General features: G+C 44.7%; 69 protein-coding genes, 1 pseudogene and 1 other annotated feature (1 of these 71 only partly in view). Of the genes and pseudogenes, 54 read left to right on the top strand and 16 right to left on the bottom strand.

Annotated elements, in window-relative coordinates; translation table 11 throughout:
- Window positions 1-89 precede the first annotated feature (89 nt).
- The 5 genes from AB5123_RS01530 (at window position 90) to AB5123_RS01550 (ending at window position 6,208) form a co-directional block, all read left to right on the top strand.
- Window positions 90-716: a V-type ATP synthase subunit D gene (locus AB5123_RS01530; protein WP_046441532.1), complete on the top strand. Its 627-nt coding sequence runs from the start codon at window positions 90-92 to the stop codon at window positions 714-716.
- Between the two features lie 211 nt (window positions 717-927).
- Window positions 928-1,530 carry an HdeD family acid-resistance protein gene (locus tag AB5123_RS01535; protein WP_051706771.1) on the top strand — a complete coding sequence of 201 codons (603 nt, stop codon included), beginning with the start codon at window positions 928-930 and terminating at the stop codon, window positions 1,528-1,530.
- Between the two features lie 298 nt (window positions 1,531-1,828).
- Window positions 1,829-3,910 (top strand): glutamine synthetase III, encoded by a 2,082-nt coding sequence (locus tag AB5123_RS01540; RefSeq protein ID WP_256321977.1) that lies wholly within the window; start codon window positions 1,829-1,831, stop codon window positions 3,908-3,910.
- A 175-nt stretch (window positions 3,911-4,085) separates the two neighbouring features.
- Entirely contained in the window at window positions 4,086-5,858 is a 1,773-nt protein-coding gene (locus AB5123_RS01545; protein ID WP_051706769.1) for an ammonium transporter, read from the top strand.
- A 137-nt stretch (window positions 5,859-5,995) separates the two neighbouring features.
- The gene (locus AB5123_RS01550; RefSeq protein WP_148303599.1) at window positions 5,996-6,208 is read left to right on the top strand and encodes a hypothetical protein; all 213 of its coding nucleotides are present in this window, start codon (window positions 5,996-5,998) and stop codon (window positions 6,206-6,208) included.
- Window positions 6,209-6,272: 64 nt separating this feature from the next.
- Here AB5123_RS01550 and aspS read toward each other — a convergent pair whose 3' ends face one another.
- The 7 genes from aspS to AB5123_RS01585 all read right to left on the bottom strand — a co-directional run bounded on the left by aspS (window position 6,273) and on the right by AB5123_RS01585 (window position 12,622).
- Window positions 6,273-8,051, bottom strand: coding sequence for an aspartate--tRNA ligase (aspS, locus tag AB5123_RS01555; protein ID WP_337812192.1), 1,779 nt, complete (start codon window positions 8,049-8,051; stop codon window positions 6,273-6,275).
- A gap of 43 nt (window positions 8,052-8,094) precedes the next feature.
- Window positions 8,095-8,613, bottom strand: a complete 519-nt coding sequence (locus AB5123_RS01560; RefSeq protein WP_337812193.1) for a hypothetical protein — start codon at window positions 8,611-8,613, stop codon at window positions 8,095-8,097.
- Window positions 8,613-8,927, bottom strand: a complete 315-nt coding sequence (locus AB5123_RS01565) for a hypothetical protein (RefSeq protein ID WP_022287018.1) — start codon at window positions 8,925-8,927, stop codon at window positions 8,613-8,615. The genes AB5123_RS01560 and AB5123_RS01565 overlap by 1 nt, the downstream gene beginning before the upstream one ends.
- A gap of 3 nt (window positions 8,928-8,930) precedes the next feature.
- Window positions 8,931-10,259, bottom strand: a complete 1,329-nt coding sequence (hisS, locus tag AB5123_RS01570) for a histidine--tRNA ligase (RefSeq protein WP_368364478.1) — start codon at window positions 10,257-10,259, stop codon at window positions 8,931-8,933.
- Window positions 10,260-10,405: 146 nt separating this feature from the next.
- Window positions 10,406-10,999, bottom strand: a complete 594-nt coding sequence (locus AB5123_RS01575) for a YdcF family protein (protein ID WP_289147927.1) — start codon at window positions 10,997-10,999, stop codon at window positions 10,406-10,408.
- A gap of 147 nt (window positions 11,000-11,146) precedes the next feature.
- Window positions 11,147-11,354 (bottom strand) — a binding site (T-box leader).
- Between the two features lie 14 nt (window positions 11,355-11,368).
- Window positions 11,369-11,776: a methylglyoxal synthase gene (gene mgsA / locus AB5123_RS01580; protein WP_022287015.1), complete on the bottom strand. Its 408-nt coding sequence runs from the start codon at window positions 11,774-11,776 to the stop codon at window positions 11,369-11,371.
- A 108-nt stretch (window positions 11,777-11,884) separates the two neighbouring features.
- Complete coding sequence (locus AB5123_RS01585) at window positions 11,885-12,622, bottom strand: P-loop NTPase (protein ID WP_022287014.1); 738 nt, start codon at window positions 12,620-12,622, stop codon at window positions 11,885-11,887.
- 459 nt (window positions 12,623-13,081) lie between these two features.
- Between AB5123_RS01585 and AB5123_RS01590 the strand changes: the two genes are divergently transcribed.
- The 48 genes from AB5123_RS01590 to rplQ all read left to right on the top strand — a co-directional run bounded on the left by AB5123_RS01590 (window position 13,082) and on the right by rplQ (window position 47,773).
- On the top strand, window positions 13,082-13,537 hold the full coding sequence (locus tag AB5123_RS01590) for a DUF4830 domain-containing protein (RefSeq protein ID WP_117857149.1): 456 nt from the start codon (window positions 13,082-13,084) through the stop codon (window positions 13,535-13,537).
- Window positions 13,538-13,741: 204 nt separating this feature from the next.
- The gene (locus AB5123_RS01595) at window positions 13,742-14,467 is read left to right on the top strand and encodes a pseudouridine synthase (protein WP_038673478.1); all 726 of its coding nucleotides are present in this window, start codon (window positions 13,742-13,744) and stop codon (window positions 14,465-14,467) included.
- A gap of 153 nt (window positions 14,468-14,620) precedes the next feature.
- Window positions 14,621-15,763: an ABC transporter ATP-binding protein gene (locus AB5123_RS01600; protein WP_022287011.1), complete on the top strand. Its 1,143-nt coding sequence runs from the start codon at window positions 14,621-14,623 to the stop codon at window positions 15,761-15,763.
- Between the two features lie 112 nt (window positions 15,764-15,875).
- Window positions 15,876-17,123, top strand: a complete 1,248-nt coding sequence (locus AB5123_RS01605) for an SGNH/GDSL hydrolase family protein (RefSeq protein ID WP_195220618.1) — start codon at window positions 15,876-15,878, stop codon at window positions 17,121-17,123.
- A gap of 323 nt (window positions 17,124-17,446) precedes the next feature.
- On the top strand, window positions 17,447-18,643 hold the full coding sequence (locus AB5123_RS01610) for a glycoside hydrolase family 5 protein (RefSeq protein WP_051706761.1): 1,197 nt from the start codon (window positions 17,447-17,449) through the stop codon (window positions 18,641-18,643).
- A gap of 590 nt (window positions 18,644-19,233) precedes the next feature.
- Window positions 19,234-20,802: a cardiolipin synthase gene (gene cls, locus AB5123_RS01615; protein ID WP_368364479.1), complete on the top strand. Its 1,569-nt coding sequence runs from the start codon at window positions 19,234-19,236 to the stop codon at window positions 20,800-20,802.
- 70 nt (window positions 20,803-20,872) lie between these two features.
- Window positions 20,873-21,757 (top strand): YitT family protein, encoded by an 885-nt coding sequence (locus AB5123_RS01620; RefSeq protein WP_337777876.1) that lies wholly within the window; start codon window positions 20,873-20,875, stop codon window positions 21,755-21,757.
- Between the two features lie 12 nt (window positions 21,758-21,769).
- Window positions 21,770-22,417 carry an HAD family phosphatase gene (locus tag AB5123_RS01625; RefSeq protein WP_287214328.1) on the top strand — a complete coding sequence of 216 codons (648 nt, stop codon included), beginning with the start codon at window positions 21,770-21,772 and terminating at the stop codon, window positions 22,415-22,417.
- A gap of 624 nt (window positions 22,418-23,041) precedes the next feature.
- Window positions 23,042-23,191 (top strand): 50S ribosomal protein L33, encoded by a 150-nt coding sequence (gene rpmG / locus AB5123_RS01630; RefSeq protein WP_002848320.1) that lies wholly within the window; start codon window positions 23,042-23,044, stop codon window positions 23,189-23,191.
- A gap of 21 nt (window positions 23,192-23,212) precedes the next feature.
- Window positions 23,213-23,467: a preprotein translocase subunit SecE gene (gene secE, locus AB5123_RS01635; protein WP_022287006.1), complete on the top strand. Its 255-nt coding sequence runs from the start codon at window positions 23,213-23,215 to the stop codon at window positions 23,465-23,467.
- A 44-nt stretch (window positions 23,468-23,511) separates the two neighbouring features.
- Entirely contained in the window at window positions 23,512-24,042 is a 531-nt protein-coding gene (gene nusG / locus AB5123_RS01640) for a transcription termination/antitermination protein NusG (protein WP_038672647.1), read from the top strand.
- Between the two features lie 139 nt (window positions 24,043-24,181).
- Window positions 24,182-24,607 carry a 50S ribosomal protein L11 gene (rplK, locus tag AB5123_RS01645; RefSeq protein WP_117877709.1) on the top strand — a complete coding sequence of 142 codons (426 nt, stop codon included), beginning with the start codon at window positions 24,182-24,184 and terminating at the stop codon, window positions 24,605-24,607.
- 104 nt (window positions 24,608-24,711) lie between these two features.
- Complete coding sequence (gene rplA, locus AB5123_RS01650) at window positions 24,712-25,407, top strand: 50S ribosomal protein L1 (protein ID WP_022287003.1); 696 nt, start codon at window positions 24,712-24,714, stop codon at window positions 25,405-25,407.
- A gap of 229 nt (window positions 25,408-25,636) precedes the next feature.
- The gene (locus AB5123_RS01655; RefSeq protein ID WP_368364491.1) at window positions 25,637-27,847 is read left to right on the top strand and encodes an alpha-galactosidase; all 2,211 of its coding nucleotides are present in this window, start codon (window positions 25,637-25,639) and stop codon (window positions 27,845-27,847) included.
- Between the two features lie 177 nt (window positions 27,848-28,024).
- Entirely contained in the window at window positions 28,025-30,313 is a 2,289-nt protein-coding gene (locus tag AB5123_RS01660; RefSeq protein WP_368364480.1) for a cellulose-binding protein, read from the top strand.
- A 248-nt stretch (window positions 30,314-30,561) separates the two neighbouring features.
- Window positions 30,562-31,209 (top strand): hypothetical protein, encoded by a 648-nt coding sequence (locus AB5123_RS01665; protein ID WP_368364481.1) that lies wholly within the window; start codon window positions 30,562-30,564, stop codon window positions 31,207-31,209.
- A gap of 754 nt (window positions 31,210-31,963) precedes the next feature.
- Window positions 31,964-32,278: a 30S ribosomal protein S10 gene (gene rpsJ, locus AB5123_RS01670; RefSeq protein WP_022286999.1), complete on the top strand. Its 315-nt coding sequence runs from the start codon at window positions 31,964-31,966 to the stop codon at window positions 32,276-32,278.
- A 94-nt stretch (window positions 32,279-32,372) separates the two neighbouring features.
- Entirely contained in the window at window positions 32,373-33,008 is a 636-nt protein-coding gene (gene rplC / locus AB5123_RS01675; RefSeq protein ID WP_022286998.1) for a 50S ribosomal protein L3, read from the top strand.
- A gap of 17 nt (window positions 33,009-33,025) precedes the next feature.
- Complete coding sequence (gene rplD, locus AB5123_RS01680; protein WP_038672642.1) at window positions 33,026-33,649, top strand: 50S ribosomal protein L4; 624 nt, start codon at window positions 33,026-33,028, stop codon at window positions 33,647-33,649.
- Window positions 33,649-33,939 carry a 50S ribosomal protein L23 gene (gene rplW, locus AB5123_RS01685; RefSeq protein WP_038672640.1) on the top strand — a complete coding sequence of 97 codons (291 nt, stop codon included), beginning with the start codon at window positions 33,649-33,651 and terminating at the stop codon, window positions 33,937-33,939. Before rplD ends, rplW begins: the two co-directional genes overlap by 1 nt.
- Before the next feature lie 193 nt (window positions 33,940-34,132).
- A complete protein-coding gene (gene rplB, locus AB5123_RS01690) occupies window positions 34,133-34,966 on the top strand; it encodes a 50S ribosomal protein L2 (protein WP_022286995.1) in 834 nt (277 codons plus the stop codon).
- A gap of 23 nt (window positions 34,967-34,989) precedes the next feature.
- Window positions 34,990-35,271, top strand: a complete 282-nt coding sequence (gene rpsS / locus AB5123_RS01695; RefSeq protein ID WP_022286994.1) for a 30S ribosomal protein S19 — start codon at window positions 34,990-34,992, stop codon at window positions 35,269-35,271.
- A 19-nt stretch (window positions 35,272-35,290) separates the two neighbouring features.
- On the top strand, window positions 35,291-35,626 hold the full coding sequence (rplV, locus tag AB5123_RS01700; protein ID WP_022286993.1) for a 50S ribosomal protein L22: 336 nt from the start codon (window positions 35,291-35,293) through the stop codon (window positions 35,624-35,626).
- A 20-nt stretch (window positions 35,627-35,646) separates the two neighbouring features.
- Window positions 35,647-36,429 carry a 30S ribosomal protein S3 gene (gene rpsC, locus AB5123_RS01705; protein ID WP_022286992.1) on the top strand — a complete coding sequence of 261 codons (783 nt, stop codon included), beginning with the start codon at window positions 35,647-35,649 and terminating at the stop codon, window positions 36,427-36,429.
- Window positions 36,429-36,860, top strand: coding sequence for a 50S ribosomal protein L16 (gene rplP / locus AB5123_RS01710; RefSeq protein WP_022286991.1), 432 nt, complete (start codon window positions 36,429-36,431; stop codon window positions 36,858-36,860). Before rpsC ends, rplP begins: the two co-directional genes overlap by 1 nt.
- Window positions 36,860-37,057: a 50S ribosomal protein L29 gene (rpmC, locus tag AB5123_RS01715; protein ID WP_022286990.1), complete on the top strand. Its 198-nt coding sequence runs from the start codon at window positions 36,860-36,862 to the stop codon at window positions 37,055-37,057. The genes rplP and rpmC overlap by 1 nt, the downstream gene beginning before the upstream one ends.
- Before the next feature lie 21 nt (window positions 37,058-37,078).
- Window positions 37,079-37,339: a 30S ribosomal protein S17 gene (gene rpsQ / locus AB5123_RS01720; RefSeq protein WP_022286989.1), complete on the top strand. Its 261-nt coding sequence runs from the start codon at window positions 37,079-37,081 to the stop codon at window positions 37,337-37,339.
- A 73-nt stretch (window positions 37,340-37,412) separates the two neighbouring features.
- Window positions 37,413-37,781, top strand: coding sequence for a 50S ribosomal protein L14 (gene rplN / locus AB5123_RS01725; RefSeq protein ID WP_022286988.1), 369 nt, complete (start codon window positions 37,413-37,415; stop codon window positions 37,779-37,781).
- Window positions 37,782-37,798: 17 nt separating this feature from the next.
- The gene (gene rplX / locus AB5123_RS01730; RefSeq protein ID WP_022286987.1) at window positions 37,799-38,122 is read left to right on the top strand and encodes a 50S ribosomal protein L24; all 324 of its coding nucleotides are present in this window, start codon (window positions 37,799-37,801) and stop codon (window positions 38,120-38,122) included.
- 16 nt (window positions 38,123-38,138) lie between these two features.
- Window positions 38,139-38,681, top strand: coding sequence for a 50S ribosomal protein L5 (rplE, locus tag AB5123_RS01735; RefSeq protein WP_022286986.1), 543 nt, complete (start codon window positions 38,139-38,141; stop codon window positions 38,679-38,681).
- Between the two features lie 14 nt (window positions 38,682-38,695).
- Window positions 38,696-38,881: a type Z 30S ribosomal protein S14 gene (locus AB5123_RS01740; protein ID WP_022286985.1), complete on the top strand. Its 186-nt coding sequence runs from the start codon at window positions 38,696-38,698 to the stop codon at window positions 38,879-38,881.
- A 16-nt stretch (window positions 38,882-38,897) separates the two neighbouring features.
- Window positions 38,898-39,296: a 30S ribosomal protein S8 gene (gene rpsH / locus AB5123_RS01745; RefSeq protein ID WP_022286984.1), complete on the top strand. Its 399-nt coding sequence runs from the start codon at window positions 38,898-38,900 to the stop codon at window positions 39,294-39,296.
- A gap of 13 nt (window positions 39,297-39,309) precedes the next feature.
- Window positions 39,310-39,861, top strand: coding sequence for a 50S ribosomal protein L6 (rplF, locus tag AB5123_RS01750; RefSeq protein ID WP_022286983.1), 552 nt, complete (start codon window positions 39,310-39,312; stop codon window positions 39,859-39,861).
- An 18-nt stretch (window positions 39,862-39,879) separates the two neighbouring features.
- Window positions 39,880-40,239, top strand: a complete 360-nt coding sequence (gene rplR / locus AB5123_RS01755) for a 50S ribosomal protein L18 (RefSeq protein ID WP_022286982.1) — start codon at window positions 39,880-39,882, stop codon at window positions 40,237-40,239.
- 15 nt (window positions 40,240-40,254) lie between these two features.
- Window positions 40,255-40,755 carry a 30S ribosomal protein S5 gene (gene rpsE, locus AB5123_RS01760; RefSeq protein WP_329963884.1) on the top strand — a complete coding sequence of 167 codons (501 nt, stop codon included), beginning with the start codon at window positions 40,255-40,257 and terminating at the stop codon, window positions 40,753-40,755.
- Window positions 40,756-40,769: 14 nt separating this feature from the next.
- Window positions 40,770-40,946, top strand: a complete 177-nt coding sequence (gene rpmD, locus AB5123_RS01765; RefSeq protein ID WP_022286980.1) for a 50S ribosomal protein L30 — start codon at window positions 40,770-40,772, stop codon at window positions 40,944-40,946.
- A gap of 15 nt (window positions 40,947-40,961) precedes the next feature.
- Window positions 40,962-41,402, top strand: coding sequence for a 50S ribosomal protein L15 (gene rplO / locus AB5123_RS01770; protein WP_022286979.1), 441 nt, complete (start codon window positions 40,962-40,964; stop codon window positions 41,400-41,402).
- Window positions 41,403-41,404: 2 nt separating this feature from the next.
- Entirely contained in the window at window positions 41,405-42,700 is a 1,296-nt protein-coding gene (gene secY, locus AB5123_RS01775) for a preprotein translocase subunit SecY (RefSeq protein ID WP_022286978.1), read from the top strand.
- Between the two features lie 38 nt (window positions 42,701-42,738).
- On the top strand, window positions 42,739-43,371 hold the full coding sequence (locus AB5123_RS01780) for an adenylate kinase (protein ID WP_022286977.1): 633 nt from the start codon (window positions 42,739-42,741) through the stop codon (window positions 43,369-43,371).
- Window positions 43,372-43,387: 16 nt separating this feature from the next.
- Window positions 43,388-44,134 (top strand): type I methionyl aminopeptidase, encoded by a 747-nt coding sequence (gene map, locus AB5123_RS01785; RefSeq protein WP_022286976.1) that lies wholly within the window; start codon window positions 43,388-43,390, stop codon window positions 44,132-44,134.
- Window positions 44,131-44,430: a KOW domain-containing RNA-binding protein gene (locus AB5123_RS01790; protein ID WP_022286975.1), complete on the top strand. Its 300-nt coding sequence runs from the start codon at window positions 44,131-44,133 to the stop codon at window positions 44,428-44,430. The genes map and AB5123_RS01790 overlap by 4 nt, the downstream gene beginning before the upstream one ends.
- Window positions 44,430-44,648, top strand: coding sequence for a translation initiation factor IF-1 (gene infA, locus AB5123_RS01795; protein WP_022286974.1), 219 nt, complete (start codon window positions 44,430-44,432; stop codon window positions 44,646-44,648). The genes AB5123_RS01790 and infA overlap by 1 nt, the downstream gene beginning before the upstream one ends.
- Window positions 44,649-44,708: 60 nt before the next feature.
- A complete protein-coding gene (gene rpmJ, locus AB5123_RS01800; protein ID WP_022286973.1) occupies window positions 44,709-44,822 on the top strand; it encodes a 50S ribosomal protein L36 in 114 nt (37 codons plus the stop codon).
- Between the two features lie 29 nt (window positions 44,823-44,851).
- A complete protein-coding gene (gene rpsM, locus AB5123_RS01805; RefSeq protein WP_022286972.1) occupies window positions 44,852-45,220 on the top strand; it encodes a 30S ribosomal protein S13 in 369 nt (122 codons plus the stop codon).
- 14 nt (window positions 45,221-45,234) lie between these two features.
- Window positions 45,235-45,633, top strand: a complete 399-nt coding sequence (rpsK, locus tag AB5123_RS01810; protein WP_022286971.1) for a 30S ribosomal protein S11 — start codon at window positions 45,235-45,237, stop codon at window positions 45,631-45,633.
- Between the two features lie 92 nt (window positions 45,634-45,725).
- On the top strand, window positions 45,726-46,322 hold the full coding sequence (gene rpsD / locus AB5123_RS01815) for a 30S ribosomal protein S4 (protein WP_022286970.1): 597 nt from the start codon (window positions 45,726-45,728) through the stop codon (window positions 46,320-46,322).
- A gap of 131 nt (window positions 46,323-46,453) precedes the next feature.
- Window positions 46,454-47,413 carry a DNA-directed RNA polymerase subunit alpha gene (locus AB5123_RS01820; protein ID WP_022286969.1) on the top strand — a complete coding sequence of 320 codons (960 nt, stop codon included), beginning with the start codon at window positions 46,454-46,456 and terminating at the stop codon, window positions 47,411-47,413.
- Between the two features lie 18 nt (window positions 47,414-47,431).
- Entirely contained in the window at window positions 47,432-47,773 is a 342-nt protein-coding gene (gene rplQ / locus AB5123_RS01825; RefSeq protein ID WP_022286968.1) for a 50S ribosomal protein L17, read from the top strand.
- 134 nt (window positions 47,774-47,907) lie between these two features.
- Here the strand turns inward: rplQ and AB5123_RS01830 are convergent, their stop codons facing one another.
- The 7 genes from AB5123_RS01830 to AB5123_RS01860 form a co-directional block, all read right to left on the bottom strand.
- Entirely contained in the window at window positions 47,908-48,777 is an 870-nt protein-coding gene (locus tag AB5123_RS01830) for a glycoside hydrolase family 25 protein (RefSeq protein ID WP_270762970.1), read from the bottom strand.
- Window positions 48,764-48,961: a hypothetical protein gene (locus tag AB5123_RS01835; RefSeq protein WP_038672628.1), complete on the bottom strand. Its 198-nt coding sequence runs from the start codon at window positions 48,959-48,961 to the stop codon at window positions 48,764-48,766. Before AB5123_RS01835 ends, AB5123_RS01830 begins: the two co-directional genes overlap by 14 nt.
- Window positions 48,958-49,191, bottom strand: coding sequence for a hypothetical protein (locus AB5123_RS01840; RefSeq protein WP_038672626.1), 234 nt, complete (start codon window positions 49,189-49,191; stop codon window positions 48,958-48,960). The genes AB5123_RS01835 and AB5123_RS01840 overlap by 4 nt, the downstream gene beginning before the upstream one ends.
- Window positions 49,192-49,420: 229 nt before the next feature.
- A complete protein-coding gene (locus AB5123_RS01845) occupies window positions 49,421-49,603 on the bottom strand; it encodes a PspC domain-containing protein (RefSeq protein ID WP_022286964.1) in 183 nt (60 codons plus the stop codon).
- 12 nt (window positions 49,604-49,615) lie between these two features.
- Window positions 49,616-50,440, bottom strand: coding sequence for a DUF4097 family beta strand repeat-containing protein (locus tag AB5123_RS01850; protein WP_368364482.1), 825 nt, complete (start codon window positions 50,438-50,440; stop codon window positions 49,616-49,618).
- Window positions 50,440-51,069 (bottom strand): DUF1700 domain-containing protein, encoded by a 630-nt coding sequence (locus AB5123_RS01855; protein WP_038672620.1) that lies wholly within the window; start codon window positions 51,067-51,069, stop codon window positions 50,440-50,442. Before AB5123_RS01855 ends, AB5123_RS01850 begins: the two co-directional genes overlap by 1 nt.
- Window positions 51,066-51,389 carry a PadR family transcriptional regulator gene (locus tag AB5123_RS01860; protein ID WP_002851767.1) on the bottom strand — a complete coding sequence of 108 codons (324 nt, stop codon included), beginning with the start codon at window positions 51,387-51,389 and terminating at the stop codon, window positions 51,066-51,068. The genes AB5123_RS01855 and AB5123_RS01860 overlap by 4 nt, the downstream gene beginning before the upstream one ends.
- A gap of 162 nt (window positions 51,390-51,551) precedes the next feature.
- Here AB5123_RS01860 and AB5123_RS01865 point away from each other — a divergent pair.
- Window positions 51,552-51,671: pseudogene (locus tag AB5123_RS01865) on the top strand (SUF system NifU family Fe-S cluster assembly protein); the annotation flags it as partial.
- 41 nt (window positions 51,672-51,712) lie between these two features.
- Here AB5123_RS01865 and AB5123_RS01870 read toward each other — a convergent pair.
- A complete protein-coding gene (locus AB5123_RS01870) occupies window positions 51,713-53,425 on the bottom strand; it encodes a glycosyl hydrolase (protein WP_302413913.1) in 1,713 nt (570 codons plus the stop codon).
- Window positions 53,426-53,455: 30 nt separating this feature from the next.
- A protein-coding gene (locus AB5123_RS01875) for a glycoside hydrolase N-terminal domain-containing protein (protein WP_368364483.1) crosses the window boundary here: on the bottom strand, window positions 53,456-55,119 show its 3' portion. 616 nt of this gene lie beyond the right edge of the window; the window shows 1,664 of its 2,280 coding nt (coding positions 617-2,280); its start codon lies off the right edge, out of view; the stop codon is at window positions 53,456-53,458.

Genomic DNA, 55,119 nt, shown 5'->3' on the forward strand with positions numbered 1-55,119 from the left:
TTCTTATTATATCAAAATAAGCATAGCCTGTCACCACTGTAGTCAGCAGTTTGGACTATGCTAATATCATACCAAAGAGGGTGTGACCAATGGCTGAACAGCAGGTCTTTGCCACAAAGGGAAATCTTATACTTTATAAAAAGGCTCTGAAGCTTGCCGCATTGGGCTATGAGCTTCTGGACAGAAAAAGAAATATCCTTATAAGAGAGCTTATGAGCCTTGTTGACAAAGCAGGGGAGCTTAGAGGAAGCATTGAGGACACCTACAAGGAAGCCTACAGCGCACTCCAGCTTGCAAATATCTCCATGGGTCTTGTTACACCTTATGCAAATTGTATCCCTGTTGAAACAGGCGTTGAGATAAGCACAAGAAGCGTCATGGGCGTTGAGCTGCCAAAGGTCACCCTTAAAGAACGCCCTCTGAAAGTCACATACGGCTTTTCTCAGACCGATTCTCAGCTTGACAGAGCCTATCTTGCCTTTGAAAAGGTAAAACAGACCACAGCAGTCCTCGCAGAGGTGGAAAACAGTATCTACAGACTGTCCGTAGCCATAAAAAAGACACAGCGCAGAGCAAACGCCCTGCAAAACATAATCATTCCAAGAAATGAACACATAGTGAAATTCATTACTGACTCTCTTGAAGAAAAGGACAGAGAGGAGTTCTCACGAATGAAAGTAATAAAGGCGGCAAAGCTAAAGTCGGCACAGAAATAATAATTGTAGGGGCTGGCGCCCTCGACAGCCCGCTTTTCAACGTTGTTTTGTTTATTGTGGGGGCGGTCACTCTCCGTGACGGGCATTTCACGCCATAATTTTATTAATGCAACACCCTTGTACTGCACAAATAAATTGTAGGGGCGACCTGAGGTCGCACGTCTGGTCGCCAGCTTGCAGCATTATAAAAACATGAAAGGAAAGATAAAAAATGGAATATATCAAAAAAGTATTCAGAAGCTATTGGATATTGTCCATATTCTGCGTAGTGCTGGGCATTGCGCTCATAATCGACCCTAATTTCTTCACCGCCGCCATAGGCTATGTTATTGGTGGACTTTTCACCGCATTCGGTGCAGTGGAGCTTATAAGATACTTCGCCATGGGCAGAGACGACCAGAGCTATTCTTCAAGCCTTGTGAGAGGGATCATCCTCGCTGCCATAGGCATTTTCATTATCATAAGACCTGATTTTATCCCGAAAGTCATTGCCGTTGTCTGCGGACTTTATATGCTCATAAGCGGCATCGTGAACATTCAGGACTCCCTTAACCTTAGACGTGCAGGTGTAGAAAGCTGGAACGTAAGCTGTATCTCAGCCGCTGTTACCACTCTCGTTGGTATACTTCTCCTCTTTGACCCTCTTATTTTAGGGGAAACCGCAATGATAGTCCTTGGTATCGCTCTGCTCGTTTCAGGTGTGACGAATATCTTCGGCTGTTTTACCGCAGGCTCAAAGCTCAAAAAGGTAAATAAGCTTATGAAAAAAGAGCTCAAAGACAGACCTGATAAGGATCATTATATAGATATTTAGGATATTATCGCAGGGGCGACCTAGGGTCGCCCACTTTTTTTCACTATTTTAGCAGTTTGATGTATTTCTTTACAAAAATATGTGCATTTTATTGACATGAGATGTGATTTCACAAGTTTCAACAAATATTTTTGCGTTGATTTGTAAAAGTCTATAAAAATTAAAAAAAGCCTTGACAAATGAGGTCAAAAGGTATATACTCATAACTGTAAACAGCAAAGGCGCTGTGAACCACTTAGGTTCGCAGTGTCTTTTTTTATTTTTCTTAGACTATAATTTATAATAGGAGGAATTCAATATGGCAAACGTTCCTGAATATTTCGGCTCAGACGTATTCAATGAATCAGTGATGAAAGAAAGACTTCCAAAGGCTACATACAAGGCTTTGAAGAAGACTATCGACAACGGCGATCCACTTGATATCGAGGTTGCAAACATCGTTGCTAATGCAATGAAGGATTGGGCAGTTGAAAAGGGCTGCACACATTACACTCACTGGTTCCAGCCAATGACAGGTCTTACAGCAGAAAAGCTCGACAGCTTTATCTCACCAACTGAGGACGGTCACGTTATCATGGAGTTCTCAGGCAAGGAGCTTGTTAAGGGCGAACCTGACGCTTCTTCTTTCCCTTCAGGCGGATTGAGAGCAACATTCGAGGCAAGAGGCTATACAGCTTGGGACCCAACTTCATATGCATTCATTAAGGAAAAAGCACTTTGTATTCCTACTGCTTTCTGTTCATATAATGGCGAAGCACTTGATAAGAAAACTCCGCTTCTCCGTTCAATGGAAGCTATCAATAAGTCAGCTCTCAGAATTCTGAAGTTGTTCGGCTCAGACGCAACAAGAGTTACAGCAAACGTTGGTCCTGAGCAGGAATACTTCCTTGTAGACAGAGAGATGTATGCAAAGAGAGAGGATCTTATCCTTGCAGGCAGATCGCTTTACGGCGCACCTGCTCCAAAGGGTCAGGAACTTGAAGATCACTATTTTGGTACTATCAAGACAAGAGTTCAGGCTTACATGAAAGATCTTGACGAGCAGCTCTGGAAACTTGGTATCTACGCTAAAACAAAGCATAACGAGGTTGCGCCTGCTCAGCACGAGCTTGCTCCTATCTATGGCACAACAAATATCGCCACCGACCACAACCAGCTCACAATGGAGATCATGAAGAGAACAGCTAGAAAGCACGGCTTCAAGTGCCTGCTTCATGAGAAGCCATTCGCTGGCATCAACGGTTCCGGTAAGCATAACAACTGGTCTATCTCAACAAACACAGGTGTAAACCTCCTTGATCCTGGTAAAACACCTGCCGAGAATGCTCAGTTCCTCCTGTTCCTTACAGCAGTTATCAAGGCTGTAAATGATTATCAGGATATCCTGAGAGCTTCAGTTGCTTCTGCTGGTAACGACCATAGACTTGGCGCTAACGAAGCTCCTCCGGCTATTATTTCTATCTTCCTTGGCGACGAGCTTACAGGCGTTCTCGATGCTATCGTAAACGGCGTTAAGTATGAGGACAAGAGAGTTGAGATGGAGATCGGTGTTGACGTTCTGCCACACTTCCCTAAGGATACAACAGATCGTAACAGAACTTCACCATTTGCATTCACAGGCAATAAGTTTGAGTTCAGAATGCCTGGTTCAAAGCTTTCAGTAGCAGGTCCTAACACAGTTCTTAACACTATCGTTGCTGACGTTCTCGATCAGTTTGCTGACGAGCTTGAAAAGGCTGACAACTTCCAGGACGCTCTTGACGATCTTATCAAGAGAACTATCAAGGAAAATCAGAACATCATCTTCAACGGCAATGGTTATTCAGACGAGTGGCCTGTTGAAGCTGAAAAGAGAGGACTTCTTAACCTTAAGTCAACTCCTGAAGCTGTTCCTGCATTCCTTGCACAAAAGAATGTTGACGTATTCTCTAAGTACGGTGTTTATACAGAAGCTGAGCTTCAGTCAAGAGTTGAGATCCTCCTCGACGAGTATTGCAAGACGCTCAATATCGAGGCTCTTACAATGATCGACATGGCTAAGAAGGAGATCCTTCCTGCTGCAGCTAAGTATATCAAGGATATCGCAAAGACTGCTGAGCTTGCAAAGAGCTGCGGTGCTGAAACTGTATTTGAGGAAGAGACCGTTAAGGAAATTTCAGCTCTCGTAACTGAGATGTACAAGGCACTTGGCACACTGGAAGCTGATGTACAGAAAGTACACGCTATCGAGGACACACAGGAAATGGCAAACTTCTTCCACGATACTATCTTTGCAGATATGGGCGCTCTCAGAGTTCCGGCTGATAAGATCGAAACACTGGTAGGCAAGGAGTACTGGCCTTATCCAACATACAGCGACCTGCTGTTCTACGTTAAGTAAGGGACAATTCAAATTTTCAATATAACACGGACTTTATAACAAACTAACCACAGATCTACTATTTTGTTCCCCTACAGCTACAATAATATACGGAATGCACAATGAAGTGTATGACAGACCGAGCCGAATGGCTTTGGTCGTCATACACTTTTTTGTATTTTAGGAGGAAAAAGATATGACAAACACTGTAACAGTATTGGCTGAAAGCACAGGCTTCAGTGCCGTCAATACTATATGGGTACTGTTGGGAGCTGCACTTGTATTCTTTATGCAGGCAGGCTTCGCAATGGTTGAAACGGGCTTCACCCGTGCGAAAAACGCAGGTAACATAATCATGAAAAACCTGATGGACTTCTGTATCGGAACTCCGCTGTTTTGGCTCTTTGGTTTCGGTATAATGTTTGGCGACGGAAAGTTTATCGGAGCTTATAAGGGAATAGCTGATTCTACATATGCCTCAGCTGCTCCAGACGGAGTGCCTTTCTTTGCTTTCCTTATCTTCCAGACAGTTTTCTGTGCAACAGCAGCAACTATCGTTTCTGGAGCTATGGCAGAAAGAACAAAGTTCATTTCTTATTGTATCTATTCAGCAATTATAAGCCTTCTGGTCTATCCTATCGAGGCTCACTGGATCTGGGGCGGCGGCTGGCTTGCAGACCTCGGCTTCCATGATTTCGCAGGTTCAACTTGCGTACATATGGCAGGCGGCGTTGCAGCATTCGTTGGCGCAGCTATCCTTGGTCCTCGTATCGGTAAGTATGACAAGAACGGCAAGGCAAAGGCTATCCCAGGTCACTCGCTTACACTTGGCGCACTTGGCTGCTTTATCCTTTGGTTCTGCTGGTTCGGTTTCAATGGTGCTTCAACAACTTCAATGGAAGGCGATGCTATCCCGCTTGCAGGTAAAGTTTTCGTAACAACAAACCTTGCAGCAGCAGTTGCAACTATCACAACAATGATTTTTACTTGGATCAAGTATAAGAAGCCTGATGTTTCAATGACACTTAACGCTTCACTTGCAGGTCTGGTAGCTATCACAGCTCCATGCGACACAGTTTCACCAGTATCAGCAGCTATAATCGGTATCGTTGCAGGTATCCTCGTAGTTGTAGGTGTAGAGTTTATAGATCAGGTACTCAAGATAGATGACCCAGTTGGTGCTTGTGGAGTTCATATGCTCAACGGTATGTGGGGTACTATCGCAGTGGGTCTTTTCTCAGACGGTACTTGCGGTGAAAAGGGACTCTTCACAGGCGGTGGAGCACATCTCCTTGGTATCCAGCTTCTCGGTATGGTATCAGTTATCGCTTGGGTAGCTATCACAATGACTATCGTATTCCAGATCATCAAGCACACGATCGGTCTTAGAGCTTCCGAGCAGGAAGAGATCCTTGGTCTTGACGTTACAGAGCATGGTCTTGTATCTTCTTACGCTGACTTCGCACCAGCAATGTCACAGGCAATGCTCAGCTATACAAAGGACGACGCAAAGAGCGTTGTAAAGGTAGACAAGTCAACAGAGCCTGTAGTTCCTGTTGAGAAGGCCATCAAGGTAGAATCTTATGCAACAGACACACCGTCTGCTGACGGCACACCTAAGATGACAAAGGTCGCTATCATCTGCAAGCAGCAGAAACTCAACGATCTTATCACAGCTTTGGAGGACATCGACGTAACAGGTGTTACAGTAACGAACGTTCTTGGCTGCGGAATGCAAAAAGGACAGCCTGAGTATTACCGTGGTGCAGTTGTTGAAACAAATCTGCTGCCAAAGGTAAAGGTCGAGGTCGTTATTTGCAAGGTACCAACAAGAGCAGTTATTGATGCTGCAAAGGCAGCCCTTTATACAGGTCATATCGGAGACGGAAAGATCTTTGTATACAACATTGAGAACGTAGTAAAGATCAGAACGAATGAAGAGGGTTATGACGCACTTCAGGACGATTAAGCCTTAAAGATGACGGGTGACTACCCAATAAAATTGCCCCCATCCCACTTATAAATTATAGCTTGGAACCCGTGGTCGAGTAATTCGGCTGCGGGTTTCAAGTTTCTATGAGGGGGAGTATAAGTGAGGAATGAGGAGTGAGGAGTGAGGAATGGGCAAAGCCGACCAGAGTAAAGAACAAGCACAAAGTAAAAGTCAGCATCGAGCGTAGCGATTTTGCGGCGGAAGAACTTGCCCGAATAAGATGTAGTGGAGAGTTTTTGCGGTTATCGGACAATGTTGTCATCGTGGCTTGTTACTTCGAGGGGCGAACGGTGTTCGCCCCTACATATACATTGTGCGGTCATTAGGATTTGTGCAATAAAACAAAAACAGGACAGCCCTCATGAGCTGTCCTGTTTGCGTTAATGCGAATTATTCTTCTATTTCTGTGGTCTTGATGTGAAGCTCTTCAAGCTGCTTCTCGTCTACTGTGGACGGACAAGCACTCATAAGCTCGCTGGCGTTCTGTACCTTTGGGAACGCTATTACATCTCTAAGGCTGTCGGCATTGCAGATTATCATGGAAAGTCTGTCAAGTCCTATGCCCATGCCGCCATGCGGTGGTGCGGCATAACGATAGGCGTCTACGAGGAAGCCGAACTTTGCTTCTATCTCTTCGTCCGTCATGCCCAGTGCTTCAAACATTTTCTGCTGAAGCTCAAAGTCTGTTATTCTCATTGAGCCTGATGAAAGCTCTGTGCCGTTGAGGACAAGATCCCATGCCTTTGCACGGACGTTTGCAGGGTCGGTGTCAAGATAGTCAAGGCACTCCTCCATTGGCATTGTGAATGGGTGGTGCGCTGCTACCCATGTGTCGTTCTCGTCGTCATACTCAAAGAAAGGCATTTCTGTTATCCATACAAAATTGAACTTGCCCTCTGGGATAACGCCAAGACGCTTTCCGCAGATAAGTCTGAGTGCGCCCAAAGTTGGAAGAACTACCTTGTTCTTGTCTGCACAGATAAGAACGAGGTCGCCCTTTTCTGCTCCAACGGCTGCGTTTATCTTTTCAAGATCGCCCTCGCCAAGAAACTTCTTGAATGAGCAGTTTGGCTCGTCTGCCCAGCGGATATATGCAAGACCCTTTGCACCTATGCCCTTTGCGTGCTCAACAAGCTTGTCGATCTCTTTTCTTGTGTATGTTGCCGCACCGCCCTTGACGTTTATTGCACGAACTGAGCCGCCTGCCTCGATAGCTGACTTGAATACCACAAAGTCGATATCCCTAACGGCGTCTGTGATATCCTGTATCTCCATGCCGAAACGTGTATCAGGCTTGTCAGAGCCATAACGGCTCATAGCGTCTGCAAATGTCAGTCTTGGCAGTGGGAGCGTTACCTCTACACCGAGTATCTCCTTGAAAAGCTTTTCGATATAGCCCTCAATACAAGCCTGGATATCCTCCTGATCGACAAAGGACATCTCAAGGTCTATCTGTGTGAACTCAGGCTGTCTGTCAGCTCTCAGGTCCTCGTCACGGAAACATCTCGCAAGCTGGATATACCTGTCATAACCTGATATCATAAGGAGCTGCTTGTATATCTGCGGTGACTGTGGAAGTGCATAGAACTTGCCTGCGTGAACTCTTGAAGGAACGAGGTAATCTCTTGCGCCCTCAGGGGTGGACTTCATCATCATAGGTGTTTCTATTTCAAGGAAACCATTGTCATAGAAATACTCTCTTGTTATCTGAGCGATCTTATGACGGGTGATGATATTCTTCTGAAGCTTTGGATTTCTAAGGTCAAGGTAGCGGTATTTGAGCTTCAGCTCATCGTTTACCTTATCTGAGTTTGTTACCTCAAATGGCGTTGTTTCAGCCTTTGAGAGAATTCTCAGGTCTGTTACGGCAACTTCTATCTTGCCTGTTTTTAGCTTTTCGTTTACGCTCTCACGAGGACGTACCATACCCTTTGCCATGAGGACATACTCGCCTTTTACAAGCTGAGCCTTTTCAAAAACGGCTCTGTCTGTTTCATCATTGAATGCAAGCTGTACAAGTCCAGTTCTGTCACGGAGATTGATGAAGATAAGGTTGCCCATATCTCTTACTCTGTCGGCAAAGCCGCATACAACGACTTCCTGCTCTGTTTCAGGCACTTCGCCGCAGTAATGGGTCCTGCGTAAGCCCTTCATTGTATCAAGTTTCATTTTACATTACTTCCTTTTCTTTGGGTTTATATTGATAAAAAAATTATTCGTCGCTTTCGTCTGTTTTGCTGACAGCAGGCGGGAAGCTGTCGAGATAGGCTCTGACGAACTTCTTCTTGTTGTCCCAGAACATGAGGAACAATCCCACGAGCCATATTGCGGCAAAGCATACTGCGCCTGTTTTCTCTTCCAGTGCCACAAGCATAAGGGTGAGGAAAAGCACAATCACCGTCCATATGACGCCCACAACATAGGCATAGATAGGCTTTCTGAACTTGCCGTATATCCTAGAGCCGTTGGGGGTCTTTTCTACCTTGCCATAAAAGCCTGTTGAGCCTCCGTCACGCTTTTTGGCAGTGTGGTGGAATATCTGAAAGCTTTCGGTGCCTGTGCGGTAGCCATAAAAAATGGTATCGTCACGGTGGTTTTTCATGAACTTGCTTTGGGAGAGAATGTTTATGGTTGGTCTATGCTCTATAAGGTCACCGTCAAGCTTTCTGAGAACTCTTTTGGGCGAAAGTGAGGTCTCTACCTCATAGGTCACGGGTCTTATTGCAAGCATTATTTATCTTCCTTTTTATCGGGATAATCAGCAGGGTCAAAGACCTTGTCGTTTATCTTTATCTGTCCGCCTGTGTGGGTGTTGCAGAGCATACCATAGATAGTGCCGCATTTTGTACACCTGAACTGGTGGAAAAGCTTTTCGGCATACCACTTGTTGTCGTTATCCATTATCTTATCAAGTGGGCAGGTCTGATAGGTCATTTCAACTTCCCCTGCCAGCAGCATTCTTGCAAGAGAACCTATGCAGAGCATATATTCCTGCGGAGTGTGTATTTCTACCAAAGGTATTTTCTCGCACTGTTCACATCTCATTGCTTAGTTCTCCTTTCCGATAAATTTCTCTATATCAGCGTCGATATCCTTGAACATATCTGCCATAAGTGCGTTTGAAAAGTTCTCGGCAATGGTGTTGTCAAGCCTGATATCTGTCTGCTCGCCTGTTGCCATGTTTTTGAGCTTTGCAACGCCTGATTCTATCTCGTTGTCGCCAAGCACCATAACGAACTTTGCACCTGTTTTGTTTGCATACTTCATCTGAGCGTTAAGTCCTTTGCCTATAAGGTCATATTCTACGAAACAGCCCTCTTCTCTAAGCTCGGAGGCTATGCCCATTGCCTTTTTAAGGGCGTCCTCGCCCATTGGTACGATATAAAGGTCGCAGGTCTTTGGCTCCATATAGTCGCAGCCCTGAGCGTCCATTACCATGAGAAGTCTTTCAAGTCCCAGACCAAAACCGAGGGCAGGGGTAGGCTTGCCGCCAAGCTGCTCGATAAGTCCGTCATAACGTCCGCCACCGCAGACTGTACCCTGTGCGCCTATCTCATCGGTGATGAACTCGAAAACTGTTCTTGTATAGTAGTCAAGACCTCTTACTATCTTAGGGTTGATGTCAAAGTCGATGCCCATTACGGAGAGGTACTCCTGAAGCTTCTCAAAGTGTTCTTTGCAATCATCGCAGAGATAATCGAGGATAACAGGGGCGTCCTTGCCAAGCTCCTGACAGTGTTTGATTTTACAATCAAGTATTCTCATTGGATTTTTGTCAAGTCTGTCCCGACAGGTCTCGCAAAGCTGGTCTTTTCTTGCGGCAAAATACTCTTTCAGAGCCTTGCGATACTCTGCACGGCAGGTTGGACAGCCTATAGAGTTGATGTTGAGCTTGATGTTTCTGAGCCCTGCTCTGTCAAGAACGCTTTTTGCAAGTGAAATTACCTCTGCGTCTGCTCTTGGGCTTTCAGAGCCGACCATTTCACAGCCGAACTGGTGGAACTCTCTGAGTCTGCCTTTCTGTGTGTTCTCGTGTCTGAAACATGAGAGGATATAATAGACCTTCTGCGGCAGACCCTCGTTCATAATACCGTTTTCAAGAACTGCTCTCATTGCGCCTGATGTTACCTCCGGGCGGAGTGTGAACTTTGAGTCGCCTGCTGCGGAAACTGAATACATCTCTTTCTGAACAACGTCTGTTGTTTCGCCAACAGAACGCACGAACAGACCTGTTTCCTCAAAAGTTGGTACTCTTATTTCTTTGAAGCCGTATATTTCGGCAGCTTCGGAAACTATCTTCTCTACAGTGTGCCACTTATAGACCTTTGAGGGAACGATGTCTTCTGTGCCTTTTGGCTTTTTAACTATCAATGCCATATAATAACGATCCTTTCTGTATTTTGTCTTGAACTTTTGAATACCGATATCGTTTAAATAGCTGTGATATCGGGACGTTGTTAATAAACGGGCGAACACTGTTCACCACTACATTAAAGAGCCTTGATGCTGTTAATTACAACGTTTCAAATTTCAAAATCGTCAATAAAACCTTTTTTTATATAATAACCGAATTTAAGGCATTCGTCAAGTGCTGTTGTGCTGCCTTTTTCGGTCATTGACCAATTATTTCGCTGTGTACTGCCACGGCTGGCAGGGCAGGGGATAATTTTCTGTGTGAAAAAATGCTCCGCAAGCTTTTTTGCGCGGCGCATATGATATGCGGTAGTGACTATAATAATGCTTTTGCAGTTTGGAAAATGCTTTTTTACAAGCTCGGCTGCGTTTTGCAGATTTTCCACGGTACTGAGCGACTGTGTTTCCGTGAGTATCGCACTGCGTGGTATGCCGCATTTTTCGGCAGCTATGAGCATAGCTTTATACTCAGCCATTTCCCCCAGCGAGGTTTTCTGCACTTTTCCGCCGCAGAAAACGAGTTTGGGGGCTTTCCCCTTATGAAAAAGCTTTGCCGCAAGGGGAACACGATAGTCGCAGGCTTTGCGGCTTCCCAGAACTATTATAACGTCGGCAGTTTCGCCTTTATAGTCAAGACCCTCGAAAAGAAGCTTGTCTACTATTTCGGGGGTGATGTTTTCTTTTGTTAGCTGGCTGGCTTTCATTGTTATACCGCCTTTGCTTTTTGGTGTGCTGAGATAAGGTATTCGAGAGTAAGTGAGGAGCGAAAAAGCGGGACGTTGCATTTCTGTGAAGCAGAAATTGAGCCGCTCCCCTACGGGTGGTGGATAAAAAAATAAAGCCGTCCCCTAGTAAGGGACGACTTTTACCGTGATACCACCCTAATTATCCGAACATCTTCGTGCCGGATCACTCTAACGCTTTAACGCAGCTATACGTCCGTTCTTGAACAAACGGAAGCTCCAAGGTGTCCTTCTTCCTGCCCTTTGTGTGAACCCTCTCACCAACGGCTCTCGCTGAAACATAAGAACGGAATACTCTCCCTTTCATCGCTTTTGTATATGAAATTTCAATTATATCTTTGTAGGATTAACGATATCTCTCCAGTCAAGATCGCCTCGCTCAAGTGCGTGGATAAGCGCTTCGGCAGTGGCAATGTTTGTGGCTACCGGAATGTTGTGTACATCGCAAAGTCTGAGGAGATTCATATCATTAGGTTCGTGTGGCTTCACTGAGATAGGATCTCTGAAAAACAGAAGCAGGTCTATCTCGTTGCAGGATATTCTCGCTGCGATCTGCTGGTCGCCGCCCTGTGAGCCACTGAGATAACGCTGAACGTTAAGGCCTGTTGCTTCGGCTACCATTTTTCCCGTAGTACCTGTGGCACAAAGATTGTGCTTGCTGAGTACACCGCAATAGGCGATACAGAACTGTACCATGAGTTCCTTTTTTGTGTCATGAGCAATAAGTGCAATATTCAATGGAAACCCCCCGTTTATATATTGGTATATTAATGAACAAATAAGTTTCGTGATATAAAACAGCCGCACTATGCGCAGATATCCTCACGCACACGGCTGATAATATACTCAGACCTTGATGGAGAGGGGTATATGCTCGCCCTTTATTCTTCTTGAAATAGCAGAGAATGCAAGGAAGCCCATAGAGCTTGATGAAAGCGGCGCACCCTTTCCTGTTGCAAGAGGGATAGCACTGTCCTCAGGGATAACACCCAGAAGCTGAACGCCGACTGTGTCGATGATAGCGTCAAGGTCGTCCATTTCGTCAAACTCGAATATTCTCTTGTTTGCCTTGTTGATAACAAGTCTTTGCTTCTGATTTCCTCTCTTATAGAACTCATCTGACATCATTCTCGCATCTCTTACGCATACAGGATCAGGAGTTGTAACTATAAGTATAAGGTCGGAATTAGTAACTATATCAAATACAGAACCGTTGATACCTGCAGAGGTGTCAATGATTATGTATTCAAAATACTTTCTCATTTCCTGTGTGATCTTTTCGATATCCTCAGCCTTGAGCTGAACGAACGGGTCGGACGGAGCACAGAGAACGCTCAGGTTTGAAGCAAGCTTAACAGTTGTTGTTGCCTTGTATACGTCGCAAGTACCCTCAAGAACGTCACCTAGATCGTATGTAATATTACCCTGCATACCAAGCATGATATCCATACATCTCAGACCAAAGTCAAGCTCAATTATAAGTGTACGGTTTCCCTGCTTGGCAAGGGCATAACCGAGACAGGCGCTTATAGAAGATTTGCCTGTTCCGCCTTTACCGGAAGTAACTGCAATAATTTTTGACATAAAACTCATTGCTCCTTTCATATATCAATCCTGCGGCTGACCGCAGAACGCATCAGCAATAATAGCTTGCCCCTTCACAGCCGTGAAAAGGCAGATTTAAGAAAACGTTTCAGTACCCTCCGCAGGCAATGCGGAGAAGCATAGCGTTACCTAATAATATTGTACCACATATTTTGAAATTGTCAAAGACATTTGTACAAAAAAATACAAAATCGTTAATTCACATTAATTTTCACTTTTATTTTTGTCAATTTTGCACAATGCCATATCAGCGCTACAGAGTTTGTAATAATAAATCATAGCAAACCGATAAAAATATTATACAATAAGATTATTAATGCTATAAAAATTATTTTTGAAAATTATATAACAAAATAAAAAATCGGACAGGTAGTTATAATTTTTGGAACAATACATATAAATGTACAAACTTTGAAAACAGAAAGCGAGGAAAAGGGTATGTTTATCAAGACAATAAAAGTAAAAAAGCCAACATTTGCGGTGATTGGGGCGGTTCTGGCGGCGTTGGCACTGTTGGCGGTGATAATAGTGACAGTGGTGAGGATATCGTCGCCTGCGGTGTACGAGATGAAAAGCGAAGCGCAAAGACAAGCGTTTTTGAAAGAAATGGGCTGGGAGGTGTCTGACGAATACGATGAATGCAAGGCGGTGACCATACCGAAAGAATTCAATGAGGTGTATGAAAAGTATAATAAGCTTCAGAAGCAGCAGGGCTTTGACTTGGAGGACTATAAAGGGAAAACCGCTGAGGTGTATACATATGCTGTGAAGAATTATGGGAATAAGAAGCAGGAGGTCAGGGCTAATCTTATCGTCTGTGAGGGACAGCTTGTGGGAGGAGATGTATGCTCAGCGGAGCTGGACGGATTTATGCAGGGGCTGAGGAAAAAGTAGACGACTGAGCGTGAAACGTCGGCATTATGAACAAGGGTAAACTAATGCTTCATAGGTCGAAAAAAACCGATACAAATAGTAATAAAACGCCTGTGGAGCATATCTGCAGGCGTTTGCTTTTGGTCAAGTTTTTTCGCATATTTGACTTTTGGCGGTATCGTATGCTATAATCTTTATAAGAAAATTGTCAGAAAGGCTTTTGCTATGAGACTTGATAAATTTGTTTCTTCACAGCGTAATGATATTTCCCGAAGCATGGTGAGAGAGCTTTGCAGAAAAGGTCAGGTGACTGTAAACGGAAAGGTCGCCAAGGCGGCTGATGCTAAGGTCAGCGAAAACGATATTGTTGCCGTAAAGGGCGTGGAGATATGCTATAAAAAGTTTGTCTACATAATGATGAACAAGCCGCAGGGTGTGGTTTGCTCCACTCGTGACGGAGAGTCGAAAACTGTCCTTGAGCTAGTACCTCCTGAGATGTTCAGGGAGGGACTTTTCCCTGCGGGCAGGCTCGATAAGGATACTGAGGGCTTTGTGCTTCTCACTGATGACGGAGCTCTCGCCCACAGAATGTTGTCCCCTAAGACCCATGTTCCGAAAACCTATTTCGTCAGACTTCGTGACCCTTGGCAGGAAAATTATGCTCAGGCATTCGCTGAGGGCATGACTATCGACGGCGGGGAGAAATGTCTGCCTGCGGAATTTTCCGCAAGTGTGAACTGTCCCGATGAATGTACTGTTGTGCTTCATGAGGGTAAGTATCATCAGGTCAAGAGAATGTTTGAAAAGCTGGGAAATAAAGTTGTTTTTCTTAAGCGGATAAAGATCGGAGAACTGCCTTTAGATCCGGACCTGCCTCTTGGAAGCTGTTTAGAAATAATGCACAAAGATGTTGAAAGATTATTGACAGCGAAATCGTTTAAATGTAAGTAATTACCTATTCTATGTGAATTTTCGTCAATATTCATAATGAGATATAATAAAGTTTAGTAAAAAAAACTCTTGCGGGTATGTTAAAAATTTGTTATGATAAAAGCATAGCTAATTAGGATATTAGTAAAATTCAAATAGGGAGGTCCTTTTTTAATGGCAAGTGTATCATTAAGGGAAATTTATAAGAAGTATGCAGGCGGCGTTATCGCTGTTTCAGACTTCAACATTGAGATCAAGGATAAGGAGTTTATCATCCTCGTAGGTCCTTCTGGTTGTGGTAAGTCTACAACACTTAGAATGATCGCAGGTCTTGAAGAGATCAGTGAAGGTGAGCTTTACATCGGCGACAGACTTGTAAACGACATCGCTCCTAAGGATAGAGATATCGCAATGGTATTCCAGAACTACGCTCTGTATCCTCACATGACAGTATTTGAGAACATGGCATTCGGTCTGAAGCTCAGAAAGGTACCAAAGGACGAGATCGCAAGAAAGGTAGAGGAAGCAGCAAGAATACTTGACATCGCTCACCTTCTTGACAGAAAGCCAAAGGCTCTCTCCGGTGGTCAGAGACAGCGTGTAGCCCTCGGTAGAGCTATCGTTCGTGAGCCACAGGTATTCCTTCTTGACGAGCCTCTTTCAAACCTCGATGCTAAACTGAGAGCACAGATGAGAACTGAGATCTCTAAGCTCCATAAGAAGCTCGGTACTACATTCATCTATGTAACTCATGACCAGACAGAGGCTATGACAATGGGTGACCGTATCGTAGTTATGAAGGACGGTTACATTCAGCAGATCGACACACCAACAAATCTTTACAACGATCCAGTAAACCAGTTCGTTGCAGGATTCATTGGTTCACCACAGATGAACTTCATCGACGCTAAGCTTCTCAAGGTAGACGGCAAGTATGTTGTTGAGTTCGGTTCTGAGGATACAAAGACAACAAGAGGCGTTAAGTATCAGGTAACAGTTCCAGAGTCTAAGGTAGATCCTGAAGTTCTTGAGCCACTGGTTGATCAGGAAGTTGTTCTTGGCGTTCGTCCAGAGTGTATCCACGATGAGCCTGCATTCCTCGCTCAGGCTACAACAGGCGTTATCAACACAACTGTTGAAGTAACTGAAATGATGGGTGCTGAAACATATCTGTACCTCAACTGCGAGGGTATCCAGCTCACAGCTAGAGTTTCACCTCGTTCTGACGTTCGTCCACAGGATGAGCTTAAGGTCGCTATCGATCCTAACAGAATCCATATCTTCGATAAGGAAACTGAGAAGGCAGTTCTTAACTAATAAGAATTTTTATCATATTGATATAACCAAAAAGTACGGCTTTGTCCGTACTTTTTGTGTTATATGCGGTGTGAAACCGATTTCGTTATCATAGATTAGAAAGGTACAAATAATGGATACAAAAAAATTGTTGGCAGTGCTTGTGAGTGTTGCTATGTGCGGAGCGGCTTTTGCAGGCTGCGGAAATAATGCGGACAGCTCAAAGGCTGAAAGCAAAGCGGAGTCTTCAAGCTCGCAGGTCGAAAAAATGCCTGAAACTGACGAGGAGTGGACGCAGGCTATGTATGACAAGGCTATGGTGTCATACGGCAACACTTCTATGATGCAGAATGTTATAAAGAAAGCACAGTCAGGCGAAAAGGTCACTGTGGCGTATCTTGGCGGCTCTATCACTGAGGGTATTTCTGCCGGTGCAGAGGGCTGTTATGCTAAGCTCACTTATGATTATTTTGCACAGAAATTCGGTACGGGGGATAACGTTCAGTATGTGAACGCAGGTCTTAGCGGTACGCCGTCTAAGCTTGGAATACTCAGGCTCGACAGAGATGTGCTGGCTTATGAGCCTGACATATGCTTTATCGAATTTGCAGTAAATGACGGCACTGAGACTGACTATCAGAACGCTTACGAGTCCATAGTCAGAACGCTTTTGCAGAAGAATATCACTCCTGTTCTGCTGTTCTCGGTGACAGAAAACGATCATTCTGCTCAGGATTATATGAAGCAGATAGGCGAGTTTTATCACCTGCCGATGATATCATACTGTGACGCACTAAGATATCTTTTCGCAAACAACAGAATGACTTGGAAAGATTTCTCTGACGATCAGTCACACCCTAACACTGAGGGTCACAAGCTTGTGGCTTCAATGGTGGACTACTATTTTGACACTGTTATGGACGTTGCGCCAGAGGGCGATTATGTTATGCCGACAGACACTGTTTTCTCTCCACGAGAGGTGGACGCTCATATGTATGAGGGCGACAGCCTTACGCCAACAAGCCTTGGAAGTTGGAAGGAAGGCTCTACTATCGCAAGCTTCACAAATGGCTGGACTTACGACAACACCGGAGATAACAGCCCTATCGTATTCGAGTTCAAGGACAAAAAATTCTTGTACATGATATACAAAGAGGTGAAGCAGGGCGAGTTCGGCAAGCTTCATGTTAAGGTAACAGCAGACGGAGAGGTGTATGACGAAAGCGATTACGATACCATAAGTCCGTCAGGCTGGGGAAATGCTCAGATACAGAATATCGCCATGATGCCTGAAGCAACTAACTATACCGTTGAAATATCAATGGCGGCAGGCGATGAGGATAAGCATGGAGAAGTGCTTGCCTTTGGCTATACTGAATAGCTGTTTGAAATTTTAGCAAAAATAATAAGGCAGATGGTTTTTTAGCGGCTGTGGGAACGGCTTGCTCTGGAAAGCCGTCTGCCTGTTTTTTGTGTGTATTTATGTGGCGTTATGTACAAATAAGAAGGCTTCGATTTGTGAGTGTATACAAGAATTTGAATTAATACGCAAATAAAGAAATTATCCCCTGTTCATTTTTAATTTATTTATATTTTGGTGCTATAATGACTTGTGTAAAGATACATAAGTGGAAAATGTCTTTGTATACTTGATCTTATATGAAAATATGAACTTGTATGGCAGATAGCGGAAAGGTGATATCTATGATAAAAATGAAAAGAATATTTGCGGCGGCTTCTGCCGTTGTAATGGCGGCGGGAGTGTTCGCTTCCTGTGGAAATACAGACAGCTCTTCAAAGGCTGAAAATGTCGGAAGCTCCCACGTTACGGAAAAAGGCGAGATGCGTGATATTTCTTCTATGGACCTTGTGAAAGAAATGAATTTGTGCTGGAATTTGGGCAACTCCCTTGACGTGTGCAACGCCGACCGTGACGGTGACGGTCAGGTGGACGAAAATTCAGAGAAAGTTGACGAAACCCTGTGGGGAAATGTGAAAACTACTCCCGAAATTTTCGACCAGCTCAAAAAGGACGGCTTCAACGCAGTGAGAATACCTATCACATGGCGTGACCACCTGTCTGACGATTACACCATAGACGAGGACTGGATGAACAGAGTTGAAGAAGTCGTTGATTATGCTTATGACAGAGATTTCTATGTTATCATAAACGTTCATCATGACGGTGGCGGTGACCCTGACTTCGGTGCATGGATAAGAACGGAAGCCGAGGCTGATTACGAAAACTTTTCAAAAAAGTATAACAAGATCTGGACGCAGATAGCAAAGAGGTTTGAGAACTATTCTGATAAGCTTATTTTCGAGTCCATGAATGAGGTGGGCTTTGACGATATGGGAACAAATCAGGCTTACGAACTGCTCAACAAGATAAATCAGGACTTTGTTGACCTTATAAGGAAACAGGGCGGAAACAATCCGAAAAGGCATCTTTTGATAGCAGGCTATTGGACGGACGTGGAAAAGACCTGCTCAAAACTTTTCAAAATGCCCGATGACCCTGAAAATAGGTGCATAGTTTCGGTGCATTATTATACGCCTTGGGAGTTCTGCGTTTGCACAAATCAGTATAACTGGGGAACTGAGCCTGAGATAAAGACAATGGTCAATAACGTGAATAAGCTTAAAACTACATTTGTGGATAATGGCATACCTGTTATTGTGGGAGAGTATGGAAACTGCAAGGGCAATGACGAGGTGGACAGAGTGTTTTTTGACGAGTACTTTACGAAGCTCACACATGACATTGGCATACCGGCATTCTTGTGGGACGACGGCGGAGTGTTTGATAGAACTGATCTCACTTGGCAGGAAGAGGGACTGCTGGACGCTTTGCATAGAGCGGTGAGTGGAGAGGAGTATATTGTAGAGCGCATTAAGTGAGGGTTATAAGTGGGAGTGAGGAATGGGCATAGCTGACCAGAGTAAAGACCAAGCATGAAGTAAAATTCAGAACCGAGCGAAGCGAGCAAAAGGTACAGGGCAAAGCCCTGTCAGAGCTTGAAGCAGAGCCTCAATAGGCGAAAGCCTACAAGCGGTGCAGAAAAAAGCGAAAAAGCATATAAAAGTAAAGAACAAAACAAAGCGGTGTCGGAGCAAAAACTCTGCACCGCTTTGTTTCTCTCCCATAGCGCAATGTAAATCCGCAAAGAGCGACAGCGATTTTGCGGCACGGCAAGCCATAGCGCAATTGTAGGGGACGGCGCCCTCGACGTCCCGCTTCGGGGAGTTGCGAGGTTTGAGTTTCCATAAACCATGTGGGTGAACTAAACGGGCGAACACTGTTCGCCCCTGCATTGTTCGTGCGTTGTTTCGCAAATTGTTGTCAACAATAAGATAACAAAAGTTGTGTCATTGTCACAGAAATTCGTGAAATCAGGGCGGATTAACTGCATTTTTGCGTATTGCAAAAATCAAAAATAAATGTTATAATCAGTTGTGTATCACTATTTTCAGAAAGGCAGGCGGATAATGTGGCGGAAAAGATAAGCGAAAAAATACAAAAGAAAAAACCGAAAAAACTTATAAATATGATATTCTCACAGAAAACCACTATTATTCTGCTTCTTGCATTGCAGCTTATTTTCATTTTTATCATCTTCCAAAGCTTCGCTGTGCATTATGCCTATCTGCATATCGTTTTTTCTACTGTGGCTATCGTGCTTGCTATCTATATCCTTAACAGCAGCGAGAACCCTGCCTATAAATTGGCGTGGATAGTACCCCTTGTTATCGTGCCTATCTTTACGGTGGTGCTTTATATATTATTCAAAAATCAGTTTTCAACAAGAAAGGTCAGAAACCTTTATGCTAAGAAATCCGCCAATACAAGACCTTTTCTTAAAACAAATAAACAGATAATGAGCTATCTCCATGAAAGTGAGCCTGATTTTTATAAGCTTGCAAACTATGTGGATAAGTCGGGGGGCTACCCTGTCTGCGGTAATACGGAGGTCACTTATTTTCCCCTTGGCGAAGATAAGTATAAGGCTATGCTTGAGGAGCTTCAGAAAGCTCAGGAGTTTATCTTTATGGAGTATTTTATTATCGACGACGGTGAAATGTGGCGTGAGATAGTTAAGATACTTCTTGAAAAAGCTAAGGCAGGCGTGGAGGTAAGACTTCTTTATGACGGCATGGGCTCTCAGTTCACTTTGCCTTTCAGATATAAGAAAAAGCTTACCGACCAAGGGGTAAAATGCCTTGTTTTCAATCCTTTCCGCCCTATGCTTTCTACTATACAGAATAATCGTGACCATAGAAAAATTCTCGTTATCGACGGCAACGTGGCTTTCAACGGGGGCGTTAATATCGCCGACGAGTATATAAACCGCAAGGAGCGTTTCGGTCATTGGAAAGATACCGCCGTTATGCTAAAGGGCGACGGCGTTTGGAATTTTACCATGATGTTTCTGCAAATGTGGGAGGTCATCTCAGGTGATAAAACTGAGTATAATATGTACCGCCCAACTGTAAAAAACGTTGTGAACAACGGCTATGTTATCCCCTACGGCGACTCCCCTCTCGATGACGAGAATGTGGGCGAGCTTGTCTATATGGGTATGATAAACAATGCCAAGGATTATATCTATATCTCTACCCCGTATCTTATTCCTGACAACGAAATGCTCACCGTCCTGGGCTATGCGGCAAAAAGCGGTGTTGATGTTAGGATAATCACTCCTGAGATACCTGATAAATGGTATGTGAGCGTTATAACAAGGTCTTTCTACAGAGATCTTGAAACGCTGGGTGTAAAAGTCTATGAGTATAAAGGCGGCTTTAACCACGCCAAAATGTTCCTCTCGGACGATAAGTCGGCCGTGGTGGGTACTATAAATCTCGACTACAGAAGCTTGTATCTCCATTTTGAGTGTGCAACTTATATGTACAAAACAAGTTGTATAAAGGATATAAAAGCGGACTTTGACGATATGTTTGAAAACCGCTGTCATAGAATAACACATGACGATATAAATAACCGCAGCTTCTGGTCAAGGTTCATGTCGGTCATTCTCAGGACCATTGCGCCTCTTTTGTAAAAATGTATTTTACGAGGTATCAGGGGAAAAATAAGCCTATCTTTGCTTTTGCATAGCTTGGAGGGCTTTTATGATACTTCTGAATAAATTGTTTTCGGCAGAAAGATCTGCAAAGGCCAGAGTGGACTATCCTCTCTTGCTTCTCGGTGCGGTCATATATGGCGTGAGCGTGGGACTGGTTTTAAGCCCTAACGAAATTGCCCCCGGAGGTGCTTCGGGGCTTGCTGTCATGTTGTCAAGATTTCTGCCTCTTGGTGTCGGCTCGCTTACAATGGCGATAAATCTTCCTTTGTTGGCGGTTAGCCTTTATGTGTTCGGCTGGCGTTTCCTTGTGGGAACTGTCGTAGCTATTGCAGTTTCGGGTCTGACAGCGGATATGTGTACGCTTTTTACACCACCCACAAATGATATTTTTCTCAGCGCAATAGCAGGCGGTATTCTGTTGGGCGCAGGCTGTGGGATAGTTTTTCGTTCAGGTGGAACAACAGGCGGAACTGATATCGCTGCAAAGCTTATCAAAAGGAAAAAGCCCTACATGGCGGCAGGACAGATCTTTATGCTTGCAGATGGTGTGATATGTGTGCTCAGCGGTTTTGTTTTCGGCAGTATCGACAACGCACTGTATTCGTTCTTTACGCTGTGGGTGTTCTCAAAAACACTGGATATGATACTCTACGGTGGCGACAGAGGAAAGCTTGCGCTGATAATAAGTCCTGCCGCAGATAAAATACTCCATAGGCTTCTTAATGAGGGCAACTTGGGGTGTACGGTCATAAAAGCCCGAACGGGATACACGGGAGAGGACAGAGATCTTATACTTTGCGCAGTGAGAAAACGCAGGATAACGGACGTTCGCAGAATAACAGCGGAAACTGACGAAAAGGCTTTCGTGCTTGTGGGTGACGTGAGCGAGATAATAGGCGAGGGTTTCAGGCTCTCTGACGAATACTTCTGAAAGGACATTACAATGGACATAAAAGATTTTAAGGGACACATTTTCGACTTGGACGGCACTCTGACAAGATCAAATCACGTTTGGTCAAAGATAGACGAGGAATTTCTCGGCAAGCGTGGGATAAAAGTGCCTGAGGACTATTTCAAGCAGGTGTCTGCAATGAATTTCGAGCAGGCGGCTGTTTATACAAACGATAGATTTTCTCTGGGTGAGAACATTCAGGATATAATGAAAGAATGGTTCGATATGGCGGTGTATGAGTATACCAACGTTATCGAGCTTTGCGGAAACGCAGGGGAGTATGTGCGAAAGCTTAAGGAACAGGGCAGGCAGATAGCATTGGCGACCGCTTCAACTGAGGAGCTTTATAAGCCTGTGCTAAAGAGAAACGGCATTTTGGATCAATTTGATTGCTTCGTGTCTACAGAACAGGTGGAGAGGGGAAAGGGTTTTCCTGATGTTTATGAGCTGGCGGCTGAGAAACTGGGGCTTGAAGCAAAGGCTTGCGTGGTTTATGAGGATATCGTTGAGGGCATAAAGGGAGCGAAAGCAGGTGGGTTCTTTGCTGTGGCTTGCTTGAATGACCATTACTCGCATGACTGGGACGAGATGAGAGAGATCGCTGATGCGACCGTGGAGGACGGAGAGTTTCCGGTTTAATGAGGAATGAGGAATTAGGAATGAGGAATGGGCATAGCTGACCAGAGCTGTGCCCCCAGCACCAAGCAGAGCGAAAGATAAAACGCAGGCTCAAGCCCGGCGTTAGAGGGCTTGTGGGTTCTTAGGGCAAAGCCCTAAGCGGAGATTGAGGCAGAGCCTCAATCGGCGTAAGCCGACCAAGCGGTGCAGATTTAATTAGAAAAAGCACGCAAAAGTCTGATATCAAATAAAGGTAATATCGGAGCAAAAATCTGCACCGCCTACCCTATCTCTAAGTAAATGTAAATCCGCAAAGAGCGTAGCGATTTTGCGGCATGGCAAATTTGCCCGAAGAAAAATAAACATCGCCGCAAGGCGATACCATAATTCCTCATTCCTCACTCGACAAACAATAAAATTTACAAAAAATTAATAAAATTCTTTGACAAATGATTGACAAAGAAGAACACAGATGTTATAATTGTAGTACCTCTTTATGAGGTCTATTTTTTTGCGCTCTTTTTTGAGCGTGAAAAAGCATAAGTTACCTCAGGGCTGTGTGACAGCTTGCGTGAAAACGTATGAGGGAGGCAGACGTACCCTGAATGTTCTTGCGGGGTATAAATTTCGTCAGGAGGTGCCGAAATGAGAGTAAAAATTACACTTGCTTGTACTGAGTGTAAGCAGAGAAACTACAACACTAAGAAGAACAAGAAGAATGACCCTGACAGACTTGAAATGAACAAGTATTGCAAGTTCTGTAAGAAACACACTCTTCACAAAGAGACTAAGTAATATTGAAAGGAGCTATTTCTAATGGCTAAAAAAACAGATGTTACTAAGTCTTCAAAAAAGGATACCGGCAAGGATCAGAAGAAAAAAGGCGGAATAAGAAAATATTTCAGAGAGCTTAAAGCTGAAATGAAAAAGGTCGTTTGGCCTACAAGACAGCAGGTGACTAAGAATACGGGAGTTGTTCTCTCGGTAATGGTCGTTATGGCTCTGTTCCTTTTCGGAGTTGATTCAGGTCTGGGTGCAGCTATCAAGGCTATCCTTAAAATCGGCGGCTAAGCCGTCACAGCGGTTTTGACAACATCAATATGGAGGTAAGAAACATGTCAGAAGAAGCAAAGTGGTATGTTGTTCACACTTATTCAGGTTATGAGAATAAGGTAAAAAGCAATATTGAAAAGGTTGTTGAAAACCGAAACCTTCAGGATCTGATCCCTGAGGTAATGATCCCAATGGAGGAAGTTACCGAAGTAAAGGGCAATAAGATCGACAAGGGCGACAGAAAGCTTTTTCCAAGCTATGTGCTTGTAAAAATGGTGCTTACAGACGATTCATGGTATATCGTTAGAAATACCAGAGGCGTTACGGGCTTCGTTGGTCCTGCGTCAAAGCCTGTTCCGCTGACCGATAAAGAGGTCGCTGCGCTGGGTGTTGACACACAGAGAAGCGCTAACGTTCAGGTCGGCTTCAAGGAAGGCGACAACGTCGTTGTAACAGCCGGTTCATTCGAGGGCTTCACAGGAGTTGTGGAGAAATTCGATATGGAAGCACAGACGGCAGACGTCAGAGTATCTATGCTGGGCAGAGAAACAACTGTTACTATGCCGCTGACACAGATAAAGTCTGAGGAATAAGGAAAAAGGCGGTAAAACTCCGCAAACATTCGTGAAAATGGAAGCAAAGCCGTCAATGACGGTTCGGATATACGGCTTCCGGAAACGTGGGAGAGCGTATGGCGCTCGCCTTACCACTTAATTATGGAGGTGCGAACAAATGGCACAGAAGGTAGTAGGCTATATTAAGCTTCAGATTCCAGCAGGAAAGGCAACTCCTGCACCACCGGTTGGTCCAGCTCTTGGTCAGCACGGTGTAAACATCATGGCGTTCACAAAGGATTTTAACGAGAGAACTAAGAACGATATCGGTCTTATCATCCCTGTTGTTATCACAGTTTACGCAGACAGATCATTCACATTCATCACCAAGACTCCTCCGGCAGCAGTTCTCATCAAGAAGGCTTGCAAGATCGAGTCAGGTTCCGGTGTTCCTAACAAGACTAAGGTCGCAACTATCACAAAAGAGCAGCTTCAGAAGATCGCTGAGCAGAAGATGCCTGACCTGAACGCAGCAAACCTCGAGAGTGCTATGAGCATGATCGCTGGTACATGCCGTTCAATGGGCGTTGTAGTTGAGGACTAATCAATCGTACTGTGCATTCATGCACGGCAATGGTGGGAGGAATTTTCCGCTAACCGACTAGATATCCACTGTCGGTATTACCACTTAATGAGGAGGAAATATTAATGAAACATGGCAAGAAGTATGTTGACAGCTTCAAGGCTATCGACAAGGCTAAGCAATATGACGCTCCTGAGGCTCTGGAACTTGCAGCTAAGGGTGCTAAGGCAAAGTTCGATGAAACTATCGAGCTTCACATTCGTCTGGGTGTTGACTCAAGACACGCTGATCAGCAGGTAAGAGGTGCTGTTGTACTTCCAAACGGAACTGGTAAGACTGTAAGAGTTTGCGTATTCTGTAAGGAAGACAAGTACGAGGCTGCTAAGGCAGCAGGCGCTGACTATGTTGGCGGCATGGATCTCGTTGAGAAGATCACAAAGGAAAACTGGATGGATTTCGACGTTGTAGTTGCTTCACCTGACATGATGGGTGTTGTAGGACGTCTTGGTAAGATCCTCGGACCTAGAGGACTTATGCCAAACCCAAAGGCAGGAACTGTTACTCCAGACGTAGCTAAGGCTGTTACAGAGGCTAAGGCTGGTAAGATCGAGTATCGTCTTGATAAGACAAACATCATTCACTGCCCTATCGGTAAGGCTTCATTCGGTGTTGAGAAGCTCGAGCAGAACTTCAACACACTTATCAACGCTGTTGTAAAGGCTAAGCCAGCCGCTGCTAAGGGTCAGTACCTTAAGAGCGTAGTTGTAGCTTCTACAATGGGCCCTGGTATCAAGATCAGCACTGCTAAGTACGGCAACTAATCTGATAACAGATAAATATTGAATTTTTAAGGGACTTGTGCTAAACGCATAAGTCCCTTTTTTATATATTCCCACAATTTGAACCACCCGTGTTCAAATATTTGCATTATCAAGAAAAATTAACAAAATAATTTTCAAAGTAATCGTTTTACCCTGTTGCATTATTTTTTTTATGTGTTATAATATCAATTGAGCCGTAAGGTTCAGATTTTTGCAAGGAGTGATAATTATCAATATCTTTTATAACGAAAAAGATAAGGCTTTCAAGCTGAGAGCCAATAATACAGACTATATGATGAAGGTCTGCGAGGAGGGCTACCTCGCTCACGTTTACTATGGAAATAAAGTTCCTGACGAGGATCTGACTTATCTTCTCCGTCTTGACGAAAGCCCTTTTACCCCTGCCACTAACGACCGTGACAGAGCAAGCTTTATGGATACACTGCCTTTTGAATATCCATGCTTCGGTCTTGGCGACTACAGAGAGTCTGCTTTCAAAATAATGGACGCTAACGGTATGTCGACCTGCGACCTGAGATATGTTTCTCATAAAATGTATGAGGGCAAGCCAAAGCTTGAGGGTCTGCCTGCTACTTTCGCTACTGAGGAAAGCGGTTGTTCAACTCTCGAGATAACAATGTATGATAAGTATGCTGATATCGAAGTCGTTCTTATCTACACAGCTTTCGATAAGCTTGACGTTATCACACGTTCCGCTGTTATCACAAACAAGAGCGAAAAGCCGTTCAAGATAACAAGAGCGCTTTCAGCTTGCGTTGATTTTGATACAGACAAAATGGATATGATAACCCTCAACGGCTCATGGGCTAGAGAAAGAGCTGTTGAAAGATGCAGACTTCACCATGGTAAACAGCTTGTTGATTCCTGCAGGGGCGAATCATCACATCAGAACAATCCGTTCGTTGCTCTTTGCGACAATAACGCTGACGAGGATAAGGGCGAGGTGTTCGGTTTCAACTTTGTTTACTCTGGAAACTTCTATGCTCAGGCAGAAGTTACTCAGCATAAGAAAACTCGTTTTCTTATGGGTATAAATCCTCTTGACTTCGAGTGGCTTCTGGAAAAGGGCGAAAGCTTCACCTGTCCTGAAGTAGTAATGGTGCACTCTGACGAGGGTATAGGCAAAATGTCAAGAACTTTCCATGACCTCTATAGAAACAACCTTATCAGGGGCGAGTATAAGGATAAAAGACGTCCGATACTCATTAACAACTGGGAAGCTACTTACTTTAACTTCAATACAGACAAGCTTATAGATATCGCTAAGGAAGCTTCAAAGCTTGGTATAGAAATGCTTGTTATGGACGACGGTTGGTTCGGTCATAGAGATTCTGATAACTCATCACTGGGCGATTGGTTCGTTTATGAAAAGAAACTCAAGGGCGGTCTTAAATATCTTGTTGACGAGGTAAATAAGCTTGGCATGAAGTTCGGCATTTGGTTCGAGCCTGAAATGATATCCCCTGACTCTGAGCTTTATAAGGCTCACCCAGACTGGGCTATCCAGATAAAGGGCAGACCTCTGACACTTTGCAGAGAGCAGTATGTTCTCGACTATTCAAGAAAAGAAGTCAGAGATCATGTTTACGGCATGATGAAGAAGATACTCGACAGTGCGAATATCGAGTACATCAAGTGGGATATGAACAGACAGCTTACAGAGGTCGGCTCGGCTACCCTGCCTGCTGAAAGACAGAGAGAGCTTTGGCACAGATACGTCCTCGGTGTTTATGACCTTATGGACAGACTTACAACAGATTATCCTCATATCCTGCTGGAGAACTGCTCAGGCGGCGGAGCAAGATTTGATCCCGGTATGCTTTACTACAGTCCACAGATATGGTGCTCTGATGATACAGACGCTATCGAAAGACTGAAGATACAGCACGGCACTTCAATGTGCTATCCATGCTCAGCAATGGGTGCGCACGTTTCCGATTGCCCAAACCACACAGTCGGCAGAAACACTCCTTTCAAGACAAGAGGTCACGTTGCTATGGTAGGTACGTTCGGCTATGAGCTTGACGTAACAAGGATACCGCAGGAGGACAGGGACGCTATCCCAGCACAGATAGAGGAGTTCAACAAGTTCAACAAGCTTGTAAGAACAGGCGACCACTACAGAATAGGCAATATGTTCGAGGACAACACCTGGGACGCTTGGGAGTTCGTTGCAAAGGACAAGAGCGAAGCACTCTTTGAATTCGTTCAGGTGCTTGGCAGACCAAACGAAAGATCAAGACGTATCAAGCTCAAAGGTCTTGAAGCTGACGCTTACTATTATGAGGAGAACGAGCCTGACAAGAAGATTTCAGGTGCGGCACTCATGAATGCAGGCATCAATATCGCAAAGATGTGGAACGGCGACGGACTTTACGGCGACTTCTGCTCAAAGATACTTCATTTTATAAAGGTGTAAGAGCAAAGCGTTTATCAAAGTTGTGGTAAGTTTAGATAAATACACAAAAGACTATTGACAATTTGAAGATATTGTAGTACAATAATTGTGAAATAAGTTCAAATTTTAAAGGCGGAGATCTTCCGCCTTTAAATAACACAGAGATGTAAACGAATACAACTTATAAGGAGAATTTTTATGAGGTTAAAAAAGCTAATGGCAGTGGCTTGTGCCGCCGCCCTTACAGTGACAGCTTTCGCAGGCTGCTCAAAAAAGAACGATTCCTCCAGCGGCTCTGACAGCAAGGGCGACGCTAAGAAGGAGTATTACAACGCTCAGCCTGTTGACACTGGCTGGGAGTGGGGAAATGTCGAGATAGTTGACGGTGGTTTTATCCCTGACGTCATCTATAACCCTACTGAGGAGGGGCTTATCTACGCCAGAACAGACATGGGCGGCGCTTATAAGTATAATAAGGATACTCAGCGCTGGGAGTGCATAACAGATTGCTTTGGTGGCGACGATTGGAACTATAACGGAACAGAGAGCCTTGCAACTGACCCTGTTGAGCCAAACAGAGTTTATCTTGCGGCTGGTACATACTCCACAAACAATGGTGCAATATTTGCTTCTGACGATTACGGCAAGAACTGGACTATCTGCGAAATGCCTTTCGGCATGGGCGGTAACGAGGTCGGAAGAGGCTGTGGTGAAAGACTTCAGGTAGACCCTAACGATAACTCTATACTTTACTTCGGCTCAAGAGCTGACGGACTTTGGAAGTCCACAGACTATGGCGCAACATGGAACGAGGTCACTTCATTCCCTACAAAGGGCGGATATACTGAAGACGGATATTCTATCGGACTTACATTCGTGGCATTCGATAAATCAAGCTCTGAAAAAGGTCAGGCAACAAAGACAATAATCGTTGGCTCAGCAGGAACACAGGGGGATTATCTCTATCGTTCTGATGACGCAGGCGAAACATGGACAGCTATCCCTAATCCAAAGTCTGAGGCTACAGGCGACAAGACCGAGAAGCTCAAGCCTTGTCAGGGCGAGATATCTTCTGACGGATATCTCTATTCAACATGGTCTTATAAGGTAGGACCAAACGGTGCTTCTGACGGAGCAGTTCAGAAGTATAACCTTAAAACAGGCGAGTGGACAGAGATAACTCCTGAGAGATCTTATACTTGCGGTTACAATGGTATCTCAGTAAACCCTAACGACCCTAACATGATAGTATGCACAACTCTTGACCTTTGGGCATACTTCGACAACCTTTTCGTTTCCTATGACGGAGGCGAAACTTGGAACGGCATTTGGGGCAGTGACGAGAACGGCAAAGAGGTAAACAACTTTAATCTCGATATAAGCAATGCTCCTTGGCTGGATTGGCAGGGACAGCTCAAGCCGGGCTGGTGGATGACAGGTGTTGCTATCAACCCGTTCAACCCAGATGAGGTTCTTTACACAACAGGTGCAACTATCTTCGGCACATCAAATCTTTCAAAGATAAAGGACGAGCCTGTTGACATAAGCGTAAAGGCAATGGGCATTGAAATGACAGCTATCTTTGACTTCGTTTCACCTCTCGATAATGGCGAGGGTACTCCTGAGCTTTATTCCACAATGGGTGACCTTTACGGCTTCCGCCATGATGATGTAACAAAAGCTCCGCAGGAGCATTATGGCGACTTCAAGGCGACCTCTATAGATTGTGCGGCACAGGATTATAAGATAGTAGTAAGAGCGACAGACGATGGCGACGGCTCAGTTTACTATTCAACAGACGCAGCCGAAACTTGGCAGGCAGTGGAAACACTCCCGGAGGGTGTTGAGAAAAAAGCAGGCGGCACAGCTAAGCTTTCCGCTGACGGCAAGACCATTTTCTATCAGAGCGGCACAACAGGCGTTGCTGCGGCAGTAACAAGCGACTTTGGCAAAACATGGACTACCTGCGAGGGACTTCCTGCCGGTGCAGTTATTGAAACAGATAAGGTAAATCCTGATAAGTTCTACGGCTCATATGACGGAACGTTCTATATGAGTACAGACGGCGGAAAAACTTTCAGTCCTATAGCAAATATGCTGGTTTCAGCAACATCAATGAAAGCTTGTCCTGATACAGAGGGCGACCTTTGGATACCTGTAGGTGCGGGCGGAGTTTACTATCTTGACTCATCAACAGGCACTCTCGCTCCTACATCTCAGGACGTTACACTGTGCGATGCTATTGGCATTGGCAAAGCTGAAAAAGACGGCGACTATATGGCTCTTTACATGATGGGCGAAGCAAATGGCGATGGTTACGGCATTTATATGTCAGCCGACAAGGGAGTAACATGGAAGCGTATCAATGATGACACACAGAAGTGGGGCAACGTTAGAAAGATAATCAGCGGCGACCCTAAGGTATACGGCAGAGTTTATGTAGGCACTGACGGACGTGGTATCATTATGGGAAACGTTAAGCAGTAATACATTATAATATAGCGAACAGAGCGGTGCAGATAGTGCCGCTCTGTTTTTGTCTTTGCCCGAATGCAAAGCATTTCTGCACATTGTATAAGTGAATAAAATCGGAAGTGCAAATTTGTGCATTGTTATGATAAATCTTAAAATCATCTTAGCAAAATTACAAATGCTTGCATTTGGTGCAGATTTTTGTTATTATGTTACTGTAAGAACAAATCAGAAGATACAGACAACAGAAAGGGGTGCTTAATATGAACGATGCAAATAAAGAAACAAACACAGCTTATGAAGAGCTGAAAAAGAAGGTGTATGTAAAGCTTATAATATTTCTTGCGTTGATAACGGCGCTGTTCATAGTTTTAGGGGCAAAGTTCGTGCTGTTTTATTACAGAACCCATGGAATTGGAGGACACTATTTTTATAAGGGCTGTGATGCGGAGGTCGTCCACCAACTGCCAGAGGGTCTCACTGACGAGGATATCTCCAATGCTGTTATAAAGGATGAATACGATAACGGCTTTGATCACGAATATACGACCGCCGGCGAAAGCGACTTCTTTGTTGAAACACACTATTTATTAGGTGTGCAGAATATCGACAATAAAAATTGCAAGGTCTATCTGCTGAGCGATTGTGGGCATTATAAGGACAGCGTGTTGCAAAGCGGCAGTCTTGTGGTGAAAATGATAGATTTTGAAAAGCAGAAAGGTCAATGGGTGGGTGATTATCTGTGGGAGCCGAGAGGCGGAGCAATGTATGAAGGCTCGATCAGGGAAACTATCCCCTCTGAGCTTGCTGATCTTATATTCAGCGATGAGGAAGCAGAGATCAAAAAGAAGATCATCGCTGAAACGGAAGAAAAGGTCAAGGCGTACTATGACACTGACGAAGTGGCGTAATATAAACTTTGTATAACATGATACAGCAAAATGGGACGTCGAGGACGCTGTCCCCCTATACCATACCTCTTGTAAGGGCGACCTGTGGTCGCCCGTTCTTTTGGCGATAGCAAAATTATTGCGATAAATAGTAGCATTTTACCCTGCTAAAGCCCCGAAAAACCGACTTTTATAACGAATATGAATAAAATGTAGCGGCAAATGGTACTCACAGTGAAATTTGTGCAATGTGCATATAAATGCGCTGAGAAGTCAGTGAAAATTCTATATTGTAATTTGTCTGTAACCGCTTGCAAATGGGGTAAAAGTAGTGTATAATAATACTTGCGTGACTGCACAGTGTATTTAATGTACACGATGATGATATGCGATGAAGCGGAAGGTTGCTGACAGTTGGTCAGGTAATTTCCGTGGAGTATGTCCGATTTTAAACCGGGCGACTGTTAATACCGAACACAGTATGTGCTTATGCTTCTTGCGATAGCGGACAAGGTCTGCTTTAGCGTGAGTATGTGTGATGCTGTGTGCGCTGTTTTCTGAGTCCGAAAGCCTTGTGGGTTTCGGAATTTTTTATGAGAACGGCAGGGAACACACGGCAGAGTGTAAACGGGTATCAACAGAAAGCTTTTAAAGCTCGAACCTGTCAATTGCGTAAGCGATCGGCACGCCTCGATCATTTACGCAATTGACTGAGGCTTGAGTGAAAGAAAGCTGCCCCCTAAACTTTTTTAATTTGCACAAGGAGGCGATTTAAGTGGCAGTCAATGAAAAGATCAGAATCAAGATCAAGGGTTACGAGCATGCGGTTGTAGACGCAGCTGCAGCAAAGATCGTTGAGGCTGTTAAGCGTTCAGGCGCACAGGTTTCAGGTCCTATCCCACTTCCTACAGACAAAGAGGTAATCACGATCCTCAGAGCTGTACACAAGTACAAGGATAGCCGTGAGCAGTTCGAGATGAGAACTCACAAGAGACTTATCGATGTTCTGAGACCTACAAAGGAAACAACAGCAGCTCTTGAAAATCTTGAACTTCCTGCAGGCGTTAACATTGTTATGGAGATCAAGTAATCTCCAAATGAGATCGCGTGCGATCTCAAAAAACATTTAACACGCAGGTCACGTCGGACAAGTCCGACCAATAACCACATAGGAGGAAAACATAATGCAAAAGGGAATCATCGGTAAGAAAATCGGTATGACACAGATTTTCGATGAAGCAGGAAAAGTAATTCCTGTAACAGTTGTTGAAGCTGGTCCTTGCGTTGTCGTTCAGAAGAAGACAGTTGAGAATGACGGCTATGAGGCTGTTCAGCTGGGCTATGGCGACATCAGAGCGAAGAGAGTAAACAAGCCTCTTCAGGGTCACTTCAAGAAGGCTGACGTTGCAATGAAGAGAACTCTTAAGGAGTTCAGACTTGCTGACACATCAGCTCTTAATGTTGGAGATATCGTAAAGGCTGACACATTTGCTGCAGGCGACATCGTTGATGTCAGCGGTACAAGCAAGGGTCACGGATTCTCCGGTACGATCAAGCGTCACAACAACTCAAGACTTAAGGAAACTCACGGTACAGGTCCTGTACACAGACATGCAGGTTCTATGGGTGCTTGTTCATCACCTTCAAGAATCTTCAAGGGCAAGGGTATGCCTGGTCAGTACGGTAACGTAAAGGTAACTGTACAGAATCTTGAGATCGTCAAGGTAGACGCAGAAAACAATCTTATCGCAATCAAGGGCGCAATTCCTGGACCAAAGAACGGTACAGTTACAATTTGCGACTGCGTTAAGAAGGCTTAGTGGAAGGAGGAATCATAATGTCACAGATTTCAGTATTTGATATGACAGGCAAAAAGGTTGCCGACACTGAGCTTAACGATGCTATTTTCGGTATCGAGCCAAACAAGGCTATCATGCACGCTATGGTTGTAAATTATCTTGCTAACCAGAGACAGGGCACACAGTCAACTCTTACAAGAACAGAAGTAAGAGGCGGTGGTAGAAAGCCATGGAGACAGAAGGGAACAGGTCACGCAAGACAGGGTTCTATCAGAGCTCCACAGTGGGTACACGGTGGTGTTGCTCTCGGTCCTAAGCCAAGAGATTACAGCTATTCACTTAATAAAAAGGAAAGAAGACTCGGTATGAAGTCTGCACTTTCAACAAAGGTCGTTGACGAGAATCTCGTAGTTGTTGATTCAATCAAGCTCGAGAGCTACAAGACAAAGGCAGTTGTTGAGATGCTCAAGGCACTTGGTGCTGAGGGTAAGGCTCTCATCGTTACAGCAGAGTCTGACAAGACTGTTGTCAAGAGTGCAGCCAACATTCCTGGCGTTAAGACAGCTACTGTAAATACTCTCAGTGTTTACGACATTCTGAACTATGATAAGTTTATCGTTTCTTCAGAGGCTGTAAAGAAGATTGAGGAGGTTTACGCATAATGAGAACTGCTCAAGATATAATTTTAAAGCCAGTTATCACTGAAGATTCTATGGACAGACTTCAGGCTAACAGATACACTTTCAAGGTCGCTAAGGACGCTAACAAGATCGAGATCGCTAAGGCAGTTGAAGAGCTTTTCAACGTAAAGGTAGCTAAGGTAAACACGATCAGCGTTAAGGGTAAGCAGAAGAGAATGGGAAGAAGCGTAGGCTACAGACCAGACTGGAAAAAAGCGATCGTTACTCTTGAGGGTGACAAGACAATCGAATTCTTCGAGGGCTTGTTCTAAATCCTCTAAAAGAGGTGCAGCGTAAGGCTGCATTGCTCCGAAGAACTTCATGAATACCGAGAAGTCTTCGGAAAGGTCTTGCGAGGCGGCGAGGACCGCTCATCATTTCACCGCAGGACGTAAGTATGGAAGGGCGCTTGGCGTGAAAACGCTTTGACCTTTTCGCAAAACTCAGATAAGGAGTGAATTTCAAATGGCAATAAAGAGCTACAAGCCTACAACAGCCGGCAGAAGAGGTATGACAGTTACCGATTATTCCGAGCTTTCAAAGGTTGCTCCATGTAAGTCTCTGCTTGAGCCACTCAAGAAGAACTCAGGTAGAAACAGCTACGGTAGAATCACTGTTCGTCACAGAGGCGGCGGAGTAAGAAGAAAATACCGTGTAATTGATTTTAAGAGAAACAAACTCGATATGAACGCAACAGTTCTTACTATCGAGTACGATCCAAACCGTTCAGCATTCATTGCTCTTGTAGAGTATGAGGACGGTGAGAAGAGATACATCATCGCACCTTATGGTCTTAAGGTTGGTGACGTAATCAGAGCAGGCGCAGACGCAGACATCAAGCCTGGTAATGCACTTGCAATGATAAACATTCCTGTTGGTACTTTCATCCACAACATCGAGCTTTATCCTGGTAAGGGCGCACAGCTCGTTCGTTCAGCAGGAAACATGGCTCAGCTCATGGGTAAGGAAGACAACTACGCACTTGTAAGACTTCCTTCAGGCGAGATGAGAAAGGTCCCTGTAAACTGCATGGCTACAATCGGTCAGGTAGGAAACATCGACCATGAGAACGTAAATATCGGTAAGGCAGGTAGAAAGCGCCATATGGGCTGGAGACCTACCGTTAGAGGTTCTGTAATGAACCCATGCGATCACCCACACGGTGGTGGTGAGGGTCGTGCTCCAGTTGGTAGACCAACTCCAGTTACACCTTGGGGTAAGCCTACAATGGGATACAAGACCCGTGCTAAGCATCATCGCTCCGATAAGTTTATCGTAAAACGCAGAAACGGTAAGTAATGCTGAAAGGAGGCAGATGATCAATGGGTAGAAGTGTCAAGAAGGGACCATACGTACAGGAGGTCCTTTACAAGAGAGTTAAGGCAATGAACGATGCAGGCGAGAAGAAGGTGCTCAAGACATGGAGCAGAGCTTCTACAATATTCCCTGAATTCGTTGGTCACACATTCGCAGTTCACGACGGACGTAAGCACGTTCCTGTATATGTAACAGAGGACATGGTTGGTCACAAGCTGGGAGAGTTCGCTCCAACAAGAACATTCAAGGGTCATGCAGGTTCAAAGACCTCAAACAACGGTAAGTAGTGCGGAAGGAGGAATACAAATGGAAGCAAAAGCAATTCTGAGAAATGCTCGTATTGCTCCTCGTAAGGTACAGATCGTTCTCGATCTGATCAGAGGAAAAGACTATGATGTTGCGATGGCAACAGTAAAGCATACACCAAAGGCTGCAAGTGAATATCTTGAGAAGCTTCTGAAGTCCGCCGCTCACAACGCTGAGAACAACCATAACATGGATAAGAACAACCTTTACGTTGCAGAGTGCTATGTTTGTCCAGGACCGATAATGAAGAGAATCATGCCAAGAGCACAAGGCAGAGCATATAGAATCCTTAAGAGAACATCACACGTTACGATCGTTCTTAAGGAAAAGGAATAAGCTGAAAGAGGAGGTAAACTATGGGACAGAAAGTAAATCCACACGGACTTCGTGTCGGTGTGATTAAGAATTGGGACTCCCGCTGGTTTGCAGAAAAGGGTACTTTTGGCGATACACTGGTTGAGGATTACAACGTTCGTAACTTTATTCTTAAAGAGCTGAATACAAGATCAAAGAATCCAGCAGATAAGTGCGTATACGCCGGCGTTCCAAAAGTAGAGATCGAAAGATTTGCCGATAAGGACGGCGGTCAGAAGGTAAGAATCCACATCCACTGTGCAAAGCCTGGTATCGTAATAGGCAGAGGCGGCGCAGAGATCGAAAAGCTCCGTGCAAACGTTGAAAAGATGATCGGCAAGAGCGTTGCTATCAACATCGTTGAGGTAAAGCAGCCTGACATCAATGCACAGCTCGTTGCAGAAAAGATCGCACACGATCTTGAAGATAGAATCTCATTCAGAAGAGCAATGAAGCAGTCTATCGGCAGAGCAATGAAGCTCGGCGCTAAGGGTATCAAGGTTAGATGCGGCGGCCGTCTTGGCGGTGCAGAGATCGCTAGAGCAGAAACATACCACGAGGGTACAATTCCACTTCAGACGATCAGAGCTGACATCGACTATGGTACAGCTGAGGCACACACAACTTACGGTAGGATCGGCGTTAAGGTATGGATATACAGAGGCGAGGTTCTTAAGGGCGAAGTTGCTGCTTCAGACAAGAGAGAGTCAAACGACAGAAGACGCCAGAACAGAAATGGTAAGCGTGACTTCAATAAGGCTAAAAAAGAGGGAGGTAACAAGTAATGCTGCTTCCAAAGAGAGTTAAGTTCAGAAAACAGCACCGTGGCCGTATGACAGGCAAGGCTATGAGAGGTAACACAGTTTCTCACGGTGAGTATGGTCTTCAGGCTCTTCAGCCTGCTTGGATCACATCAAATCAGATCGAAGCTGCCCGTATCGCAATGACAAGATACATCAAGCGTGGCGGTCAGGTTTGGATCAAGATCTTCCCAGATAAGCCTGCAACAAGAAAGCCTCTTGGAACTCGAATGGGTAAAGGTAAGGGCGCACCTGAGTATTGGGTAGCCGTTGTTAAGCCAGGCAGAGTAATGTTCGAGATCGCAGGAGTACCTGAAGAGACAGCTAGAGAAGCAATGCGTCTTGCAATGCACAAGCTGCCTATCAAGTGTAAGTTCGTTAAAAGAGATACTCAAGAAACGGGTGGTGAGCAATAATGAAGGCTAATGAAATCAAGGATATGACAGTCGACGAGCTCAACAGCAAACTCGCTGAGCTCAAGCAGGAGCTTTTTAACCTTCGTTTCCAGCACGCTGTAAATCAGTTGGAGAATCCTAAGAGACTTCAGGCTGTGAAGAAGGATATTGCTCGTGTAAAGACATTCATTCGTAAGCAAGAGTCCAATGTTCAGTAATTTTCGAAGGGAGGATTAACTGTGAGCGAAGAGAGAAATTTGAGAAAAACCAGAGTTGGCGTTGTAGTTTCCAACAAGATGGATAAGACTATCGTAGTTGCTATCAAGGATAACGTACAGCACCCACTTTACAAGAAGATCATCAAGAGAACAGTTAAGCTTAAGGCACATGACGAAAACAATGTTTGCAATATAGGCGACAAGGTTGAAGTTATGGAAACAAGACCTCTGTCAAAGGACAAGAGATGGCGTCTTGTTAACGTTCTTGAGAAGGCTAAGTAATTAAAACGCAATAGTGCAGGTGGCAGATAACTTCTGCCGACCGCACGTTAAATTCTGAAAGGAGGAACGCACTGTGATACAAATGCAGACTTACCTGAAGGTAGCAGATAACTCCGGAGCAAAGGAGCTTATGTGCATCAGGGTACTCGGCGGAACACGCAGAAAGTATGCAAACATCGGTGACGTTGTAGTTTGTTCTGTTAAAAAGGCAACACCAGGCGGAGTTGTTAAAAAGGGCGACGTTGTTAAAGCAGTAATCGTTCGTTCAGCTAAGGGTCTTCGTCGTGCAGACGGCACATATATCCGTTTTGACGAAAACGCAGCTGTTATTATCAAAGAAGACAAGAACCCAAGAGGTACTCGTATATTTGGACCAGTAGCTAAGGAGCTCAGAGAGAAGGATTATATGAAGATCCTTTCACTTGCTCCAGAAGTTCTTTAATTGGAGGTGTCGTAACAATGAATAAGGTACACGTAAAAACAGGCGACACCGTCGTTATCCTCTCCGGTAAGGACAAGGGTAAGAAGGGCAAGGTCCTGGAAGTTTCCCCTAAGGAGGGAAAGGTAATCGTTGAGGGTCTTAACATTGCTACAAAGCACGTTAAGCCAAGACGTCAGGGCGAGCAGGGCGGCATAGTTGAGGCTGAGGCTGCAATGTACGCTTCAAAGGTACAGGCAGTTTGCCCTAAGTGTGGCAAGCCAACAAGAGTCGCTCATAAGTTCCTTGAGGACGGTACTAAAGTTAGAGTCTGCAAGAACGCAGACTGCGGCGAAGAATTTTAATTAGGAGGATATTACGATGGCTAGACTTAAAGAATATTATGTTAGCGACGTAGCTCCTGCTATGATGAAGAAATTCGAATACGCTAACGTTATGCAGATCCCAAAGCTTGATAAGGTAGTTATCAACGTGGGCTGCGGCGCAGATAAGGATAACAAGAAGGTTATCGACGCTATCATGACTGATCTGGCTGCTATCACAGGACAGAAGCCGATCGTTTGTAAGGCAAAGAAGTCCGTTGCTAACTTCAAGCTCAGAGACGGACAGATCATCGGTGTTAAGGTAACACTGAGAGCTGAGAAAATGTATGAATTCGTTGACAGACTTTTCAACGTAGCATTTCCTCGTGTAAGAGATTTCAGAGGTATCAACCCTAACTCTTTCGACGGCAGAGGCAACTACTCTACTGGTCTTAAGGAGCAGCTGATCTTCCCTGAGATCGAATACGATAAGATAGATAAGGTTCGTGGTATGGATATCAACTTTATCACAACTGCAAAAACTGATGAAGAGGCAAAGGAGCTGCTTTCACTTATGGGTGCTCCATTTGCTGATAAGTAAGAGGAGGATAAAAAATGGCTAAGAAGGCTATGATCAACAAACAGCAGGCTACGCCTAAATATTCCACTCGTGCTTACAACAGATGTAAGATCTGCGGAAGACCTCACGCTTATCTGAGAAAGTTCGGCGTTTGCCGTATTTGTTTCAGAGAGTTGGCTCACGAGGGTAAGATTCCGGGAGTTAAGAAGGCTAGTTGGTAAAAGGAGGTTAACACGCATGCAAATTACTGATACAATAGCGGATCTTCTTACAAGAATCCGTAACGCAAGTACTGCGAAGCACGCAACAGTTGACGTTCCTGCATCTAATATGAAGAAGTCGATCACACAGATCCTCGTAGACGAAGGATACGTTAAGGACTTCAAGATCATTGAAGACGGTAAGCAGGGTATCATTAGAATTACTCTTAAATATGACGAGAACAGAAATCCAGTCATCACAGGACTCAGAAGAGTATCAAAGCCTGGTCTGAGAATTTACGCAAGCTGCGAGGATATGCCAAAGGTTATAAAGGGTCTTGGCATTGCTATCGTATCTACTTCAAAGGGCGTTATCACAGACAAGAAGGCTAGAGAGCTGAATGTCGGCGGAGAAGTTCTCGCATTCATCTGGTAAGGAGGACTAAGTTATGTCAAGAATAGGTATTAAGCCAATTAGTGTTCCTGCAGGTGTAGAGGTTACTGTTGCAGACGGAAACGTAGTTACAGTAAAGGGTCCTAAGGGTTCACTCACAAAAGAGTTCCACAAGGATATGATAATAAAGTGTGCAGACGGCGTGATCACAGTAGAGCGTCCTTCAGAGGATAAGCTCCACAAGTCACTGCACGGTCTGACAAGAACACTCGTACACAACATGGTAGAGGGTGTTACAGAGGGTTTCGCAAAGAAGCTTGAGATCGTTGGTGTAGGTTACAGAGCACAGAAGCAGGGTAAGAACCTTGTTATGAACCTTGGTTTTTCTCATCAGGTAATCGTACCTGAAACAGATACTATCAAGATCGATGTACCTGACGCAAACCACATCGTAATTTCAGGTTGCGACAAGCAGGAAGTAGGTCAGTTTGCTTGTGAGATCCGTGAGAAGCGTCCACCAGAGCCTTATAAGGGTAAGGGTATTCGTTACGAAGGCGAGTATGTTATCCGTAAGGAAGGTAAGGCTGGTAAGGGCAGCAAGAAGTAATAAAAGGAGAGAATTACTATGGTTAAAAAGCTTGACAAGGCTAAGGCAAGAGCAAAAAGACATCAGAGAGTCCGCAACAAGATCAACGGAACAGCTGATTGTCCTCGCCTCAACGTATTCCGCTCCTCTAAGCATATTTATGCACAGGTTATCGACGACGTAAACGGCGTAACACTTTGCAGCGCTTCCTCAATGTCCAAGGACTTTGAAGGCAACGGCGGCAACAAGGAAGGCGCTCGTAAGGTCGGCGAAATGATCGCTCAGGCGGCTAAGGCAAAGGGCATCGAGAATGTCGTATTCGACAGAGGCGGCTACCTTTACCACGGACGTGTTCAGGAGTTGGCAGACGGAGCCCGTGAAGGCGGACTTAAGTTCTAAAGAGGAGGGTAAACATTGGCTTTAATAGATGCTTCAAACATGGAACTTACTGAAAAGGTCGTTGCAATTAACAGAGTATCAAAGACTGTTAAGGGCGGCCGTATAATGAAGTTCTCAGTCCTCGTAGTAGTAGGCGACGGAAACGGAGTAGTAGGTTTCGGAATCGGTAAATCAGGAGAAGTTCCTGACGCAATCAGAAAGGCAATCCAGGACGCCAAGAAGAACCTTATCAAAATTTCACTTAAGGGAACAACGATCCCACACGAAATTATCGGTAAGTTCGGTGCAGGCGAGGTTCTTCTCAAGCCTGCAGCACCAGGTACTGGAGTTATCGCAGGCGGCACAGTAAGAGCCGTTGTAGAAGCTGCTGGAATTAAGGATATCAGAGCTAAGCAGCTCCGTTCAAACAATCCTTACAACGCAGTAAGAGCTACAATAAGCGGTCTTGCTAACATCAGAAGCGCTGAAACAGTAGCAGCTCTCAGAGGCAAGACAGTTAAAGAAATTACAGGCTAAGGAGGATAACAGTTATGGCAATAAACATCGAACTGATAAAGAGCCTTAACGGAAGAAGCGATAAGCAGGTCGCTACCGCTAATTCACTGGGTCTCAGAAAAATCGGGGATAAGACTTGTCAGCCTGACAATCCTCAGACAAAGGGAAAGGTAAAGGTTATCTCCCATCTTATTAAAGTAACTGAAGCATAAGGAGGTGCAATCTGAATGAAACTGCACGAATTATCACCTGTTGCAGGCTCCGTAAAGGAGAGCAAGCGCAAGGGCAGAGGTCACGGTTCTGGTAACGGAAAGACCGCAGGCAAGGGACACAAGGGTCAGAAGGCTCGTTCCGGCGGCGGAATAAGACCGGGCTTTGAAGGCGGACAGACAATGCTCGCAAGAAGAATCCCTAAGCGTGGATTCAACAATATTTTCGCAACAAAGTATGCTATCGTAAATGTATCTGATCTTGATAGATTTGTTGACGGCACAGTTGTTGATACTGAGCTTCTTAAAGCTTCAGGCATCATCAAGAAGGAACTTGACGGCGTCAAGATCCTCGGAAACGGCGAATTAACTAAAAACCTTACCGTTAAGGCTGCTAAGTTCTCAGCAGCTGCTAAGGAAAAGATTGAAAAGGCAGGCGGGAAGGTTGAGGTGATGTAATTGTGATAGAGACATTTCGTAATGCCTGGAGAGTTCCGGAATTAAGAAAAAAACTTCTATTTACTTTTTTCATCATCATCATCTACAGAGTCGGCGGTACAGTTCCTGTGCCTTACCTTGACTCAGTCGCATTGTCAGCATGGTTTGAACAGAGTGCTTCGTCAGGTGACTTTTTCAGCTATCTGAACGTTCTGTCAGGAGGTAACTTTTCAAAAGCTACTCTCTTGGCGCTCTCCGTTTCACCTTATATCAATGCACAAATTATCATTCAGCTTCTGACCTACGCTCTCCCACCGCTGGAAAGACTCCAGAAGGAAGGTCCTGAGGGTAGAAAGAAACTTAACAAGATAACAAAATATGCGTCACTTGCTATTGCTATCTTCCAGGCGTGGGCTTATTACCTCACCATGAAGAAAGCGGGTGCTTGTGTTTACACAGAGGGCTTTAGCAAGATATTCGCAGAGATAGTTATTATCGCTTGCTTTACAGCAGGTGCGTCACTGACGATCTGGCTTGGTGACGAGATAAACGAGAAGGGTATCGGAAACGGTATCTCAATGCTCCTGTTCGCAGGTATCATTGCAAGAGGTCCTTCAGCAGTTATCGGTCTGTTCGATTACATGAAGACAGGCGAGGCTAAGAACATCATTCTCGTAATTGCTATCCTTGTTGTATTCGTTCTGATGATAGGCTTTATCATCTTTATGAATGAGGCTGAAAGAAGAATACCGATACAGTACGCAAAGAGAGTAGTCGGCAGAAAACAGTACGGCGGTCAGAATACTTTTATTCCGATCAAGATCGCAATGAGCGGCGTTATGCCTATCATCTTTGCAATGGCTTTCATGTCACTGCCTTCAACACTCAAAATGTTCATTGAACCAAAGAGCGGAAGCTTCTACGATCACTTCCTTCACTGGTTCGAGTACACTCATCCGTTCTACGCTTGTCTGTACTTTGTGCTGATAATCGGCTTCAACTATTTCTATGTTTCAATGCAGTATAATCCACTTGAGATCGCAAACAACCTCAGACAGAACAACGGTGGTATCCCTGGTATCAGACCTGGCAGACCAACTTCCGATTATCTTAAGAAGGTTCTGTCAAAGATAACATTGGTAGGAGCTGTGTTCCTCGGAATAATCGCTATCTTCCCTATTATCTTCACTTCGATCACAAAGATGAATATTGCAATGGGCGGTACTTCGATCCTTATCGTTGTATCAGTTGCTCTTGAAACTGCAAGAACTATGGAATCTCAAATGATGATGCGTCATCATAAGGGCTTCCTTGAATAAACCATAGGCTTTACGTTTGAGATAAAAAGGAGTTAAAAATGAATATTATTCTTTTAGGCGCTCCCGGTGCGGGAAAAGGAACTCAGGCTGAGGTTATCTGCAAGGCTCTGAACATTCCTACTATTTCTACAGGCAATATGCTCAGAGCGGCTGTTAAGGCTGGCACTGAGTACGGTCTCAAGGCTAAGGCTGCTATGGACGCAGGCGACCTTGTATCAGACGATATCGTAATTGGTATCCTTAAGGACAGGATCGCTGAGCCTGACGCTCAGAACGGTTTCATTCTGGACGGTTTCCCAAGAACAGTTCCTCAGGCTGAGGCTCTTGACGCTATGGGCGTTAAGATAGACAAGGTCATAGAGATATATGTTCCTGACGAGACTATCCAGCAGAGACTTTCAGGCAGAAGAGTTTGCCTCGACTGTGGCGCTACTTACCACACAGCTTTCAAGCCTTCAAAGGTAGAGGGCGTGTGCGATGTTTGCGGAAAGCCGATCGTTATCCGTAAGGACGACGAACCTGCAACAGTTATCAGCAGACTTCAGACATATCACAAATCAACCGCTCCTCTTAAAGATTACTACGGTAAGCAGGGTAAACTCGTTACTGTTGAGGGACAGGATAAGGTAGAGGACACTTCAAAGCTTGTTCTCGAAGCTGTTAAGGCATAGATCCGAGGCGTTTTTAATGATATGCGTTAAATCCAATAAAGAGATCGAGAAAATGCAGAAGGCGGGCGCAATAACCGCCGGAGCATTGATCGCTGCGGGCGAGGCTATCAGACCGGGTATGACTACCTACGAGCTTGATAAAGTCGTTCACAGATATATCACTTCTCATGGTGCAAAGCCAAGCTTCCTTGGCTACGGCGGATTTCCAGGCTCAGCCTGCATTTCCGTCAACGATGAGATAATCCATGGTATCCCCGGTCCACGCAAGCTTTGCGAGGGCGACATAGTTTCAGTAGACGTTGGTGCTTACATTGATGGCTATCACGGAGATTCCTGCAAGACCTTTGCTGTAGGCAAGATTTCCCCTGAGGCAGAGGCTCTGATGAAGTCCACCGAAGAAAGTCTGTATCTTGCAATAGATATGGTAAAGCCGGGCGTTAGACTTGGCGACTTGGGTGCGGCCATTCAGAAATACAATGAGGACAACGGCTACTCCGTTGTAAGACAGTTCGTAGGTCACGGTGTGGGCAAAAACCTGCACGAAGATCCGGAAGTTCCAAACTATGGCAAGGCTGGTCACGGCATCAGACTTGTGGCAGGCATGGTAATAGCCATAGAGCCTATGATAAACATGGGTACGGCTGATATCAAGACAATGCCTGACGGTTGGACTGTCAAGACAAAAGACGGAAAGTGGGCGGCTCATTTTGAGCATACAATCGCAGTTACTCCTGACGGGGCAGTTATCCTGACCAAAGTATGACGGAGAAAAGCGTTGTAGATATACCGATCGGTTCAGTGGTGCTTGCGAACGCAGGCCGTGATAAGGGCAGATATTTTGTTGCGGTAGCTGCCAGCGGCGGTTTTGTGTATATCGCAGACGGCAAGGAGCGTAAGCTCGAAAAGCCAAAGCGTAAAAACATAAAACACATTTCACCTGCGGGCGTCAACATCAGCACTGATGAGCTGACAAACAGGAAATTAAGACGGCTGATACAAGGTTTTGACCCAAACCGTGTTACAGCAGACCAAAACCTTTTAGATGGGGAGGTTTTTTAATGTCAAAGGAAGACGTTATCGAACTTGAGGGAACGGTAATTGAGGCTAAGCCAAATGCAACGTTTCTGGTAGAACTTTCAAACGGTCATAAAATCCTTGCTCATATTTCGGGTAAGCTGCGTATGAATTATATTCGTATCGTACCCGGAGATAAGGTAACGGTCGAAATGTCACCGTATGACTTGACAAAGGGAAGAATCACATGGAGAGCTAAGTAAGCTTTCCCGTAAGTTTAAGAATTTTTAATTCTTGTCGCTAAATTCAAAGGAGGTATTTCAATGAAAGTAAGACCTTCAGTTAAGCCTATCTGCGAGAAGTGCAAGGTAATCAAGAGAAAAGGCAAGGTTATGGTAATCTGCCAGAATCCTAAGCACAAACAACGTCAGGGCTAACAAACCAATAATGGAGGTGCAGCTAAATAATGGCTCGTATTGCTGGTATCGACCTGCCAAAGGATAAGAGAATTGAAATTGCTCTTACTTATATCTATGGTATAGGTCAGAAAACTGCTACTAAGATTCTTAATGAAACAGGCGTAAATCCTGACACAAGAGTTAAGGATATGTCTGAGGACGATGTAGCTAAATTGCGTGAATATATTGACCATAACATCACTGTTGAGGGCGACCTCAGAAGAAATGTTGCGCTCAATATCAAGAGATTGACAGAAATCGGTTGTTATCGTGGTCTTCGTCACAGAAGAGGTCTCCCAGTTAGAGGTCAGAGAACAAAGACCAACGCAAGAACTCGTAAGGGTCCTGTAAAGACAATCGCTAATAAGAAGAAGTAAGGAGGGTGTGAACAATGGCTCAGGCTAAGAAGAAGACTACTATTCGTCGTCGTCGTGAAAGAAAGAACATTGAACAGGGACAGGTTCATATCCAGTCTACTTTTAACAACACTATCGTAACTATTACAGATATGCAGGGCAATGCTATTTCTTGGGCATCTGCCGGCGGACTCGGCTTCAGAGGTTCTAAGAAGTCTACTCCATTCGCTGCTCAGACAGCTGCTGAAACTGCTGCAAGAGCTGCTAAGGAGCATGGCCTTAAGACAGTTGAAGTTTTTGTAAAGGGACCTGGTGCTGGCCGTGAGGCTGCAATCAGAGCTTTGCAGTCTGAGGATCTTGAAGTTAGACTTATCAAGGATGTAACTCCGATCCCTCACAATGGATGCCGTCCTCCAAAGAGAAGACGTGTATAGTTTATAAGACAATTTGAGTTTGTAGTTTACTCAAAGTCGGGTAAGCAATTCGGCTAAGACCCGATAACATTTAGAAAACGGAGGTATTTACCATGGCAGTAAATAGAGAACCAATACTCAAGAGATGTAAATCTCTCGGAATCAGCCCAGCAGTTATGGGTATCGCTAAGGAAACAAAGCGTGATCCTAACGCTAACAAGAGAAAGAAAGTTTCAGAATACGGTATGCAGCTTAAGGAAAAGCAGAAGCTCAAGTTCATCTATGGCGTTCTTGAGAAGCAGTTCCGTCACCTGTTCGAGCTTGCTGAGAAAATGGAGGGTCAGGCCGGTGCTAACCTCATTACTCTTCTCGAGTCAAGACTTGACAATGTTGTATACAGAATGGGTCTTTCAATGACAAGAAGAGAGGCTCGTCAGCTCGTTGTTCACGGTCATTATCTTGTTAACGGCAAGAGAGTTGACATTCCTTCTTACAGAATCAAGGAAGGCGATGTTATCTCACTTAAGGAAAACAGCAAGAAGAGCGAGAAGTTCAAGCAGATCATTGAGGCTAACGCTTCAAAGGCAGCTCCTACATGGCTTGATGTAAACAAGGACAACCAGACAGCTAAGGTTCTTCGTATGCCTGTTAAGGAAGACCTTGACTATGACATCGAGGAGCACCTCATCGTCGAGTTGTATTCTAAATAATGTATTGATAGTGGTTCTTACGGTATGCACTCTTCAAGAGTGCGTATCGGAGAAATACTTGATATGTTTTTGGAAGTGTATGTGTTATTGATCATATAAAACAATCGAGTTTGAAAACAGGAGGGTCTTAAATGCTTGAAAAAATAGAAAAGCCTGAAATCGAAACAGCCGAGCTAAAGAGCAACGGAACATACGGCAAGTTTATTCTCGAGCCTCTGGAGCGTGGCTATGGTATTACGCTCGGAAATAGTCTGAGACGTGTACTGCTCTCCTCTTTGCCAGGCGTCGCCGTTACATCGGTAAAGATCGACGGTGTACACCACGAACTATCAACAATTCCCGGAGTTAAGGAAGATGTTACTGAGATCATTCTTAACCTCAAGGGTTTAACTGCAAAGCTTTACGGCGAGGGTCCTAAGACTATCTACATTGAGGCCGAGGGCGAGTGCGTTGTCACTGCCGGCGACATCAAGACAGATTCTGAGGTGGACATTCTTGTTCCTGATATGCACATTGCAACTTTGGGACCGGGCGCAAAGCTTTATATGGAAATTGTCATCGACAGAGGTCGTGGATATGTTTCTGCGGAAAAGAACAAGGCGCTTATGCCTAACGCCCCTATTGGTGTTATTGCAGTAGACAGTATTTATACGCCTGTATTAAAGGTGAACTTCACGGTTGACAACACCCGTGTTGGACAGATCACCGATTTTGATAAGCTGACATTGGAGGTTTGGACCGACGGTACTATCTCCGCTAAGGAAGCTGTATCAATGGCAGCCAAACTCCTCAACGAGCATCTGAATCTCTTTGTTGATCTCTCAGAAGAGACTAACGTTGTAGAGATGATGGTTGAAAAGGATGAAAAGGGCAAGGAAAAGATCCTTGAGATGACCATTGAGGAACTTGACTTATCTGTGCGTTCATTTAACTGCCTGAAGCGTGCAGGAATTAACACGGTTAATGATTTGATTGAAAAGTCTGCTGAAGAAATGATGAAGGTAAGAAACCTTGGTAAGAAGTCATTCGACGAGGTCAAGGAAAAGCTTCATTCATTGGGTTACGACCTTAATTCAGAGGACGATAATTAAAGTAAGGAGTGAAAATCTATGCCAGGCACAAGAAAGCTGGGAAGAACTAGCGACCAGAGAAAAGCAATGCTCAGAGCTATGGTTACTTATCTTCTCGAAAACGGTAAGATTGAAACCACTGTAACAAGAGCTAAGGAAGTTGCTGCTATGACTGAGAAAATGATTACTCTCGGCAAGGCAGGCGACCTTCACTCAAAGCGTCAGGTACTTTCTTATGTAACTAAGGAAGACGTAGCTAAGAAGCTGTTTGACAACATTGCACCTTCATACGAGGGCAGAAACGGCGGCTATACAAAGATCATCAAGATCGGACCACGTCGTGGCGACGCTGCTGAAATGGCTATCATTCAGTTGGTTTAATAAATTTTGCATAGCATTCAAGGCTGTATCCGTAAGGGTACAGCCTTTTTTATGTGCTTATATTTGGGCATTGGTATCAAGATATGCGGGCGAACGTTGTTCGCCCCTATGTTTGTTGCGGTTGCTTGTGGTTATTATAGAAGCTCGTTGCCTAAAAGTTCAATGAATTTCTTGCCTGCTATTCCGTTTTGTGAATAGCTGTGGTTTTTGAGTATATTGTTCACGGCTTTCTGTGTGCCTGCACCGAAAATATCGTTTTTATCAAGGTTGATATTGTGCATACCCTTTTTCTTTGCAAGCATAAGAAGATATTTCAGTGCAAGGACGCCATCGCCTTTATCACCTTTTTTGTAGCCTGTGGTATCGAGATTTTTTGCGTTGGAAGGGTAAAGGTTAAGGCACTTTTTCTTCATTATGGCAGGGTAGTCTTTGTAAGCGTAGTTGCAATCGCAGCGGTCGGAAACACCGTTTACAGTTCCTTTGCTTGTATACTGCCACATTCCATAGTTTGATATGGCAGGCTTTGCAACGTCAAAGTGTGCCACCCAAATGTCATAGCGGTTTTTTACGGAGTCTGATACCTTGCGCTTGAAAAAGTTTGCGTAGCTGTAGACAGCCGCATAGTAGCCGTTGCTTTCGAGATAGTCGCAGAAGGCTTCTATAATTTTGTTTATGGCAGCGTTTGGAAGTTCACTTTGGGAAGCGTCCTCGATATCAAAGGCGAGGGGATATTCAAACATTTTGCCTTTGACCGCTTCAAGAAAAGTTTTCGCTTCCGCAAGTGCATCGGCTTCTGTGAGGGCGTAGGAATACCAGTATGTGCCGATATTAAGACCAGCCTTTCTGGCGGCGGCATAGTTCTTCTCAAAATTTTCGTCTTTTTGACTGATGTACTTGCCGTAGCCTGCGTTTATCATCACAAAGCTGTAACCCTGTGACTTCACCTTGTCAAAATCTATTCTCCCCTGCCAATGGGAAACATCGATGCCCTTAGCTTTTTCCATTGCCGTCACCTCCAGATTTTTTTGCCGTCTGTACGCCAAAGTAAAATGATATCACCACAGTGAAAACTGTGATGAACTGCTCTCCGCTGACTATCCCTTTCAGCGTGAGGATACAGAACACGCTTGTCATAAGCAGTGTGACAAGCGATTTTACGTCAATGAGCTTTGCGAGTTTTTCTTTCATGAATATCTCTCCCTTTCCATGTCTGTTATCTTTTGTTCCGCTGCCGCCATTCTTGAAATGAGTGCGTTATGCTCGGAAACTGTTTGTTCCAGCCTATCTATTCTATATATAATAAGCCGTTCGGTGGCTTCCTGTGATTTTTTGTTTTCTTTAGCTCCCGAACGAGCTATTATAAGCTGGCAGGCTATGCTGGCGGCCGCCGCTATGAACGCCGCTATTACTGCTTCCATGTTTATCACCTCCTATTTATCCCGAAAAAGAGGTGTTTTGTTGCATAAAAAATGCAACAATTGCAGAATTGTTGCCAAATTAAAATATAAATCATTTGTTTGCACAGTTTTGGTGCGGCACTTTTGTGCATTGGTCACATACTTTCATGAACAGAAAAGATATTTGTTAAGACGTAAAAAAACCACGGCTGAGTTTACATTCAGCCGTGGTTTTGTCTTTCGTATGGTCTTATTTCTCAGGCAGAAGCATTGCAGCCGCAATATATGCGATAACTCCTGCACCGCCTGCACAGCCTATAAGCACTGCACAGATACGGACTATGTTCACGTCGATGTTGAAATACTCCGCTAGTCCTGCGCAAACGCCTGAAATTATCCTGCCTTCTCTTAATTTGTAAAGTGGCTTTGCCATTTCTATCACTCCTTATCTGAAATTAAGCGAAATTTCGCCGATACCGTTGTCAATGTCAAGTTTTATTTTGTAGAGAAGCTCGTTCTCTTCTGTTGTGCTATTTATTTTCACTTTGCTGTCTGATTTTATCTTATAGTCGTTTTTGCAGCCGTCAATATCAAAATTTATTCTTCCTATGCCGCCGTCTATCTCAGCGTCGCCGAGAAGCTTTCCTGAAAAGTCTGTTTCGCCTACTCCGCAGTCAAAGTCGGAATCGTTAAAAGTGCAGTCTTTGAAAACTGTTTTTCCTACTCCAAGGTCAAAGTCGGCTTCATTTTTGCAGGTGACGTTAATGACCTCTGAGCTTCCTGCACCGAAATCTATGTCGAGGTTTTCACAGGTCAGATCTGAAAGCTTCATTTGTCCTGCGCCTGCGTCTATCTTTACAGTGTCAAACGCTTTTTCAGGAAGCTCTATAGTCAGCGTAGGCTGACTTCCGTCAAAGGAGATATATCCGCCTTTAAGGTGCAAAAGGCTGTCGGCGGTCTTGACCTGAAGCTTGCTGTTTGATGACGAAAAATTTATCTTCTCTGGGAGATTTTCTCCCGTGACGTGGATATTTTCGTCACTGCTCTTTTTGATGTTGAGATCCCCTGCGGAGAAATTGATCTCCATATTATCTATAGTGGCAACGTCAAATGTTTCGTTGTAGGAATAACGCTTGCCAAGGCTTTTGGTGTTTGTGACCTTGATAAGCACCACGCCCACAATGAAAAGCACTATGCCGATAATAAATATCGTCAAAAAAAATGGGAAACGTCTGCGTTTTACGTCGCCTGTATTATCATATTTTGCCATTATGCCACCGCCTTTGAGCTTACAAACCTATGGACAAAGTTTGTGAATTTGTTGAAAAGGCTTACACAGCCACGCCATATGCACCTTATAACAGGCATTACAATCATGCCTCCAAGTCCGATACAAATAAGTCCTGCACCGATCAGGGCAATGCCTGCGGGATAGACCGTGAAAAGCGTTACTATACCGCCTATTGTAAGGGAGAAGCCTGTTGCGAAAACTGCAATTATTATGCTTAAAAGCGCACAAAGTATCGCCAAGGCTATTGCGGCAAAGGCACACATAAGGCTGAACCATATTGGGCTTGTGATGATGATAACAAGAAGCTTTGAGAGAGAATTGCCGTTATGTGGCACATTATTGTCAGTATCACGAGCCTGTGAGGGGTCAGCGGCGGCTTCCATTTGAAATACCGAGTCGCCTTGTGGGTGTATGCCACTGTCCTGCAAAATTTTGTTGGCAAGCTCTTCGGGCGAGCCGAGGTTTGCGGCAGTTTCAGCTTCATGGGCTGCACCTGCATCAAGGAATATCTCCTCATAAAACCCCATTGCGTCATTTATTTCATCTTCGGCAAGTCCGCCGTCTTCAAGCAATCTGCGCAGTTGGGTAAGATACTCAAGTCTGTTCATGTGTTTTCTCCACCTTTTTCTAATAATATACGGTCTACCATATTCTTATGCTTCTTCCACTCTCTGCGGTATTCTTCAAGAGCTTTTTCTCCCTTTGGGGTAACGTGATAATAACGTCTGTTCCTGCCCATATATTCCTTATCGTAGGTTTCAAGCAGCTCGTTTTTTTGAAGCCGTTTCAGTACAGGATACAAGGTGGATTCTGAAACGTCCACCGCACTGCGTATGAACTGCGTTATCTCATATCCATAGGTATCCTCTCTGTCTACCACTGACAGTACCATGGAATCAAGCAGTCCTGCACTTATTGGAAAGCCCATTTACTCTCTCCTCTCTTTAGTCAGCTCAGTTATTATATAGATCTATAATACTATATCGTTGAATATATTATACGTCATATAATATTATTTGTCAAGGGGCAAAATCAATTTTTTTTGTTATCATCACTTTATGTGAGTTAGTTTTGAATAATTGTTTGCTGAAAATTCCTAGACGGCCTTGAAGAAGCGTCAGCCCTCAGGGATATTTCCCATATGCCTGCGAGAGTAAAGTGTGCAATGCTTGGCTGGCGGACGCTTTCTGAGGCGCTGAAAGATAAATAGGGTATAAAAATGCCGCTGAGAGAGTTCTCAGCGGTCTTTTTCTATTCTGCTTTAGAAGTATTTTCTTTCTTCGCCTTGCTGTCAGCCTTTGAGCTATCATTCTTTTTGCTGTCAGCGGATTTTTCTTCCGTGTCCTTTATGGAACTTGCAAGGTGGGTGAAGTCGGGGAGCTTATCCCTTGTTAGAGTGAGATTGTTGTTATACATCTTGATAAGCTCGGCGGCGGTGTTGTTTTCTTCAGCAAGCTTGCCGTCATCGGTCATAAGATAATTTCCGCCCCATTGACCTATGAACGCCCACATGGCTTTTTCGTCTGCAATGCTCTGTATGTCAGGGAAGCTTCCACATTCGCTCATTGCGATAGGCTTGTTCTTTGATATGCTTTGCAGGAAAAGCATTATGTTCACCTGTGCGTCCTTATTGCCGTCGTCATAAACATCGCAGGAAAGCACGTCGCAGTATTTGTCGCCCACATACCAATCGGCATTCTGTGCTGACCATACCCATATGAGATTGTTCAGCTTGTGGTATTTCGTCTGACGCTCGTACATAAGCTTCCAAAGCCATTTGTAGGCTTCCTTGTCATTGCCCCACCAGAAATCGCCGTTGCTGGCCTCGTGGAGTGGTCGCCAAAGCACTGCTATTCCCTCATCACGGAGGGTGGAGAGTTTCTCAGATACGGTGTCGATATCCTGAACGATAGCAACACATTCTTTGCTTACCTTGCCGTCCTTTTGAAGCTTTTTGATATCCTCAAGGCTGAGTTCTGCGATATTTTCCTTTGTAACTGCCTTTTTGATGTCAAAATCCGTCTGGTCGGCATAATATTCACGCTTGTCGTCAGGGGCAGCCCAGTGCCACATATAGCCCACTATGCCGTCCTTTGAAGCCCAATCCATGGCGATGTTCATCTCGGTGTCGGTGGTAATGCTGTCCTTTTCAGTGGCAAGCATAAGGTCGCCAAAACGTATTGCAGGGTATTTTCCTGTGGTTTTGTATATCATGTCTGTTTCAGCAGATGTGCCGATGGTGTCATGCTGACCCAAAAGCACCTGCTTGCCGTAGCTTTCGCAAAGATACTGATAAAGCGCTTTTGCATTGTAGTCGGAGTCTTTGTTTGAAAGAGCAGGCTTTGATATAGTAAGGTCAAGCTTTGATATATCCTCGCTTGCGGTGAGGGTCAGGCAGTCAACGTCAAGTCCGCCGTCCACAGGGATAACGGATATTGCCGTCTTGCCTTTTTCTATGTAGATGTTCTTGAAAGTCACCTTTTCAAACTTGCCCGAACCGCTGGCTGAGAAATCCTGAAGCTTTTTGCCATTCACAGCTATGCCGTTCACACACGGCACATCGGAAGCCACTGTTATGGTAAGGTCATAATACTGTGAGTCGGTAAGCTCGATCTCTCTTGACCAATCTTCCTCAGCGGAAATGTTCGTCACATAACCCTTGCCCTTGTAGCCCTTGCGGTCACTTTTTACTTTCGCCTTGCCTGAAACGGAGCCTGTTTCGGCTTCAACGCTTTTTGAAAACTTCACATAAGGTATGGCGTTTGCCACTATCTTTGTTTCTTCGTAGTTTTTTAAAGCCTGCTCGTCAGCCTTGCTGTCATCGTTTGTCTGTTTCTTTGTTGTGGTTACAACAGATGTTTTTTCGGGGGCGGTCATGCTCTCGTTTCTGCCTATCTGCACTCCGCAGCCTGACAGCGTGCAAATTGCTGCAACAGCCGCTGCCATTATCCGATAATGTCTCATTTCAATATCCTCTCAAATTTTGTCTTTTGCTCAGAATGTGAGCGTGTATGTTTTACCTGTTTCCGTGTCAAACTCTGCTGCGCCGTCTGTGTACAAGGTCTGTATCTCGCTGCTTGCAGTGTGTACCTTTACACTGTCACACACTATCCTGCACTTCTTTCCGCACCTTGAGTGAATGTGGCAGGCTTTTATCTTTGAGTCTTTCCACTCAAGGTCGATAACAAAGCCGCCTCTTGCACAAAGTCCTTTGAAGCTGCCCTCCGACCATTCTTTCGGCAGTGCAGGCAGGAGAATTATCTCGCCGTTCTCGCTTTGCAAAAGTGCCTCCGTGATACCAGCTGTGCCACCGAAATTTCCGTCTATCTGGAAAGGAGGGTGCATATCGAACATATTCTCGCTTGTGGAGTTTGAAAGAAGTGCTATAACATTTTCGTACACTTTTTCGCCGTCAAAAAGTCTTGCCCAGTGGTTTATTATCCATGCCCTTGACCAGCCTGTGTGTCCGCCGCCGTGTGAAAGACGTCTTTCAAGGGTAGCCCTTGCGGCTTTGGCAAGCTCAGGGGTCTTTCGCATTGTTATGATGTCAGCAGGATAGAGTGCGAAAAGCTGTGAGATGTGCCTGTGACCAGGCTCTACCTCGTCATAGTCCTCTGCCCATTCCATTATCTGACCGTATTTGCCTATCTCAGGTGCAGGAAGTCTGTCTCTGGCTTCAAGGACTTTCTTTCTGAAACCTCCGTCAGTTTCAAGTATTTTTGAAGCTTCCGCAACGGCAGTGAAAAGCTCATAGATTATCTGGCTGTCCATAGACGGACCTATGCAGATAGAGCCTTTTGAGCCTGAAGCTGTGAGATAGGTATTCTCAGGGGAAACTGACGGGCAGGTAACAAGTCTGCCCTTTTTGTCTTCGATAAGGAAGTCAAGGAAAAATTCTGCCGCTTCTTTCAGGGTGTCATATTTCTCGCTGAGAAACTCTCTGTCCTGAACATAGAGATAATGCTCCCATATGTGCAGGCAGAGCCATGCTGCACCCATTGGCCATTGTGTTCCGGGTATCCACAAGTCCTGCGGTGCGGTGTCGCCCCATATGTCAGTGTTATGGTGACAGACAAAGCCACGGCAGCCATACATATTCCTTGCGGTCTTTCTGCCGTTTGGACGGAGCTTCTCGATATGGTCGATAAGAGGCATATGCAGCTCGGAAAGGTTGCAGTTTTCAGCACACCAATAGTTCATTTCGGTATTGATATTGATAGTGAATTTACAGCCCCAAGCAGGCCACATATCCTTGTTCCAAATGCCTTGGAGATTTGTAGGCAGGGTCTTTTCTCGGCTGCCTGCAATAAGAAGATATCTGCCGAAATTGTGATACATTTCAATAAGCTTGTTGTCGGGATCGCCCTCTTTCACAAGTGCAAGTCTTTCGTCTGTAGGCAGGGTGGAATTACCTGAGCTGTTGTCGCAAAGGGAGATATTCGCACGGTCATAGTATGACTTGTAATCTGCGATATGGTCAGCTTTAAGCTGTGCATAGGTTTTTTCCTCGGCTCTTTCAACGTCAAAAACAGCCTGTCCCTTGTAATCCTCACAGCGGTAGCTTGTCTGTGCGCCAAGGAGAATAGTCACCTCGTCGCAGTCCTCACAGGTTATGAAGCTTCCATATGGGTAGACCTTTCCGCCCTTGTGGAGTACCT

The sequence above is a fragment of the Ruminococcus sp. RTP21204st1_B2_RTP21204_210225 genome, assembly GCF_040914135.1.
Taxonomy (GTDB): domain Bacteria; phylum Bacillota; class Clostridia; order Oscillospirales; family Ruminococcaceae; genus Hominimerdicola; species Hominimerdicola aceti.

Bases quoted from the DNA above. Each gene is read 5' to 3' on its own strand.
- AB5123_RS01600 (WP_022287011.1), top strand. From the start codon at position 14,621: ATGGCAAGTGTATCATTAAGGGAAATTTATAAGAAGTATGCAGGCGGC.
- AB5123_RS01820 (WP_022286969.1), top strand. From the start codon at position 46,454: ATGCTTGAAAAAATAGAAAAGCCTGAAATCGAAACAGCCGAGCTAAAG.
- AB5123_RS01530 (WP_046441532.1), top strand. From the start codon at position 90: ATGGCTGAACAGCAGGTCTTTGCCACAAAGGGAAATCTTATACTTTAT.
- rpmG (WP_002848320.1), top strand. From the start codon at position 23,042: ATGAGAGTAAAAATTACACTTGCTTGTACTGAGTGTAAGCAGAGAAAC.
- AB5123_RS01535 (WP_051706771.1), top strand. From the start codon at position 928: ATGGAATATATCAAAAAAGTATTCAGAAGCTATTGGATATTGTCCATA.
- AB5123_RS01560 (WP_337812193.1), bottom strand. From the start codon at position 8,613: ATGCTTGCAATAAGACCCGTGACCTATGAGGTAGAGACCTCACTTTCG.
- AB5123_RS01605 (WP_195220618.1), top strand. From the start codon at position 15,876: ATGGATACAAAAAAATTGTTGGCAGTGCTTGTGAGTGTTGCTATGTGC.
- AB5123_RS01620 (WP_337777876.1), top strand. From the start codon at position 20,873: ATGATACTTCTGAATAAATTGTTTTCGGCAGAAAGATCTGCAAAGGCC.
- AB5123_RS01830 (WP_270762970.1), bottom strand. From the start codon at position 48,777: ATGGAAAAAGCTAAGGGCATCGATGTTTCCCATTGGCAGGGGAGAATA.
- AB5123_RS01780 (WP_022286977.1), top strand. From the start codon at position 42,739: ATGAATATTATTCTTTTAGGCGCTCCCGGTGCGGGAAAAGGAACTCAG.
- rplF (WP_022286983.1), top strand. From the start codon at position 39,310: ATGTCAAGAATAGGTATTAAGCCAATTAGTGTTCCTGCAGGTGTAGAG.
- rpsH (WP_022286984.1), top strand. From the start codon at position 38,898: ATGCAAATTACTGATACAATAGCGGATCTTCTTACAAGAATCCGTAAC.
- rplC (WP_022286998.1), top strand. From the start codon at position 32,373: ATGCAAAAGGGAATCATCGGTAAGAAAATCGGTATGACACAGATTTTC.
- AB5123_RS01610 (WP_051706761.1), top strand. From the start codon at position 17,447: ATGATAAAAATGAAAAGAATATTTGCGGCGGCTTCTGCCGTTGTAATG.
- rplO (WP_022286979.1), top strand. From the start codon at position 40,962: ATGAAACTGCACGAATTATCACCTGTTGCAGGCTCCGTAAAGGAGAGC.
- rplA (WP_022287003.1), top strand. From the start codon at position 24,712: ATGAAACATGGCAAGAAGTATGTTGACAGCTTCAAGGCTATCGACAAG.
- rpmC (WP_022286990.1), top strand. From the start codon at position 36,860: ATGAAGGCTAATGAAATCAAGGATATGACAGTCGACGAGCTCAACAGC.
- rplB (WP_022286995.1), top strand. From the start codon at position 34,133: ATGGCAATAAAGAGCTACAAGCCTACAACAGCCGGCAGAAGAGGTATG.
- AB5123_RS01845 (WP_022286964.1), bottom strand. From the start codon at position 49,603: ATGGCAAAGCCACTTTACAAATTAAGAGAAGGCAGGATAATTTCAGGC.
- AB5123_RS01860 (WP_002851767.1), bottom strand. From the start codon at position 51,389: ATGGGCTTTCCAATAAGTGCAGGACTGCTTGATTCCATGGTACTGTCA.
- AB5123_RS01740 (WP_022286985.1), top strand. From the start codon at position 38,696: ATGGCTAAGAAGGCTATGATCAACAAACAGCAGGCTACGCCTAAATAT.
- AB5123_RS01835 (WP_038672628.1), bottom strand. From the start codon at position 48,961: ATGAAAGAAAAACTCGCAAAGCTCATTGACGTAAAATCGCTTGTCACA.
- AB5123_RS01840 (WP_038672626.1), bottom strand. From the start codon at position 49,191: ATGGAAGCAGTAATAGCGGCGTTCATAGCGGCGGCCGCCAGCATAGCC.
- rplE (WP_022286986.1), top strand. From the start codon at position 38,139: ATGGCTAGACTTAAAGAATATTATGTTAGCGACGTAGCTCCTGCTATG.
- rpsM (WP_022286972.1), top strand. From the start codon at position 44,852: ATGGCTCGTATTGCTGGTATCGACCTGCCAAAGGATAAGAGAATTGAA.
- AB5123_RS01595 (WP_038673478.1), top strand. From the start codon at position 13,742: ATGAGACTTGATAAATTTGTTTCTTCACAGCGTAATGATATTTCCCGA.
- AB5123_RS01565 (WP_022287018.1), bottom strand. From the start codon at position 8,927: ATGAGATGTGAACAGTGCGAGAAAATACCTTTGGTAGAAATACACACT.
- rplP (WP_022286991.1), top strand. From the start codon at position 36,429: ATGCTGCTTCCAAAGAGAGTTAAGTTCAGAAAACAGCACCGTGGCCGT.
- rplW (WP_038672640.1), top strand. From the start codon at position 33,649: ATGAGAACTGCTCAAGATATAATTTTAAAGCCAGTTATCACTGAAGAT.
- AB5123_RS01585 (WP_022287014.1), bottom strand. From the start codon at position 12,622: ATGTCAAAAATTATTGCAGTTACTTCCGGTAAAGGCGGAACAGGCAAA.
- rplK (WP_117877709.1), top strand. From the start codon at position 24,182: ATGGCACAGAAGGTAGTAGGCTATATTAAGCTTCAGATTCCAGCAGGA.
- secE (WP_022287006.1), top strand. From the start codon at position 23,213: ATGGCTAAAAAAACAGATGTTACTAAGTCTTCAAAAAAGGATACCGGC.
- AB5123_RS01625 (WP_287214328.1), top strand. From the start codon at position 21,770: ATGGACATAAAAGATTTTAAGGGACACATTTTCGACTTGGACGGCACT.
- AB5123_RS01870 (WP_302413913.1), bottom strand. From the start codon at position 53,425: ATGAGACATTATCGGATAATGGCAGCGGCTGTTGCAGCAATTTGCACG.
- rplQ (WP_022286968.1), top strand. From the start codon at position 47,432: ATGCCAGGCACAAGAAAGCTGGGAAGAACTAGCGACCAGAGAAAAGCA.
- rpsS (WP_022286994.1), top strand. From the start codon at position 34,990: ATGGGTAGAAGTGTCAAGAAGGGACCATACGTACAGGAGGTCCTTTAC.
- rplX (WP_022286987.1), top strand. From the start codon at position 37,799: ATGAATAAGGTACACGTAAAAACAGGCGACACCGTCGTTATCCTCTCC.
- aspS (WP_337812192.1), bottom strand. From the start codon at position 8,051: ATGAAACTTGATACAATGAAGGGCTTACGCAGGACCCATTACTGCGGC.
- AB5123_RS01790 (WP_022286975.1), top strand. From the start codon at position 44,131: ATGACGGAGAAAAGCGTTGTAGATATACCGATCGGTTCAGTGGTGCTT.
- AB5123_RS01850 (WP_368364482.1), bottom strand. From the start codon at position 50,440: ATGGCAAAATATGATAATACAGGCGACGTAAAACGCAGACGTTTCCCA.
- rpsD (WP_022286970.1), top strand. From the start codon at position 45,726: ATGGCAGTAAATAGAGAACCAATACTCAAGAGATGTAAATCTCTCGGA.
- rpsC (WP_022286992.1), top strand. From the start codon at position 35,647: ATGGGACAGAAAGTAAATCCACACGGACTTCGTGTCGGTGTGATTAAG.
- nusG (WP_038672647.1), top strand. From the start codon at position 23,512: ATGTCAGAAGAAGCAAAGTGGTATGTTGTTCACACTTATTCAGGTTAT.
- rplD (WP_038672642.1), top strand. From the start codon at position 33,026: ATGTCACAGATTTCAGTATTTGATATGACAGGCAAAAAGGTTGCCGAC.
- AB5123_RS01660 (WP_368364480.1), top strand. From the start codon at position 28,025: ATGAGGTTAAAAAAGCTAATGGCAGTGGCTTGTGCCGCCGCCCTTACA.
- AB5123_RS01665 (WP_368364481.1), top strand. From the start codon at position 30,562: ATGAACGATGCAAATAAAGAAACAAACACAGCTTATGAAGAGCTGAAA.
- AB5123_RS01855 (WP_038672620.1), bottom strand. From the start codon at position 51,069: ATGAACAGACTTGAGTATCTTACCCAACTGCGCAGATTGCTTGAAGAC.
- rpmJ (WP_022286973.1), top strand. From the start codon at position 44,709: ATGAAAGTAAGACCTTCAGTTAAGCCTATCTGCGAGAAGTGCAAGGTA.
- AB5123_RS01590 (WP_117857149.1), top strand. From the start codon at position 13,082: ATGTTTATCAAGACAATAAAAGTAAAAAAGCCAACATTTGCGGTGATT.
- rpsK (WP_022286971.1), top strand. From the start codon at position 45,235: ATGGCTCAGGCTAAGAAGAAGACTACTATTCGTCGTCGTCGTGAAAGA.
- AB5123_RS01545 (WP_051706769.1), top strand. From the start codon at position 4,086: ATGACAAACACTGTAACAGTATTGGCTGAAAGCACAGGCTTCAGTGCC.
- map (WP_022286976.1), top strand. From the start codon at position 43,388: ATGATATGCGTTAAATCCAATAAAGAGATCGAGAAAATGCAGAAGGCG.
- AB5123_RS01575 (WP_289147927.1), bottom strand. From the start codon at position 10,999: ATGAAAGCCAGCCAGCTAACAAAAGAAAACATCACCCCCGAAATAGTA.
- hisS (WP_368364478.1), bottom strand. From the start codon at position 10,259: ATGGCATTGATAGTTAAAAAGCCAAAAGGCACAGAAGACATCGTTCCC.
- rplV (WP_022286993.1), top strand. From the start codon at position 35,291: ATGGAAGCAAAAGCAATTCTGAGAAATGCTCGTATTGCTCCTCGTAAG.
- rplR (WP_022286982.1), top strand. From the start codon at position 39,880: ATGGTTAAAAAGCTTGACAAGGCTAAGGCAAGAGCAAAAAGACATCAG.
- AB5123_RS01540 (WP_256321977.1), top strand. From the start codon at position 1,829: ATGGCAAACGTTCCTGAATATTTCGGCTCAGACGTATTCAATGAATCA.
- rpmD (WP_022286980.1), top strand. From the start codon at position 40,770: ATGGCAATAAACATCGAACTGATAAAGAGCCTTAACGGAAGAAGCGAT.
- infA (WP_022286974.1), top strand. From the start codon at position 44,430: ATGTCAAAGGAAGACGTTATCGAACTTGAGGGAACGGTAATTGAGGCT.